The organism is Frankia sp. CcI156 (assembly GCF_001983015.1).
GTDB lineage: Bacteria > Actinomycetota > Actinomycetes > Frankiales > Frankiaceae > Frankia > Frankia casuarinae.
On sequence record NZ_MOMD01000025.1, the window covers coordinates 1 to 57,671 of the forward strand.

54 protein-coding genes, 2 pseudogenes and 1 riboswitch (1 of these 57 running past the window's edge) are annotated in these 57,671 nt (G+C 71.7%); of the genes and pseudogenes, 29 read left to right on the forward strand and 27 right to left on the reverse strand.

The window, feature by feature from the left end:
* Both CcI156_RS11150 and CcI156_RS11155 read right to left on the reverse strand, forming a co-directional pair.
* A partial coding sequence (locus tag CcI156_RS11150; RefSeq protein ID WP_139341480.1) for a hypothetical protein occupies nt 1-376 on the reverse strand: 376 nt, incomplete at its 3' end.
* Entirely contained in the window at nt 373-885 is a 513-nt protein-coding gene (locus tag CcI156_RS11155; RefSeq protein ID WP_023840835.1) for a hypothetical protein, read from the reverse strand. The genes CcI156_RS11155 and CcI156_RS11150, both read right to left, overlap by 4 nt.
* A 172-nt stretch (nt 886-1,057) precedes the next feature.
* Between CcI156_RS11155 and CcI156_RS11160 the strand changes: the two genes are divergently transcribed.
* On the forward strand, nt 1,058-1,252 hold the full coding sequence (locus CcI156_RS11160; RefSeq protein ID WP_023840834.1) for an AlpA family phage regulatory protein: 195 nt from the start codon (nt 1,058-1,060) through the stop codon (nt 1,250-1,252).
* Nucleotides 1,253-1,461: 209 nt separating this feature from the next.
* Nucleotides 1,462-2,496, forward strand: coding sequence for a hypothetical protein (locus CcI156_RS11165; protein WP_023840833.1), 1,035 nt, complete (start codon nt 1,462-1,464; stop codon nt 2,494-2,496).
* A gap of 17 nt (nt 2,497-2,513) precedes the next feature.
* Here the strand turns inward: CcI156_RS11165 and CcI156_RS11170 are convergent, their stop codons facing one another.
* On the reverse strand, nt 2,514-3,050 hold the full coding sequence (locus CcI156_RS11170; RefSeq protein WP_076805552.1) for a GNAT family N-acetyltransferase: 537 nt from the start codon (nt 3,048-3,050) through the stop codon (nt 2,514-2,516).
* Nucleotides 3,047-4,375, reverse strand: a complete 1,329-nt coding sequence (locus CcI156_RS11175; RefSeq protein WP_076805555.1) for a hypothetical protein — start codon at nt 4,373-4,375, stop codon at nt 3,047-3,049. The genes CcI156_RS11170 and CcI156_RS11175 overlap by 4 nt, the downstream gene beginning before the upstream one ends.
* A gap of 242 nt (nt 4,376-4,617) precedes the next feature.
* Between CcI156_RS11175 and CcI156_RS11180 the strand changes: the two genes are divergently transcribed.
* Nucleotides 4,618-5,187 carry a hypothetical protein gene (locus tag CcI156_RS11180; protein WP_035911164.1) on the forward strand — a complete coding sequence of 190 codons (570 nt, stop codon included), beginning with the start codon at nt 4,618-4,620 and terminating at the stop codon, nt 5,185-5,187.
* Here the strand turns inward: CcI156_RS11180 and CcI156_RS11185 are convergent.
* On the reverse strand, nt 5,184-5,630 hold the full coding sequence (locus CcI156_RS11185) for a hypothetical protein (protein WP_232235046.1): 447 nt from the start codon (nt 5,628-5,630) through the stop codon (nt 5,184-5,186). The two genes, CcI156_RS11180 and CcI156_RS11185, sit on opposite strands and share 4 nt — an antisense overlap.
* Between CcI156_RS11185 and CcI156_RS11190 the strand changes: the two genes are divergently transcribed.
* The 5 genes from CcI156_RS11190 to CcI156_RS11210 all read left to right on the forward strand — a co-directional run bounded on the left by CcI156_RS11190 (nt 5,608) and on the right by CcI156_RS11210 (nt 9,458).
* A complete protein-coding gene (locus CcI156_RS11190; RefSeq protein ID WP_051868806.1) occupies nt 5,608-6,243 on the forward strand; it encodes a hypothetical protein in 636 nt (211 codons plus the stop codon). The two genes, CcI156_RS11185 and CcI156_RS11190, sit on opposite strands and share 23 nt — an antisense overlap.
* 69 nt (nt 6,244-6,312) lie before the next feature.
* Nucleotides 6,313-6,738 (forward strand): hypothetical protein, encoded by a 426-nt coding sequence (locus CcI156_RS11195; RefSeq protein ID WP_076805557.1) that lies wholly within the window; start codon nt 6,313-6,315, stop codon nt 6,736-6,738.
* Nucleotides 6,739-6,765: 27 nt separating this feature from the next.
* On the forward strand, nt 6,766-7,494 hold the full coding sequence (locus tag CcI156_RS11200) for a hypothetical protein (RefSeq protein WP_023840826.1): 729 nt from the start codon (nt 6,766-6,768) through the stop codon (nt 7,492-7,494).
* 24 nt (nt 7,495-7,518) lie between these two features.
* Nucleotides 7,519-8,334, forward strand: coding sequence for a radical SAM protein (locus tag CcI156_RS11205; protein ID WP_076805627.1), 816 nt, complete (start codon nt 7,519-7,521; stop codon nt 8,332-8,334).
* On the forward strand, nt 8,298-9,458 hold the full coding sequence (locus CcI156_RS11210) for a methyltransferase domain-containing protein (RefSeq protein WP_254847377.1): 1,161 nt from the start codon (nt 8,298-8,300) through the stop codon (nt 9,456-9,458). The genes CcI156_RS11205 and CcI156_RS11210 overlap by 37 nt, the downstream gene beginning before the upstream one ends.
* Nucleotides 9,459-9,555: 97 nt before the next feature.
* On the opposite strand, the gene tnpA is transcribed toward CcI156_RS11210, so the two are convergent.
* Complete coding sequence (gene tnpA, locus CcI156_RS11215; RefSeq protein ID WP_023840823.1) at nt 9,556-9,972, reverse strand: IS200/IS605 family transposase; 417 nt, start codon at nt 9,970-9,972, stop codon at nt 9,556-9,558.
* A 22-nt stretch (nt 9,973-9,994) separates the two neighbouring features.
* Between tnpA and CcI156_RS11220 the strand changes: the two genes are divergently transcribed.
* A complete protein-coding gene (locus tag CcI156_RS11220) occupies nt 9,995-11,200 on the forward strand; it encodes an RNA-guided endonuclease TnpB family protein (protein WP_023840822.1) in 1,206 nt (401 codons plus the stop codon).
* Nucleotides 11,201-11,592: 392 nt separating this feature from the next.
* Here the strand turns inward: CcI156_RS11220 and CcI156_RS27720 are convergent.
* The 3 genes and pseudogenes from CcI156_RS27720 to CcI156_RS11235 form a co-directional block, all read right to left on the reverse strand.
* Nucleotides 11,593-11,781, reverse strand: a pseudogene (locus CcI156_RS27720) (hypothetical protein); the annotation flags it as partial.
* 49 nt (nt 11,782-11,830) lie between these two features.
* Nucleotides 11,831-12,253 carry a hypothetical protein gene (locus CcI156_RS11230; protein WP_023840820.1) on the reverse strand — a complete coding sequence of 141 codons (423 nt, stop codon included), beginning with the start codon at nt 12,251-12,253 and terminating at the stop codon, nt 11,831-11,833.
* 176 nt (nt 12,254-12,429) lie between these two features.
* A pseudogene (locus CcI156_RS11235) lies at nt 12,430-12,660 on the reverse strand (zinc ribbon domain-containing protein); the annotation flags it as partial.
* Nucleotides 12,661-12,781: 121 nt separating this feature from the next.
* Between CcI156_RS11235 and CcI156_RS25610 the strand changes: the two are divergent.
* The 3 genes from CcI156_RS25610 (at nt 12,782) to CcI156_RS11250 (ending at nt 14,533) form a co-directional block, all read left to right on the forward strand.
* Entirely contained in the window at nt 12,782-12,943 is a 162-nt protein-coding gene (locus tag CcI156_RS25610) for a hypothetical protein (RefSeq protein WP_175637573.1), read from the forward strand.
* Nucleotides 12,944-13,049: 106 nt separating this feature from the next.
* Nucleotides 13,050-13,658, forward strand: coding sequence for a pyridoxamine 5'-phosphate oxidase family protein (locus CcI156_RS11240; protein ID WP_023840817.1), 609 nt, complete (start codon nt 13,050-13,052; stop codon nt 13,656-13,658).
* Nucleotides 13,659-14,278: 620 nt separating this feature from the next.
* Entirely contained in the window at nt 14,279-14,533 is a 255-nt protein-coding gene (locus CcI156_RS11250; protein ID WP_023840816.1) for a hypothetical protein, read from the forward strand.
* Nucleotides 14,534-14,576: 43 nt separating this feature from the next.
* Here the strand turns inward: CcI156_RS11250 and CcI156_RS11255 are convergent, their stop codons facing one another.
* Together CcI156_RS11255 and CcI156_RS11260 are read right to left on the reverse strand one after the other, a co-directional pair.
* Nucleotides 14,577-15,092 carry a cupin domain-containing protein gene (locus tag CcI156_RS11255; RefSeq protein ID WP_076805561.1) on the reverse strand — a complete coding sequence of 172 codons (516 nt, stop codon included), beginning with the start codon at nt 15,090-15,092 and terminating at the stop codon, nt 14,577-14,579.
* Nucleotides 15,093-15,109: 17 nt separating this feature from the next.
* Entirely contained in the window at nt 15,110-16,345 is a 1,236-nt protein-coding gene (locus CcI156_RS11260; protein ID WP_083718448.1) for an alpha/beta fold hydrolase, read from the reverse strand.
* A gap of 6 nt (nt 16,346-16,351) precedes the next feature.
* Between CcI156_RS11260 and CcI156_RS24040 the strand changes: the two genes are divergently transcribed.
* The 6 genes from CcI156_RS24040 to CcI156_RS11295 all read left to right on the forward strand — a co-directional run bounded on the left by CcI156_RS24040 (nt 16,352) and on the right by CcI156_RS11295 (nt 20,773).
* Nucleotides 16,352-16,786 (forward strand): MarR family winged helix-turn-helix transcriptional regulator, encoded by a 435-nt coding sequence (locus CcI156_RS24040; protein WP_023840814.1) that lies wholly within the window; start codon nt 16,352-16,354, stop codon nt 16,784-16,786.
* Nucleotides 16,787-16,922: 136 nt separating this feature from the next.
* Nucleotides 16,923-17,144 carry a hypothetical protein gene (locus tag CcI156_RS11275; RefSeq protein ID WP_023840813.1) on the forward strand — a complete coding sequence of 74 codons (222 nt, stop codon included), beginning with the start codon at nt 16,923-16,925 and terminating at the stop codon, nt 17,142-17,144.
* 12 nt (nt 17,145-17,156) lie between these two features.
* Nucleotides 17,157-18,062, forward strand: a complete 906-nt coding sequence (locus CcI156_RS11280; RefSeq protein WP_076805565.1) for a LamB/YcsF family protein — start codon at nt 17,157-17,159, stop codon at nt 18,060-18,062.
* A gap of 10 nt (nt 18,063-18,072) precedes the next feature.
* Nucleotides 18,073-18,819: an allophanate hydrolase subunit 1 gene (locus CcI156_RS11285; protein ID WP_011437359.1), complete on the forward strand. Its 747-nt coding sequence runs from the start codon at nt 18,073-18,075 to the stop codon at nt 18,817-18,819.
* Nucleotides 18,820-18,843: 24 nt separating this feature from the next.
* The gene (locus CcI156_RS11290) at nt 18,844-19,710 is read left to right on the forward strand and encodes a biotin-dependent carboxyltransferase family protein (protein ID WP_076805567.1); all 867 of its coding nucleotides are present in this window, start codon (nt 18,844-18,846) and stop codon (nt 19,708-19,710) included.
* A gap of 76 nt (nt 19,711-19,786) precedes the next feature.
* Nucleotides 19,787-20,773, forward strand: coding sequence for a CAP domain-containing protein (locus CcI156_RS11295; RefSeq protein ID WP_023840812.1), 987 nt, complete (start codon nt 19,787-19,789; stop codon nt 20,771-20,773).
* Nucleotides 20,774-20,889: 116 nt separating this feature from the next.
* Here CcI156_RS11295 and CcI156_RS11300 read toward each other — a convergent pair whose 3' ends face one another.
* Entirely contained in the window at nt 20,890-21,576 is a 687-nt protein-coding gene (locus tag CcI156_RS11300; protein WP_011437362.1) for a hypothetical protein, read from the reverse strand.
* A complete protein-coding gene (locus tag CcI156_RS24045) occupies nt 21,573-22,205 on the reverse strand; it encodes a polysaccharide deacetylase family protein (RefSeq protein ID WP_254847378.1) in 633 nt (210 codons plus the stop codon). Before CcI156_RS24045 ends, CcI156_RS11300 begins: the two co-directional genes overlap by 4 nt.
* A gap of 182 nt (nt 22,206-22,387) precedes the next feature.
* Here CcI156_RS24045 and CcI156_RS11310 point away from each other — a divergent pair, with 182 nt between their 5' ends.
* Entirely contained in the window at nt 22,388-23,296 is a 909-nt protein-coding gene (locus CcI156_RS11310; RefSeq protein WP_076805569.1) for a FadR/GntR family transcriptional regulator, read from the forward strand.
* Between the two features lie 45 nt (nt 23,297-23,341).
* On the opposite strand, the gene CcI156_RS11315 is transcribed toward CcI156_RS11310, so the two are convergent.
* Together CcI156_RS11315 and CcI156_RS11320 are read right to left on the reverse strand one after the other, a co-directional pair.
* Nucleotides 23,342-24,778, reverse strand: a complete 1,437-nt coding sequence (locus tag CcI156_RS11315) for a bifunctional cobalt-precorrin-7 (C(5))-methyltransferase/cobalt-precorrin-6B (C(15))-methyltransferase (protein WP_076805631.1) — start codon at nt 24,776-24,778, stop codon at nt 23,342-23,344.
* Between the two features lie 131 nt (nt 24,779-24,909).
* Entirely contained in the window at nt 24,910-25,161 is a 252-nt protein-coding gene (locus CcI156_RS11320; protein WP_035941505.1) for a hypothetical protein, read from the reverse strand.
* Between the two features lie 517 nt (nt 25,162-25,678).
* Here CcI156_RS11320 and CcI156_RS11325 point away from each other — a divergent pair.
* On the forward strand, nt 25,679-31,924 hold the full coding sequence (locus CcI156_RS11325) for a type I polyketide synthase (protein ID WP_076805571.1): 6,246 nt from the start codon (nt 25,679-25,681) through the stop codon (nt 31,922-31,924).
* 80 nt (nt 31,925-32,004) lie between these two features.
* Nucleotides 32,005-33,501 carry an acyl-CoA synthetase gene (locus tag CcI156_RS11330; RefSeq protein WP_076805573.1) on the forward strand — a complete coding sequence of 499 codons (1,497 nt, stop codon included), beginning with the start codon at nt 32,005-32,007 and terminating at the stop codon, nt 33,499-33,501.
* A gap of 39 nt (nt 33,502-33,540) precedes the next feature.
* Here CcI156_RS11330 and CcI156_RS11335 read toward each other — a convergent pair whose 3' ends face one another.
* The 10 genes from CcI156_RS11335 to CcI156_RS11380 all read right to left on the reverse strand — a co-directional run bounded on the left by CcI156_RS11335 (nt 33,541) and on the right by CcI156_RS11380 (nt 44,741).
* Complete coding sequence (locus CcI156_RS11335) at nt 33,541-35,502, reverse strand: ABC transporter ATP-binding protein (RefSeq protein WP_083718452.1); 1,962 nt, start codon at nt 35,500-35,502, stop codon at nt 33,541-33,543.
* Nucleotides 35,480-36,028, reverse strand: coding sequence for a lasso peptide biosynthesis B2 protein (locus CcI156_RS11340; protein ID WP_313950025.1), 549 nt, complete (start codon nt 36,026-36,028; stop codon nt 35,480-35,482). Before CcI156_RS11340 ends, CcI156_RS11335 begins: the two co-directional genes overlap by 23 nt.
* Entirely contained in the window at nt 36,025-36,342 is a 318-nt protein-coding gene (locus CcI156_RS11345; protein ID WP_011437370.1) for a lasso peptide biosynthesis PqqD family chaperone, read from the reverse strand. Before CcI156_RS11345 ends, CcI156_RS11340 begins: the two co-directional genes overlap by 4 nt.
* Nucleotides 36,343-36,364: 22 nt before the next feature.
* Nucleotides 36,365-38,206 (reverse strand): asparagine synthase-related protein, encoded by a 1,842-nt coding sequence (locus CcI156_RS11350; RefSeq protein ID WP_236707293.1) that lies wholly within the window; start codon nt 38,204-38,206, stop codon nt 36,365-36,367.
* Between the two features lie 11 nt (nt 38,207-38,217).
* The gene (locus CcI156_RS26835) at nt 38,218-38,328 is read right to left on the reverse strand and encodes a lasso RiPP family leader peptide-containing protein (protein ID WP_023840805.1); all 111 of its coding nucleotides are present in this window, start codon (nt 38,326-38,328) and stop codon (nt 38,218-38,220) included.
* Between the two features lie 193 nt (nt 38,329-38,521).
* The gene (locus CcI156_RS11355; RefSeq protein ID WP_023840804.1) at nt 38,522-39,358 is read right to left on the reverse strand and encodes an AfsR/SARP family transcriptional regulator; all 837 of its coding nucleotides are present in this window, start codon (nt 39,356-39,358) and stop codon (nt 38,522-38,524) included.
* A gap of 257 nt (nt 39,359-39,615) precedes the next feature.
* Entirely contained in the window at nt 39,616-40,365 is a 750-nt protein-coding gene (locus CcI156_RS11360) for a peptidoglycan-binding protein (RefSeq protein ID WP_011437373.1), read from the reverse strand.
* Nucleotides 40,366-40,856: 491 nt separating this feature from the next.
* Nucleotides 40,857-41,055: riboswitch (cyclic di-AMP (ydaO/yuaA leader) on the reverse strand.
* A gap of 550 nt (nt 41,056-41,605) precedes the next feature.
* Nucleotides 41,606-42,151 carry an alpha/beta hydrolase gene (locus CcI156_RS11370; RefSeq protein WP_023840802.1) on the reverse strand — a complete coding sequence of 182 codons (546 nt, stop codon included), beginning with the start codon at nt 42,149-42,151 and terminating at the stop codon, nt 41,606-41,608.
* 666 nt (nt 42,152-42,817) lie between these two features.
* Nucleotides 42,818-43,174 carry a four-helix bundle copper-binding protein gene (locus tag CcI156_RS11375; RefSeq protein WP_011437376.1) on the reverse strand — a complete coding sequence of 119 codons (357 nt, stop codon included), beginning with the start codon at nt 43,172-43,174 and terminating at the stop codon, nt 42,818-42,820.
* 217 nt (nt 43,175-43,391) lie between these two features.
* On the reverse strand, nt 43,392-44,741 hold the full coding sequence (locus tag CcI156_RS11380) for an amidohydrolase family protein (protein ID WP_254847379.1): 1,350 nt from the start codon (nt 44,739-44,741) through the stop codon (nt 43,392-43,394).
* A gap of 1,302 nt (nt 44,742-46,043) precedes the next feature.
* Here CcI156_RS11380 and metK point away from each other — a divergent pair.
* From metK to CcI156_RS11410, 5 genes are all read left to right on the forward strand, one after another.
* The gene (metK, locus tag CcI156_RS11390; RefSeq protein WP_076805580.1) at nt 46,044-47,249 is read left to right on the forward strand and encodes a methionine adenosyltransferase; all 1,206 of its coding nucleotides are present in this window, start codon (nt 46,044-46,046) and stop codon (nt 47,247-47,249) included.
* Between the two features lie 244 nt (nt 47,250-47,493).
* Nucleotides 47,494-47,970, forward strand: a complete 477-nt coding sequence (locus CcI156_RS11395) for a DUF309 domain-containing protein (RefSeq protein ID WP_011437379.1) — start codon at nt 47,494-47,496, stop codon at nt 47,968-47,970.
* Between the two features lie 143 nt (nt 47,971-48,113).
* The gene (locus CcI156_RS11400; RefSeq protein WP_076805582.1) at nt 48,114-49,157 is read left to right on the forward strand and encodes a toll/interleukin-1 receptor domain-containing protein; all 1,044 of its coding nucleotides are present in this window, start codon (nt 48,114-48,116) and stop codon (nt 49,155-49,157) included.
* Nucleotides 49,158-49,392: 235 nt separating this feature from the next.
* Nucleotides 49,393-50,640, forward strand: a complete 1,248-nt coding sequence (locus tag CcI156_RS11405) for a TAXI family TRAP transporter solute-binding subunit (protein ID WP_076805583.1) — start codon at nt 49,393-49,395, stop codon at nt 50,638-50,640.
* A gap of 140 nt (nt 50,641-50,780) precedes the next feature.
* Entirely contained in the window at nt 50,781-51,974 is a 1,194-nt protein-coding gene (locus CcI156_RS11410) for an acetyl-CoA C-acyltransferase (protein WP_076805584.1), read from the forward strand.
* Nucleotides 51,975-52,070: 96 nt separating this feature from the next.
* On the opposite strand, the gene CcI156_RS11415 is transcribed toward CcI156_RS11410, so the two are convergent.
* Nucleotides 52,071-52,628, reverse strand: a complete 558-nt coding sequence (locus tag CcI156_RS11415) for a DUF4232 domain-containing protein (protein WP_011437383.1) — start codon at nt 52,626-52,628, stop codon at nt 52,071-52,073.
* A gap of 476 nt (nt 52,629-53,104) precedes the next feature.
* Between CcI156_RS11415 and CcI156_RS11420 the strand changes: the two genes are divergently transcribed.
* Together CcI156_RS11420 and CcI156_RS11425 are read left to right on the forward strand one after the other, a co-directional pair.
* Nucleotides 53,105-54,607, forward strand: coding sequence for a hemolysin family protein (locus CcI156_RS11420; RefSeq protein ID WP_076805585.1), 1,503 nt, complete (start codon nt 53,105-53,107; stop codon nt 54,605-54,607).
* Complete coding sequence (locus tag CcI156_RS11425) at nt 54,604-55,671, forward strand: hemolysin family protein (RefSeq protein WP_011437385.1); 1,068 nt, start codon at nt 54,604-54,606, stop codon at nt 55,669-55,671. The genes CcI156_RS11420 and CcI156_RS11425 overlap by 4 nt, the downstream gene beginning before the upstream one ends.
* A 106-nt stretch (nt 55,672-55,777) precedes the next feature.
* On the opposite strand, the gene CcI156_RS11430 is transcribed toward CcI156_RS11425, so the two are convergent.
* Nucleotides 55,778-56,596, reverse strand: coding sequence for a class I SAM-dependent methyltransferase (locus CcI156_RS11430; protein WP_076805586.1), 819 nt, complete (start codon nt 56,594-56,596; stop codon nt 55,778-55,780).
* 181 nt (nt 56,597-56,777) lie between these two features.
* Between CcI156_RS11430 and CcI156_RS11435 the strand changes: the two genes are divergently transcribed.
* Nucleotides 56,778-57,671, forward strand: partial view of a WD40 repeat domain-containing serine/threonine protein kinase gene (locus CcI156_RS11435; protein ID WP_076805587.1) — the 5' end (the start) only. 1,641 nt of this gene lie beyond the right edge of the window; 894 of the gene's 2,535 nt are visible here — the first part of the coding sequence; it begins with the start codon at nt 56,778-56,780; its stop codon lies off the right edge, out of view.

Consider the following 57,671-nt stretch of genomic DNA (forward strand, 5'->3'; position numbering starts at 1 on the left):
GAACGCGGCGATCAACATACTCGGGGCGGGGCTCGCCCTTCAGGTGGCGCAAGCTTCCTGAGAAGCTGACGCCTTTAGGCGTCAGAGGAGTCACGAAGTACGCGACGTGGGCGAGGGCGGTGCGGACACCGAGGTCGGCGCCCGGCATCCCGGATGCGACCGCGACCAGCGCCGCGTACGCGATACCGGCGGCGGTACCGGCCTGCACGGCGCTGCTCTTGCCGGTCAGGGCCTGCCGGGCGTCGGCCCGGTCGGTGTCGGTGGGCCGCAGATTCTCGGGCACCCCGGCGAGGGTGAACAGCTCGGCGGGCGGCACGGGCGTGGCACCCAGCTTGATCAGGTCGGGGTGGCTGGTGAACAGCGACTCGGGGTTCATGCCGCCACCGCCGGGGCCAGCGCGACGGCCGGGGCGAGGGTGACGCGCAGGGTCGGAGCGCACGGCCGCATCGGCACCTCACCGAGCCCGGCACGGGCGTAGTCCGCGCGAATCTGCTCCAGGTCGGGGGTGGTCTTCGCCGAGGCGACCCGCTCGACCTGCCAGCGGCCGTAGACGCCGTCGGGGAGCCGGTCGAGCAGCCGGCGGGCCTTCCGCTTGCCACGGTCCCCGGAGCGGGCCGCCTCACCCGCGAGGTCGAACGCGACCGCCGCCGCGTCGATCACCTCCAGCGGGGGCAGCTCGTCGACGGCGAACAGCACCGGCGACGCGGCCGGCGTCGGCTGGGCCGCGACCGGGGCGGTGGGGACGACCGGAGCCAGCTCGACAGCCGCCGGGAGCTCGGCCGGGCCGAGGCGGTCCAGCAGGCGGACAGCGGCGGCGCAGAGGGCACGCCGGGCGGCGCCAGCGAAACGCTGCCCGAAGGGGCGGCGAGTGGGAACGTAGAACACGCGGGTCCTTCCTGGTGCTGACAGGTGTGATCCGTAGGCCCCGGCCGGAGGGTGAGAGCTCCGGGCGGGGCCGCTCAAGTGGCACGCTACTAGAGAAGTCGTCTAGCATGCAACCCACTTACTGACGACTCGGCTACTAGACTTGCCACCTATGACAAAGGATCTTCGGCTCATGGCCGCAGCGGAGATCGCGCAGGCTCTCGGCCTGGGCTCCGCGCGGATCTACCAGATCATGAAGTCCGATCCGACGTTCCCGGAACCAATCGCGACTTTGCGCGTCGGCAAGATCTGGCTCGCCACGGACATCGAGGAGTGGATGCGGCGAACAGGGCGCGCACCAGCGAGACCCGCAGCCGAATCCGGCTGATCCACGGCACTGCACGTGCCGGCTGACGACCACGGTCTCAGCGCACATGAAGCGGGCCGACCAGGAGTTCGCAGCTCCCGACCGGCCCTTGATCGACAACCCTTGCCTGAGAAGGGCCATCAACCCGTGTCCTATCATGCCCGCGGCAGCCTGCCCGAAGGCGGCCAGACCCCCGACGACTCGACTGCACTCGCCTGTTGGGGCGCCTTGTGAGCTGGGGATGGGTCGCTGCCGCCTTCGACCTGCTTCCCGGGGAACTGCCCCCCGCTGAGCGGACGGTCGTGCTCATCCTCGCTGAGGATGCCCGCCGCGGTTCGCGGCGCTCTTCACCCGGCCTGCCCAAGCTCCTCGCCCGCTCGGGACTCAAGAGCCGCTCTCAGCTTGCCGCGGTCCTCGGCAAGCTCGCCGATCGTGGGCTGATCCGCCAGATCGAGCGCGCCAGACGGGGCCACGTCGCTGTCTATGAGCTGCTGTTCGACGAGGCGCGGTTCGAGGAGACGGCCGAAATGGGTCCGGCTGGCCGGACGCAGGCAAGCCCAGACAGTCCCACAGGCGAGGTAATTGCGTCCGGTGGGGCGGACGCAGACCGCGAGGATCACGACGGACTTGGGTCCGGTGGACCGGACGCAGACACGGAAGTTACCGGCGAGTTGCGTCCGGTCGGCCGCCGAATTGCGTCCGGTGGACCGGACCCCTCCCTTGCAAGCTCCCTGGAACTACAAGCAGCAGCAGAGCCCACCGACGACGAACCCGATCCGCCCACGCTCGACGCTGAGGAGCCGACCGACGCCGTCGAGGCGGACCCGTACGCCGACCTCGCCGGCCGCTTGGTCGTTGGCGAGCGGCTCCCCGCCTCCTGGCGCCCGGACATCGCCGCCGCCCTCGCCCGCGGCTGCGCCCCCGCGCAGATCGTCGATGCCTACCGGGCGCCCCTGTCCGGACCGGTCCGCAGCCCGGCCGCAGTGCGCCGACGCCGCATCCGTGACCTCGAACCCGCCCCGGCCGCCGCCAGCTCGGCCGTGACGCCGACGCCACCGAACCTGCGGAACATGTGCCGGCTTCACACACAGCCCGCGCCCTGCCCGGTGTGCGCCGACCACGCGGCCGACGCCAGCGGGCGGTCCGGGCCCGTTCTGGGCGCGCCACGGGCCGCAACGGGCGCTGCGCTGGCCTGCACCCGGTCACCGGCCACCGCGGACGCCATTGCCGCGCTCCGTGTGCGGCTTCCTCGGGGCCGCCGATGACGATCCCGGTCTGTGAATCAGACTGCGGCGGCCCGGCGCGTCCAATCCTCGCGGCTGATCGCGTACACGCCCTTCTCCGCGCCGTGGAGATGCTCGGTTCGCGCGAGGTGCATGCCGAGCCGTTCGGCGAGGCGGACCGACGCGGCGTTCTCGGCGCGGACGACGGACACGACCTCGGGCAGGTCGGGATGGGTGTCGAACGCCCAGGTGATCGCAGCGCTCGCCRCCTCGGTTCCATAGCCTCGCCCCCACCAGGGCCGGCCGATGAACCAGACCGTTTCGATGCCGGGCCAGCCCGGTTCGGACCACAGGCCCGCGCGGCCGACGAGCGTCCCGGTCGCGCGTTCGACGACGGACCACGGGCCGACACCCTCCAGCTCCCAGCAGCCGATGTTGGCGGCGAGGTTGTGCCACATGCCGTGCCGGTCGGTCGGGCCGCCGATGTACCGGGCGAACTCCGGATCGGCCCAGATCCCGGCGTAGGCGTCGAGATCGGCGCGGGCGATGGGCCGCAGGGTCAGCCGCTCGGTGGTGAGGGTGGGGATGGTGGTCACGACGCGCCGGTTCCCGCCGGCAGGGCCCGGTATGCCTCGACGTACGCGGCGACTTCGGGGAGCTGCCGGTGGTCAGCGCTGAACGCGCGTCCGAGGCTGCGGAGTTTCCCGCTGACGGTGTGGGTGGGAGACGGACTGTCGGCCAGCACGGTGCTCGCGATGCGCGCGGCCTCCTCGGGCTCAGGCCGGGTGCCGCGCAGGTGCGCGAGCGCGAGGGTCAGCGTTGCGTGGTGGGACTCCTCGGCCGAGTAGTCGCCACCGCGGCGCTGGTAGCCGTCCACGGCCATGGTCGCCCACCGTCGGGCCTCGTCCATGTCGCCAAGCGCGAGCGCGGCGCCGGCGCGGAACATCGCCACGCCGGCCGGGCCTACCGGGGTCGACCCGGGCCGGGGTGCGAACGTGTCCGCGGTCATCTCCATACGGTCGAGCGCCTCCCGGGCCGCAGGGATATCCCCTAGGGCGGTGTGGGTGCGCGCCTCGTATGCGGCGATCCGCGCGGTCATGTACGGATCGGAGATGTGCGCGACGGCCTGGAGGTCCGCGAGCGCCGGGGCGTACCGCCGCCGCCAGTAGGCAATGCTCGACCGCAGCGCGGCCACGGACAGGATGAGGACCGGGTCGCCGACCTCCGCGGCGTAGCGGCCGGCGAGGCCGGCGAAACGGCGAGCGGAGCGCATGTCGTTGGTGTTGAACGCCAGGCGGCCCAGGAAATACGTGAACTGGCCGCCGAGCAGGGTGATCCGTGGCCGCGCCTCGGGGGCGACGGGGCCGCCGAGGATCGTGGTGATCTGCCGCCAGCGGGCGCCGACCTCAGGCAGGAGAGAAGCGTGGGGGGCAGAGCCATAGACACAGGCGATCTCGTCCGCGTCCTCCTCCAGCTCGTCGAGCGTCGCCGCGGTCACCGCCTCGTCCATGCGTGTCTGCGCGGCAGCGGCCAGGGCCGACAGGGCGGTCAGTTCCACGAACTCGCGCCGGTCCGTACTCGTCTCCTCTCCTGGCCCCCGGCTATCCACTGTGGGGCCGAGAGAGAGACGGTGTCCACGATCCAATCTGATCTCGTCGGCGGTGCGTTCCATCACCGCGTCCTGCCAGAGGGCGATCAGCCGGCCGGCGGCATGGAGCTCCCGGTCCAAGYCCTCGATCACGTGCGGTGATGGGAGGAGCTTCGGGCTCCCATGCTGTTCACCTCGGACGGCRGCAGAGATGACCATCCGGCTGACGCCGATCTGGCGGGCCAGCTCGGACCGGTTCGTCCCAGTCTGTTTGATCAGCCGCTCGACTTCAGCAACGAACGTCGCCCGTGCCGGCGCCGCGACAGCCGTCATCGTCTCCCCGTCCTGCGCTGACGCGAGAGAGATGCCTCTCGCGCATGCGAGTTTCTCRCAGTCTGTACCAGATCTGCGCCGGAGGGTGTCATATCCACACCGGCGGATGTGCCAACTGCTGAGTGCGGGCTGGCGCGCCGAGCAGTCCCGTTCGCGGCGGTAACGCTGCGCCCCCGTGGGCAGAAGCCCACCTCACATCCCCATGGAGGAGCCTCGTGACCAACCCCGAGACCGGAACGATCATGATTGTTGACCTGCCGAGCCCGTACACCGCCGGCGAGCGCGCGGCGGTGATCATGGACATGATCCAGGAGCACCCGGAGTTCGACCGGCTGCGGTCGAGCACGCTGAAGTACCCGACGTGCTGGGCGACGTTCACCGGCTACCCRCTGATCGCCGAGTGGGACCTGGACGAAGACGGGCCGCACCTGTTCGTCGAGGGTCTGCGCACCATGGCGATGAAGGCGGCGGTCTACGAGCTCACCGGCGACGAGCGGGCGGCGGAACTGCTGGTCGCCGCGCCGGTGGACGAGATGGTGCACGCGCTGACCGCCCAGTTCACGATCCTCTCCCGGATCCAGGCCGATCTGCGGGTGACGTTCGTCCACTCGACCGACGCGGAGCGGTTCGACTACGACGTCGACGGCTACACCGACCAGATCTACCGGGCTGCCCGCTGGGGGGAGCTGCCCCGGCGCTACTGGCTCGGCAAGGCCGAGACCGCGCGCCGTCTCAACATCCTGTCCGAGCACTACGAGTCGATCGGGGTGCAGGCCGGCGGCCGGTCGCACTACTTCACCTTCGGCCGCTAGACCATCGCGGCGAGGGCGGCCCGCAGCGCGCCGACGACGACGTCCGCGGGGAAGCTGCGGGCCGCCTGCCGCTCCGCATCAGCGAGCACCGCATCCACCCGGCCCGGGCCGGCGTGGCGGACCAGCTCCGTCATCCACCCGGCCAACGCGCCGGCCTCGGCCGGCATCGGCCCCGCTGGGGCGGCCGGGGGCGTCCGCGCGGGCCACCCCTCACCCCCGGAGGCGTACCGGCCCGGCCGCACCCCGATCTTGTCCGGGTGGATGCACACCGGCACTCCGCTGGCCGTGTCCCGCCGGTAGCCGGCCGTCGAGTCGTACCGGCAGCCGGGCTGCGGCCCGTCCACCACATCGAACCGCCCCGGGTCGTGGAGCTGTCCGGGGCAGACCGCGCACAGCGCGTCCTCATCCCAGGGATGATCCATGACCTCGCTACCGGACCCCACCCGCCTATCATCGCCACCGCTGCGCAGGTCCGTGCTCACCCGGCCCCGGCCGCCGGTCATCGAGCACGCTCTCGGGATCGCCCGCGAATGGTGCGCCGGRCACATCATCGACAGCGCCCCGGCGCTCGGCCATGCCGTCCGCGTCGCGGTCACCCTCGGCCGGCACCTGCCCGACGCGCCGGCCGACCTGGTGGCCGCGGTGYTGCTGCACGACGTGCCCGACTACCGCGGATCGGCCTTGGTCGACAACGCCATCGAGGACCGGTGCGGCACCCGCACCCTGACGATGGTGTGGCTGATGTACGGCGAGCACATGGCGATGGACCTGTACGCCACCGCGCCGACACGGGCGCTGCGGCGCCTCGACCGGCTGCCTGATCTGGTCATGGCCGCCCTCACCGCCGACAAGATCGTCAGTATGGGTTATGTCCTGCGCGGCGCCGAACGCAGCACCGACCCGACCCGCTACTGGGCGGCCCGACACCCGTTCCTACGCCTCGTGCCGTACCTACGTGCCTTCCACAGCGCGACCGCGCAGCGCATACCCGAAACCCTCGGCGCCGAGCTGGACCAGCTCGTCACAGGCGCAGAGAAGGTCGCCGCGGCCCACTGACCGCCTGCCCGCCCGGGAGGCCGTCCACCCCGACGGCGGCGGGCAGGCCCCACAACACAGGGAGAGATCATGTCCCGGCAGGCCACCGCGCCGGCCACCCCGGACGCCCCGACGATCCTGGTCGGCCGCTCGGGTGCCGAGGTCGTCATCCGCTACGACTACGCCGGCACCGGTGGCGACCTGCGGCTGCCGCTGGTGATCTGGGTTGGTCTGGCCAAGGTCACCACCGCCGGCCGTCTCGCCACGCTCGGCGAGGAATGGACGGCGTGGTCGTCATCCGGCGGCCGCTCGCGGCGGGACGGCGGCGAGGTGGTGCACGGCTACGGCTACCTCCACCAGCGGGAGGCCCGGCTCCCCGCGCCGGTGTGGCGGGCACTCTCCGCCGCGATCCACGCCGGCACGCTCGACCAGCTACCCGCGCTCGACGCTCAGGAACTCSCCGTCCGAGCCGTCGAGCAGATCCCGCTCATCACCGCCAGTGCCACCGGCGCCTGAGCCGGCCCATCGTCACCGGGGGGTTCCATGCGCACCATCGACATGATCCCAACCGTCCGGCTCGCGGCCGGGCTGGCCTGGGCGGACAACCGGGCCCGGCCCGGCGGCGGCTGGATCCGCCCGCAGACCCTCGCCGACCGGCTCCAGGCCCCTCGCGAGCAGGTAGCCGCCTGGATGGCCACCCTCACCACTGTGGGCATCATGGCCGAGCAGCGCACCGGCGCAGGGAGGGCCTACCGGTTCGCCCCCCGGCGGGACGTGCCACCGCTGGTGCGCCGTCCGGTGGACGCGGTCCGCCGCCGGGAGCTGTGGGCCGCGCTCACCGCCGCGCAGACCTCCGGGCCGGCGAGCACCGAACGGATCGCCCGCGTCCTGGACGCGGAGACAGGTCGGGTGGACCGGGAGGAGCTGGCACTGCGCCTCGCCACGCTCGCCGCCCGGCGCATTCTCGCCGTGGACGCGGGCTGCTGGCGGTACACCACCGCCGGTGCGGCGGCCTCGACCGCCGCACTCGCCCGGCCCCTCGACTCGGCCGACGGCTGGTCGGCGATCGCCGCCACCCGCCCGCCCGTTTTCGGGGCGGTGGACATGGACGACGTTGCCCACCGGCTCGGCCTGAGCATGCCGCGGCTCCGGATCTGGTGCCAGGAGCAGGAGGACGCCGGACTCCTGCGGCAGTTAGTCGGCGGCGGATGGGCGGTCACCGATATGGGCCGTACGCGCATCCCAGCCACACCCGTGGCAGCGGCGGCCTAACAAATACTTACCTTGGAGGTGCACATGCCCCACACCGAGATGCTGTGGCTGGAGATCACCGGACGCTGCCAGCTTGCCTGCTCCCACTGCTACGCCGAGTCCGGGCCGACTGCCGGCCACGGGACGATGACCGTCGACGACTGGCACAAGGTCATCGACGACGCGGCCGGGCTCGGCGTCCGCCAGGTAGCGATGATCGGCGGCGAACCGACGCTGCACCCGGCGCTGCCCGACCTGGTCGGCTACGCCCTCGCCGCCGGCCTGACCGTGGAGATCTTCAGCAACCTGGTGCGGGTGCCCGCCGAGCTGTGGCCGACGCTGATGYGCCTCGGGGTGCGGCTGGCCACCAGCTACTATGCGGCCAGCGCGGCTGACCACGACCGGGTCACCGGCCGCGCCGGTTCCCACGCCCTGACCCGGGCGAACCTCATCGAGGTGCTGCGCCGCTCCATCCCCCTGCGGGTCGGCATCGTCGGTGGCGGCGACGCCGCCGACCGGGCGCACTCGGATCTGCTCGGCCTCGGCGTGACGAACATCCGCCGGGACGTGGTCCGCGCGTTCGGCCGGGCGGCCGGCCACGACGGGGCCACGGCGGGCGGCTGCGGACACTGCGGGCTCGGCCGGGCCGCGGTCCTGCCGGACGGCAGGATCACGCCGTGCGTGATGAGCCGCGGCCTCGACGGCGGTAACGTCCGGGACACCCCGCTGGCCGGTCTGCTGGCCGGGAAGCAGTGGCAGGCCGCGGTGGAATCGGTCCCGCGGTCCCGGATGGGCCCGTGCGATCCGGACAGCGACCATGAGAGATGTGGGCCGGTGCATCCCGAGCCGGACCCGAACTGATGGCCGAGCCGTGGCGGGCGCACGCCCGCACCCTGGCCGACGAGATCAGCCATCCCGGATCCCGCTGGTATCCGGTCGTCGCCGACATCCCACGGCACGAGTTCGTGCCCGCGTGGTGGGTGCGAACCGAGAACGGGTGGGACCTGCGCCGCGGCCCGATCGCCGATGTCTACGCCGCCCACCGGTCGCTCGTCACGAGAGTCGGCAAGAACCACGCCGATCACGCCGCCGAGGGCGACAGGCCGATGGGCATGCCGACGTCGTCGGCCACGATGCCTGCGCTGGCCCTGCGCATGTACCAGCACGCCCAACTGGCCGAGGGCCTGAACATCCTGGACGTCGGCACCGGCTCCGGGTACGGGGCGGCGCTACTCGCCCGCCGTTACGACGACCAGCGCATCACCACGATCGACGTCGACCCGTACCTGGTCGCCGCCGCCGCGGACCGCCTCGCCGCCCTCGACCTGCACCCCACCRCCCTGACCGTGGATGCCACCGGTCCGCTGCCCGGCCAGTACGACCGGATCGTCTCCATGGTCTCGGTCCCGTCCATCCCGACGAGCTGGCTGGACGCACTACGCCCGGGGGGGCGGCTGGTCGCCACGATCACCGGCACCTACATGGTCATCACCGTGACGAGCACCCCACGCGGCCGCGTGGGCATGGTCGAGTTCACGCCGGCCGCGTTCATGCGCACCCGCACCGGTGATGACTACCCGCCGAACGCGGTCGACAGCGACCGGCTTGACGAGGCCGACGGCGAGGAGGTGACCACCGGCCGATACCCGGTCGTGGACGTCGCCGAGGCGTGGGAGCTGTCGGCCATGATCGCCCTGGCCGTGCCGGGGGTACGGCACGGCTACCGCAGGGAGGCCGACGGCCGGCACACGGCGATCATGGCCCATTCGGACGGGTCGTGGGCRCGGGCTACCGCGGTCGGCGCCGATCTGCCGACGGTTCACCAGGGCGGGCCGCGCCGACTCTGGGACATTCTCGACGACGTCCGCGACGACTGGCTCCGCCTCGGATACGCCCCGCACCTCGGCGCCAACGCCCGGATCGCCGACGACGGCAGCATCCGGCTCTCCCACGGAGCCTGGACGGCAACCGTGCGCGCCGAATAGGGCGAGAACCTGCTACCAAGTTGCGGCCCAGTGCTCCGGCCTTCAGGCCGGGGGTGAAGGGCCGCGCGGGAAGGCCGCCTCGCGGCCTGAGCGTGCCCTAAACCGGGCGGGTCTGCTCTTCGATGTACCGGCGGAGCACCTCCAGCGGCGCGCCACCGACCGACCCGGCGAAGTACGACCCGGACCAGAGCCGGTTCGCCCGCCAGTAGTGCCGGGCCAGCTCGGGGAACTCCTGGCGCATCCGGCGCGACGACACGCCCTTGAGGCTGTTCACCAGCTTCGACAGGGCGACCTTGGGTGGGAAGTTGACCAGCAGGTGGACATGGTCATGTTCGCCGTTGAACTCGACGAGTTCGGTCTCGAAGTCGACGCACACCGCCCGCATGATCTCTTCCAGTCGGGTGAGGTGCTGATCGTCAAACACCCGATGCCGATACTTCGTGACGAAAACCAAGTGGGCGTGCAGGGCGAAAACGCAGTGCCTGCCAGTGCGAACGTTGAGATCGGTGGCCATAAACCAAGGGTAAACTGGGGGTGTGCAGCTTCGGTACAGCTTCCGGCTCCACCCGACGGCGGGTCAGCGTGCGTCGCTGGCACAGGCGTTCGGGTGCGCCCGGGTCGTGTACAACGACGGCCTGCGCGCCCGGGAGGATGCGCGGGCGGCGGGGCTGCCGTTCCCGAAGACGGGGGACCTGTCGAAGCTGCTGATCACCGAGGCGAAGAAGAGCCCGGAACGGGCTTGGCTCGCAGAGGTGTCCGCGGTGGTGTTGCAGCAGTCGCTGCGCGACCTCGATACGGCCTATCGGAACTTCTTCGACGGGCTGGCCGGGAAACGGCCCCGGATGGGCGCGCCGCGGTTCAAGTCCAAGCGGGACACCCGCCAGTCGGTCAGGTTCACCGCCAACGCCCGCTGGTCGGTCACCACGGGCGGGAAGCTGCGCCTACCGAAGATCGGCGATGTTCCGGTCCGCTGGTCGCGCAGGTTGCCGTCGGCACCGTCGTCGGTGACGGTGATCCGGGACAGCGCAGGCCGGTACTTCGCGAGCTTCGTCGTCGAGGCGGGACAGGTGGACAGCCCGGCGGAGACGACCACCGAGGTCGGTATCGACCTGGGACTCGGCCACTTCGCGGTCCTCTCCGACGGGAGGAAAATCGACTCCCCGCGGTTCCTGCGCCGCACGGAGAAACGTCTCCGCCGGGTGCAACGCGACCTGTCCCGGAAGAAGAAGGGCTCGAAGAACAGGGCCAAGGCTCGGTTGAAGGTCGCCCGGGAGCATGCGCGGGTCGCCGACGCGCGCCGCGAGTTCCATCACCAGCTCTCCACCCGGCTGATCCGCGAGAATCAAGCGGTCGCCGTCGAGGACTTGGCGGTCAACGGGCTCGCGCGCACGCGGTTGGCGAAGTCGGTGCACGACGCCGGCTGGTCGGCGTTCGTCGCCATGCTGGAGTACAAGGCCGCCCGGTACGGCCGGACGTTCGTCMGGATCGGACGGTTCGAGCCGACGTCGCAGGTCTGTTCGGCCTGCGGGGTGAAGGACGGCCCGAAACCGCTGGCGGTCCGGGAGTGGACGTGCCAGGCGTGCGGGTCGGTGTTGGACAGGGATGTGAACGCGGCGGTCAACGTCGCGAAGGCGGCCGGACTGGCCGTGTCTGCCCGTGGAGCGCAGGTAAGACCGGCATCCGTGCCGGCACCGCGCGACGAAGCGGGAACCCACCCGAAGCTCACCCCCACCGGGGCGTAGCAGACGGGAATCTCCGCCCTTCAGGGCGGAGAGGAAGTCAACGTCCCAGACCCGGCCGTCCGGGCCCACGAGGATCGGGACGTGCATGCAGTGCCGGGCGATCCAGCCGAGCCGCTCGCGGTCGCGTGTGACGAGGTCTGCGATCTCGTCGGCCCAGGTCCATGGCCGGTCGTGTGMCCCGGGTCGCCAGCGGGCCATGATCTCGTAGGCGGTGAGGGTCTCGGGCGCGGGTGTGGGTTGGGGTCGGCGGCGCGGCCGGAACAGGGCGATCACGCCGTCGCTCCGCTGCGGCATCCGTAGGGCGAGCATCCGTCCGGGTCGCCTTCCTCGTCGAGGGTGTCGAAGATGGTGGGCTGGTAGAGCGCGATCCACTCGGCGCGGGTCAGCTTGTCGATCGGCGCCTGATCGAGCGGCATCCGGGAGCGGTCGAGGTGCTCGTACACGGCCCGCGGCTCCCAGCCGGTGTCGGCGAAGATCGCCGCATCCGGTCGCGGTAGCGCGGCCTCGACGGCGAGGAGCGCGAGCGTGGTGCTCTGGATGCCAGCGCCGAGGGACAGGACGCGGATGGTGGGCTCGCTCATCCGGCCACCTCCGGGGGGTTGCAGCGGCGGGTGGTGCCCTCGGTGGCGCTCACCGGGCACCACCCTCAGCGGCGTGCGGGCACAACCACCCGTGCCGCCGCTCGTAAGAAGCCCCCGCAGGCTGATAAGCGTGACACCGCAGCTCCGGGCACTTCCACGCCGGACCCTCCACCGGCGCGCTGTCCGGGCCGAACGGCTGCCGGTAGATGTGCCACCAGTCCATGTCGTCTGGGTCGGTCACCGTCATGTCGCCGTCGACGACCTCAGCGCCCTCGATCAGCTCATGGTCCTCCTGGAGATCCGCGGTCGCGTACTCGTCTTCGACCCACACCAGGTAGCGAATGGTGGTCTCCGCGATGACCGGCCGGCGGCGGGTCCCGTCGTCATCGTCACCGAGGCCGTCGAGGAGCTGCTCAAGCTCCCAGTCGCCGTCGCGGAGGATTACCCGCTCGGCGGCGGTGGAGGCGCTCACCGGGCGCCCCTTCTGCGTGTGCCTGAGGGGTGCCCGAGGCGGCGCGGGCGAGACGACCGGGGCACGTTACTGCACTGGTCAGACCATAGATGCTGGCGCGCATAACAGATCCTGGTCTGGGAGATGCACAGCTCGCTGGGGAAGTGACTCCTMCGCCGGCTAAAGCCGGCGGCTTCTCAAGCCGCCTGAGCGTCAGCTTGAAGGGCAAGCCCTGCCCTGAGAATGTTGATCGCCGCGTTCTCGTCGGCGTGCGCCGAGTGCCCGCACCTCACGCAGCGGAACTCGGCCTGCGAGGGACGGTTCTCCTTCGCGACGTGCCCGCACTCGGCGCACCGCTGGGAGGTGTGGCGGGCGTTCACCTCAACAACCGTCCGCCCGGCGCTTTCAGCCTTGGCACGCAGCACACCAATCCAGCCATCAGGACATCACCCACCGTCGCCCATCAGGCCACACGCAGACCCCAGCCAGCACCACCGGCACCGATCAACAACGGGACTTCCGAATACTTACGTCCCGGGAGCGGAGGTGGTGCGACAGCTCACCGTGCAGCGGGTGGAAAATCTTCTCAAGGAGACCACAGTCGAGYCCGAGGACAACTTCCTGGACCTGGAGGGCCTCTCCCATCGCGAACACACCGCACCGCCGCTCGGGACGCTCCCGCCGCGCTCCGTTTCCGCTCACGGCTGGTAAGTGCCCGACCTATTTTCGGTGAACATCGCTCCCCGCGACGGGCAGCATGCCCAGTATGTTGCGACCCACCCGCAGCTCCGATCGAGTCAGCCRCGAGCGCGAGGCTGTGCACAGCGTTCTGGACGAGGCACTCGTCTGCCACGTCGGCCTGGTCGTACACGGGCAGCCGCATGTCCTGCCCACGATGCACGTCCGCGCCGACGATCTTGTGTACGTGCACGCCTCCAGCGCGGCAAGGCTGGCCATTCTGGCGAGATCCGCGCCGATCCGGATGTGTATGACCGTATCGCTTCTCGACGGCGTTGTCCTGGCTCGTTCCGCTTTCCATCATTCACTGAACTATCGTTCGGTGGTGATCCACGCCGATGCCCGTCTGGTCCGGGACGACGAGGAGAAGACGCGGGCGCTGGCCATGCTGGTGGATCGCGTCGGGGCCGGGCGTTCGGACCAGTGCCGCCACGATCACGACCCCGCCAGCCGGAGATTGGCGAACGTCTTCACCAAGGAGGAACTCATCCACCTCGCTGCCATGAGCCCCCGCCGGACGGGATCGTCGCCCACGATTCCCTCCCACCACAGTCGAGCGACTCACCGTGGGGAGGGTCCCACCAACCCTGCGGAACATGCGTTCGAGGCCGGCCGTGGTTCGATCATTTCGATCCTTATCTGGCATCGTTCCTGGTCAGTTGCCGCGTCCCGACCGGGCGGACGGTGATTTCAGGGCCTTCGACCAAGACCGATCGGTTCTTCTGCTGCCGTGTCAGGTCCACCCTTTTTCTGATCATGATCTTGGCCTGGGTGAATACGGTTCGCGATCTGTCGCTTGAGATCCAGCACTGTGGAACGGTGCTGGTCACGGCCTCGCGAGTTGGTTCGAGTCCCGGCTGGACGACCATGTTGCGATCACGCGAACGGCGTCCGATCAGCCGAGGTGTTGAGCGGTGGCTACTTCGGAGGACAGCCACGGTAGCCGCGGGCAGCTGCTGGGGCCACGGCAAGAGTGTGCAGGGCACCCTGTTCGCCGACGGCCCGGGCAGCGACGAAGGGAACGGTCACGTCCAGTTGCCGTCCAGCATGCCGATGGCACCGGCCGGGAGTCGCCGTTCACGTCAGGCGGCAGGACCATGCTCTTCGCCCTGAACCACTTCATGTCGGTGGTCTCCTTGGCGGACCTCCCCGATTCGGCGGTGATCATGGTTGACGCGTCCCGCGCACGGCTGTTCGGCAACCTCGACGAGTTGGCGGCAACCTCGACGAGTTGGCGGCTACCTCAACGAGTTGGCGGCTACCTCGCGGCTGGTKGTGCACCGCCCGGCCGGCAGCAGGCACCCCCGGGTGCCGGAGGCCGTGTACCCCATCGACTATGGCTACCTGGAGGGCGCCGTGGCCGCGGACGGTGACGGTGACGGCGTGGGCGTCTTCCGCGGCAGTGCTGTCGGTGCTGGCGTGGTGGGATTCTTCGTGACGGCGGATCCGGGCACGTGTGACGTGGAGGTCAAGGTTTTGATCGACTGCACCGGCGGCGAGATCGACCGGGTGCGGGGCTGCTCGACGACGTCCTGGGTATCGGGGGCCTGCTCGTGCGGCTGACGTCGACCATGAGGTTTCCTGCCTGTCTGGCTCGCTCCGTCCGTCACGCGGGGTTGATGCCGTACCACTGCGACTGGGCGAAGATCTCCTCCGTTGACGGCACCGGCGCGTCCGGGCCGGGCATGTCAAGGCCGGGCGCGGGGTCGCCGATGGCGACGACCAGGTCCGCGAACGAGGCGGGCGCGTTGATCAGCAGGGTGCGGGCAGGCTGGTCGGCGTTGACGAAGCGGTGCGGGACCCCCCGCGGCAGGAAGAGCAGCGAGCCGGGCCCGGCCTCCCACGCGTCGTCGCCGCAGTGCACCTCCAGGTGCCCGTCGATCAGGAAGAACACCTCGTCGGAGTCGCGGTGCACGTGTGGCGGGGGCGCGTAGCCGGGCGGAACGCGGTGGTCGACGATGTCGAGGTTGCCGGTGGTGACCGAGCCCATCACCTTGGTCAGGCTGAGGGTGYCGAGCCAGTGATAGGGGTTGCCCTCATCCGGGCCAAGGACGTAGCCGCGCGTCGCGGGCTGCGTCGCCGGCTGCGTCGCCGGGCTGGCGGTGTGCGGGGTGAAGCTCATCGTTCCTCCTCGGTCGTTCAGATCCRGTCGTTGAACAGGGTGATGGCCGCGGCGAGCCGCTCGGGCTCTTCCTCGGGCAGGAAATGCCCGGCGCCGTCGAGGATGGACGTGCTAAGGCGCGAGGCCACCGGCGGCAGCATCCGGCCGACCTGCTGGCCCAGGCCCCGTTCGCCGCCCACGGCGAGGACGGGGACGGGGGTCGGGTGTACGAGCAGCGGCTCGGTTTGCGCGATGCTGGCGAACGCGGCGCGGTAGACGCCCATGGAGCCGAGTACCCCGGCCGGCCMGGAGAAGGTGCGCAGGTATTCGGCCACCGTGGCCTCGTCGAACGCACGGGGCGCTCCCGCCGGGCCGTCGTAGAACCAGCGCAGGAAGGCTTCCTCACGCCCCACGATCAGTGCCTGCGRCACTCCCGGGGCCAGCGGCAAGATCCACCACCACATGGACCCTGTGGTCATGGTGCCCGGGGCGTAGGCCAGGACGTCCCGCAACGGGCCGCCGAGCATGGTGGGCGCCTCGGCGTAGACCAGGCCTCGGGTCTCTTCTGGGTGGCTGGCGGCCCACAGCAGGGCCGGGGGCGCCCCCATGTCGTGCCCGACGTGCAGGATGGGCCGRCCGGCGCCGAACCCGCTGCGGGCGGTCAGGGCGCGGACCTGCTCGGCCAGCGCGCGTGCGCTGTAGGGATCGGTGCCGCCCGGCTTGTCGCTGTCGCCGTAGCCGAGCATGTCGATGACGAGGACGCGCATTCCGGCGTCGGCCAGGGCGGGGGCGACCCCGCGCCAGGCGTAGCCGGTGGCGAGGAAGCCATGCCACAGCAGCACCGGGGTCCCGTCGTCTGGGCCGCCGGTCCAGTAGTGCAGGCGGTGGCCGCCGACCCGGGCGTATTCCGATCGCAAGCCGCGGATCGGCGGCGCCGGGTCGGCCGGGGCCCCCAGGCTCGGCGTGCTTGTCGGTTCCTGAACCACTGCTCCTCCTCTCGCGTTACTGAGTTCCTGTACGCCTCCGAGCGTACTACAAGGTCTTGTGAAATCAAGATGCTGTAATATCAACGTGTGATTACTACAAGGTGCTTGGGCTATAGTGACGCCATGGCAGGTCAGGCAGGTCAGGCAGGTCAGGCAGGTCAGGCAGGTCAGGCAGGTCAGGCAGGTCAGGCAGGTCAGGCAGGTCAGGCAGGTCAGGCAGGTCAGGCAGGTCAGGCAGGTCAGGCAGGTCAGGCAGGTCAGGCAGGTCAGGAGGACCGTTGGGAGCACTGGCTCGTGCACTTGCTGTGGGCCGTCTCGATCCGCACGTCGCTGCTGGGAGAAGCCGCGCTCGGGGACAGTCCGCTCTCGCTGGCCAGCCTGGGAATGCTGGAGAATCTCAACGCGCGCCCGGGCCTCACCATCGCCGAGCTCAGCCGGCGCGCACCACAGACCCAGCAGGCGCTGAGCCAGATCGCCGCGCGGCTGGAAAAGCTCGGCTGCATCGAGCGCAAGCTGGTTCCCGGCAGCCGCGGCATCGGCCTGTACCTCACTGACGCGGGCGCCCGCGCCCGCGTCAGTGCCCACGAGACGGTTGAGGCATTCGAGGCGCATATTGCCGACGCCCTGGGCACCGACCGGTATCAGCGTCTGATCGAGTCGCTCGCGGCGGCGCAGCCGATCATCCGGGCGCTGAAGCCTGAGCCCGCCGCAGCCGTCGAGGCAACCTAGCCATCCCACGGCTCCAACTGTTAAGCGGCGATCTTGTCCGGACCGTTCCCGGCGGCGGTACGGCGGATCATCTACCCGACGAACCCGCACACAGAGAACCTGACAGCACCCGCGCCGCTATGACGACCTGGCGCGCGTGGCGGTGGTCGCCGCGGCCACCGCCACCCCGCCCGGGCCCGCCGTCACCTGGACTCATGCGGCGATCGCCGCCCAGGTCGCGGGCACCGTCTTCGCCCCGATATCCGCCTCTCAGGTCGGCAGGATCCTGGCCGGCCTGGATCTCAAGCCGCACAAGGTGACCGGATGGCTCACCCGCCACCGTGCCGACGGGGGCGGATCGCCAGTGCCGAGGTGGTGAACAATTGGCAGCATGGGCGACCAGCGAGATCCCGGCAGGCGGGAGCGACCTCGGCCAGACCGGGCGACCACCGGGGAGGCCGATCCACCGAACCCGGTCGAGCCACCGCCTCCGGCCGGACGGGCACATCCCGTCGCACCACCGCCTCCGGCGGATCCGCCGCGTCCCCTCGATCTCAACGCCGACCTCGGCGAGGGTTTCGGGGTCTGGCGCCTCACCGAGGACGAGGCCCTACTYGACCTGGTCACCAGCGCCAACATCGCCTGCGGGTTCCATGCCGGCGACCCCGCGACGATGCGGCGGAYGTGCGAGCAGGCGGTCCGCTGCGGAGTCCGCATCGGCGCCCAGGTCAGCTACCGCGACCTCGCCGGCTTCGGTCGTCGCCGCATCGACATGGACCCCGACGATCTACGTGACGACGTCCTCTATCAGCTCGGCGCGCTGGACGCCTTCGCCCGGACGGCCGGCGACCGGGTTCGCTACGTCAAGCCGCACGGCGCCCTCTACAACGCCATCGTCACCGACGAGGAGCAGGCGCAGGCCGTCGTCGAGGCCATCCGCTGCTACGACGCGACGCTGCCGGTCCTGGGCCTGCCCGGATCGGCGTGGTTGCGGCGCGCGAGCGAGGCCGGCCTGACCGCGGTCGGCGAGGCGTTCGCCGACCGCGACTACACGGCCGCGGGCACTCTGGTCTCCCGGCGCACGGCCGGCGCCGTCCTGCACGATCCCGACGTCATCGTCGCGCGCGGCGTGCGGATGGCGATCAAGGGCGTGGTCGTCAGCCAGCAGGGCACACCGGTGGACGTCGGCGCCCGCTCTCTCTGCGTGCACGGGGACACGCCGGGCGCGGTCGAGATGGTCAGACGGCTGCGCCAAGCCCTGTTCGACGCGGGTGTCCCCCTGATCCCGTTCAGCTGAGAGGATCGCGATGCGCATCCTGCCCTGCGGTGACGAGGCACTGCTCGTCGAGGTGGCCGGCCTGACCGAGGCCGAGGCCCTCTACGCGCGGCTGCGGCGGATCGCCCCGGTCGGGATCATCCAACTGGTTCCCGCGGCGCGGACGGTGCTGGTCGCGTTCGATCCCGCGGCGACCGACGCCAGACGCCTGAGCGCCGCCCTGCTGCGCGCCGCCGGGGCTCAGCCCGGCACGTCCGGCCCCACGCCCTCCTCCGGCCCCACGCCCTCCTCCGGTCCCGCGCCGCAGGCCGGTCCCGATCCCTCGTCCGGCCCCGCGCCGCAGGCCGGTCCCCCGCTCGACCGGGACGTCGTGACGATACCGGTGCGCTACGACGGTCCCGATCTGGCCGAGGTCGCCCGGCTCAGCGGACTGACTCCGGCGCAGGTCGTGGACCGGCACGTACGTGGCCGGCACCGGGTCGCGTTCTGTGGCTTCGCTCCCGGCTTCGCCTACATCGCGGGCCTCGACCCGGCGCTGCGCGTGCCACGCCGGGACAGCCCGCGCACCCGGGTCCCCGCGGGCGCGGTCGCCATCGCCGACGAGTTCAGCGGTGTCTACCCGCGGACCTCGCCCGGCGGATGGCGGCTGATTGGCCATACCGACCTGCGGGTCTTCGATCCCGACCGGGAGCCGCCCGCCGTGCTGGCCCCGGGCACGCGGGTGCGGTTCATCGCCGACGCCGACGCCATTGCTGACGCCGCCCGGTCGATGTCGTGATCGAAATGTCATGATCGGGATTTCATGATCGAAATCGTCGCGCCAGGTCCGTTCGCCACGGTCCAGGATCTCGGCCGGCCCGGGCTCGCGCACCTGGGCATCACCCGGTCCGGCGCGGCCGACCGTCGCAGTCTGCTGCTGGCGAACCGGCTCGTCGGCAACGTCGCGACCGCGGCGGCGGTCGAGCTCACCTACGGCGGCCTCACCGCACGGTTCACGGATCCGGCGCTGATCGCGCTGACCGGCGCGCCGTGCCCGCTGGAACTCGCCGGTCGCCAGATCAGCATGTACTCCCCGGTGGACGTGCCCGCCGGCGCGCTGTTGCGGATCGGGGCACCCGACCGGGGCCTGCGCACCTACCTCGGAATTCGCGGGGGGATCGGTGTCCCCCCGGTGCTCGGCTCACGATCGAGTGACACCCTCTCCGGGATCGGTCCGCAACCGCTGAGCACCGGTCGGCGGCTGCCGCGGGCGGCCGACAGCGCGGACCCGCCAACCGTCGACCTCGCMCCGCTCGCCCAGTACCCGGACGAACCGACCCTGCGGGTCCTCGCCGGCCCCCGCGACGACTGGTTCACCGCGGACGCGCTGCCCACGCTGTTCTCCGCGTCCTATGAGGTGACGGCCCAGAGCGACCGGGTCGGCGTACGGCTCGTCGGGCCGGCGCCGCGCCGCCGGATCACCGCGGAGCTGCCCTCGGAGGCCGTCGTCACCGGGGGGATCCAGATCCCCCCGGACGGGCGGCCGGTCCTCTTCCTCGTCGACCATCCGGTCACCGGGGGTTATCCCATGCTGGGCGTCGTCGCGTCCGAGGATCTGCACCTGGCCGCGCAATGCCGGCCCGGCCAGCGCATCCGGTTCCGGSCCTACCACAGCTGGACCACACGATGACAGGCGAGGAGCGCCACACGCGGAATTAGTTATCTTTGCTCGTATTGCTCCCGGGGGGGAGACCCGAGGAGGCCTTATGGGTTCGGTTCGGCTGGGTTCGCTTCGGTTCACGACCGTCATCGCCGCCGCGTCCGTGGCCGCCCTCGCAGCGGCGCTCACCACGGCCTGCCAGGCGTTTCCCGCCGGCAGGGCAGCGTCGGCGACGCCGTCTACGGGAGCCCGGGCCGACCAGGAGATCACGATCGCCGCGACTCCCGTCCCGCCGCACCCGTCCGGGGCGGCGCGCACGGAGCTCACCGCAGGGTCGTTCGCCCAGCCGACCACGCACCCGACCGCGGAGCCGGTCGCGGAGCCGGCGAGGACATCGTCGACGGCGTCGTCCGGCCTGTCCACGGCCACGGCCACGACCACGACCCCGCTACCGTCGCGGACCGACGAACCGTCCGCGGGCCTGCCGGACGCTACCCGCCTGCCGGTTCCGGTGCAGGCACCCCTCGTCGCACCGGACACGAGCGTCGCACCGGACACGAGCGTCGCACCGGGCACGAGCGTCGCGCTGGGCACGAGCACGTCCGCGCCGGCTCCGAGGCGGACGCCGCCCGTCGCCCCGCCCCGGACCGGCACCGAGGCCGCCGAGGTGGTCCGGTTGACCAACATCGAGCGGGCCCGAGCGGGCTGCGGCGCGCTGACGGTCGACGCCCGGCTGGCAGCCGCGGCGCAGGCGCACAGCACCGACATGGCGGCGAACGGCTACTTCGGCTACACCGGTAGGGACGGTCGCGGCCTCGACAAGCGGCTGGCCGCCCGCGGATACACCGCCGATCTCGTCGGGGAGAACATCGCCGCCGGATCGCTCACCGCGGCTCGGACCGTGCAGATGTGGATGGACAGCGCCGATCGGCGGGCGACCATCCTCACCTGTGCCTTCACCGCCATCGGCGTGGGCTACGCCACCGGCGGCGCGTACGGCACCTACTGGACGCAGGACTTCGCCGGCGCCGACCCACGAAACCACTCCGGGCCGAGGCACCCGGCCGGCCCTGAGACGCACGGCCGGCCCTGAGACGCACGGCCGGCCCTGAGACGCACGGCCGGCCCTGAGACGCACGGCCGGCCCTGAGACGCACGGCCCACCCTGAGACGCACGCTTCCCCTGTTCCTCCCCGATGGATCCTTCCGTCAGCGGTGGCTGCGGCGCCGATGACGGCCGAACGCGCCCGTGCGTTCCTCGGCCCCCTCGGCCGGGGCCCCCTCGGCCGGGGCCCCCTCGGCCGGGGCCGGGGCACTGAGGCGGTCGCTGGGATAGACCTCCGACTCCGCCAGGGGGCCCGGACGCATGGCCGCCTGCTCCCGCAGTTCCCGCTGACGGCGCGCCGCGGCCACGTCGCGCACCCCCCGCACGCTCAGCCGACCCCACGCGGTCGAACCGAGAAAGAGGATCACGGCGCCGAGGCCGTAGAAGAAACTGATCCAGACGAGCGCCTGCCGGGCGGACCCACCGACCGGCCGGCCGAGCGCGCCGAGGTCCCAGGGTCCCGCCAGCGTCGGGCCGACGACGAACCAGGCGCCGGCGACGATCGCGAGCCACGCACCCAGCGCGGCGGTGCCGCGGGTGGAGCTCATCAGCAGCAGGAACCCACCGACGAATGTGGCGGCACCCGGCAGCACCTCCAACCAGAAGCGGGCCGACGTCCAGGTCCAGGCGCTGTTCGGGGTGAAGGCGAAGTCGAAGTACGGCCCGACGAACGGAATCAGCGCCCCCCACACGCCCAGGAGCATCAGCAGCAGACCACTGACCACACCCCGGCTGCGGGGAATATGCCAGGCGCCCAACCAGGGGGAGTCGATGTCGGCGACGTGGGTCATCGGGAGCTCCTTCCGTGGCCAACGCCAGGAACGTGCCCCGCCCGGTGCCGATGAACCCTCACCGACGGCGAACCCCGATCCACGAAACACCAGGTCACCATCACCGCCGGTCGCGGCCCGGGACGCGGCCGCGCCGCGGTCAGCGAGCGCACGATCCGCGGCGTGCCCGGTCGGGCCCAGTCCCGGGGGTCCACGTCCCAGCCGATCGCGGTCATGCCGAGGTTCGCGGCCGCGGCGAGCACGGCCGGCGACCAGTCACCACCCGGCGCGCGGAAGAGCCGGGGCGGTTTCCCACCCGCGTCGACGATGACCGACTGGGCGCGGACCATCTCGGCCCGGATCTGCGCCGGTGTGCGATGACTGAACGGCTGGGGATGGGTCATCGCGTGGTTACAGACGGAGTGCCCTTCGGCGATGATGCGGCCCWCCAGGTCCCGGTGCGCGTGTGCCTGGGCCCCGACCAGGCAGAACGTTGCCTGGACCCGGTTGCGGCGCAAGACGTCGAGCATCCGCGGCGTCCACACCGGATGCGGACCGTCGTCGATCGTCAGGGCGACCGCGGCCGACAAGCACCCGCGCGAAGGAACGAGACGGTCGGGCTTCGGATCAAGCACGTCAGGCCCTACCACGTCAGGYCACGTCGGAGTCGTGCTGTGGATCGGGCGCACTCTTTCGACACGCATGATGTCGAGGCCACGATGCCGACAATCCGGACGAATCGTCGTCTGTTAACATAAATATGCCACACAGTCCACCGATATCCGACGATCATTAGGCAACAATCGACGCCCGCCGTGCAGGAGGACCGCTCATGGCATGGCCAGCCGCTCCGGCGGGAACCATCCCGGGCACGTCCGTCGCCGGGGCATCCACCACGGAGGCCACCCCGAACCCGGCGCCCCCGGTCTCGCCCGCCCACGTCCCGGCCGCCGCGTCCCCGGTCGGCCAGCGGGTGCGGGTACCCAAGACCGCGGAACTCGTCGCCAGCCAGCTGCGGCGGCRGATCATCCGCGGCGAGCTCAGCGAGGGTGACGCCCTACCGCCCGAACCCACGCTGATGGCGCAGTTCGGAGTCTCGCGCCCCACCCTGCGCGAGGCGTTCCGGGTGCTGGAGGCGGAAGCGCTGATCTTCGTGCGGCGCGGGGCCCACGGCGGCGCGCGGGTCCACACCCCGAGCCCCGAGGTTGCCGCGCGCTACGCCGGTCTCGTCCTCGAACACCGCGGCGCCACCCTGGGCGACGTCCACCAGGCCTGTGCCGTCATCGAGCCGCCGTGCGCGGCGCTGCTCGCCGAACGGCGTGATCCCGCCGACGTCGCCCGGCTGCGCCAGCTCCTCCACGAGGGTGACGAGGCCGCCGACCATCCCGTCGCGCTCGCCTCGGCCCAGGCCGCCTTTCACCTGGCCGTGGTGGAGCTGACCGGAAACAAGTCACTGACCGTGATCACCGGGATGCTCCTGCATCTCGTGGAGCTCACAAACAGCCACGGCGGTCACCCCGGTGCCGACAACCGTCCGGAGGAGACCAGCCTTGCCGCGGTCGCCGCCGATGACCGATCGTCCGCCCGTGCGACCCGCCGGATCYACGCCACGCTCATCGACCTCATCGAGGCCGGCGACACGCAGGGCGCCGCCGATCTCTGGCACCGGCACCTCGCCGCCCCCGACCACGCGATCCCCGGCGGTCCGGCCGACCGGTGCGTGCTGGACCTGCTCGGCTGAATCGAACTGTAGAGGGTTGGGCACGCTCTGGAGACCGTCAACCTTCTACATTTTCGACGGATCGACGGATCGGTGGGCGGCGGGCCACACCGTCCACTGGGTCACCGGCCTCGCCGGGCGCCATCCGGTGAAGCCACCGATCGGGGCCGCCCGACTCACTGACAACCGGACCAGATCACCGCCCAGGCGGGCATGCCAGGAGACGAGGAGCGCCTCGGATTCGAGGGTGACGGCGTTGGCGACGAGCCGGCCACGTCCGCCCAGCGCCGCCCAGCAGGCGTCGAGCAGCCCGGGGGTCGTGAGGCCGCCCCCGATGAAGACCRCATCCGGCGCCGGCAGCCCGGCCAGGGCCTCGGGCGCCCGGCYGGGCACGATCCGCAGCGCCGGCACGCCGAGAGCCGTGGCATTGCGCCGGATCCGGTCGGCGCGCTCCGCCCGCGGCTCGATCGCGATCGCGCGACAGGTGCCATGGGTGCGCATCCACTCGATCGCGATGCTGCCCGAGCCCGATCCGACGTCCCACAGCAGTTCGCCCGGGACCGGTCCGAGCCGGGCCAGGGTCACCGCCCGGATCTCCCGCCTGGTGATCTGACCGTCGTGCTCGAACGCGTCATCAGGCAAGCCCGGCGTCCGCGAGCGGTGCGGGGCGGACGGCGTGGGCACCGGCTCGACGGCGACGACGTTGAGGTCCGCCGGCTCGCGCAACGGCACCTGCGGCACGACCGACCCTTGCGACACAGCTGACCCCGGCGGCACGGCCGAGGCGGCCCCGCCCGGGTGCTCCACGGCGGCCGGTGCCCGAACCCAGGCCCGGGCACCGGCCTCGACCCAGGCGGAGGCGGGGGCGCTCTGGTACGCCTCGTCCGGCCCCCCGAGCCGGTCGAGAACCGTCAGCAGGCTCTCGCCGTACCCGCGCCCGACGAGCAAGGTGGCGAACTCGACGGGCGTGGCCCGGTCGGAGCTGAGGACGAGCAGCCGTCGACGCGGCGCCAGTGCGGCCTGCACCTGCGCGAGGGGACGTCCGACCGCGCTCACCACGTCGACGTCGTCCACGGCCCACCCGAGCCGCGCGCAGGCCAGGGAGAGCGACGAAGGATGGGGCAGGACCCGCACCCGGTGCGCTCCCAGCAGCCGGACCAGAGTGGTGCCGATCCCGAAGAACATCGGATCACCACTCGCGAGAACACAGAGCTCACCCTGCCCCGCCTGAGCGCCGGTGCCGGCGTGCCCGGCCAGCAGGCGGGGCAGGGCCGGCAGCAGCGGGGACGGCCACGACACCCGCCGGCCTCCAACGGGCTGGCCGTCGATCCTTTCGGGCACGAGGGCAAGCTGGCGATCGGCGCCGAACAGCACGGCGGCCCCGCGCACCACCTCACGTGCCGTCGGCGCCAGCCCCGCCCAGCCGTCGGCCCCGATACCTACCACGGTGACGCGCACAGCGGAGGGGATGGAGTCGGCGAAGCTGGAGTCGGCGGAACTCACCGGCCCGGGGGACCCGGATCCGGTGACGTCACCGGATCCGGGCGCGGTCGCCGACGTGGCGGCAGTGTCGGTCGCCGACGTGGCGGCAGTGTCGGACACAACAGGCGAGCGTAGCGCGTCGGCCAGGAGGATCAAGAATAGCTGTGCGCCTCGTCCGGACAGGCCTGGTCGGCGACCTCCGCCACCTGCCCCGCGACCGCGTCCCACCACCGAGCCGCGGCAGCGGTCCGCGGGTATATCAGCCGCCGCCGGGCACGGCGGCCGCCGGCGGCCATGGGATGGAAAATCACCGCCGTATCGGGTAGCAATTCCTGGTGAAATGCGATCCCCGACACGTTGCACGCCGGCTCCGCGATCGGTGTGGCCTTCGAAGTCCTGATCACCTACGAACCCAGGAACAGGAAGAGCAGACATCTGTACGCCAAGGTACCAGGAGCGCTCCGGGACCTGCGCATAGGATGGCCGGGTAAATTCTCACATGGCCCGATCGCGCCAGGACGTTTGAAGCCCAAACGCAGCGTCGGGCACCATGGCGTTCATGCTTGTTCACACGTGACCGACGACACGCACCCCGGCCGGCATGGTCGTACCCTGAGGAGATGGGGGCGTCACACTCTCTACGGAGAGCGGACGGCTCCGCGCTCCGACTCCTCGCCGGTTGCCTGAGCCATGCCCTTCCGCGTCCAGAGGAGATATTCCAAGTCGTTCTCGGCCCCGGCTTTCCGGGACTTTGTCCCACTCCGTACCGAGCGCTGACGGCTGGCCCTGGCTTTGGTCCGTGGCGGCCTTCTTCGTTGTCCGTCGACCCGTGGCCGAAACGAACGAAGGCGAACGCCCGGCGACGGACGCGGCTGTCGCCGACGCGTCGTTTCCTCATTGCATAGGACGCTGGGAGTTTGCATGCGCGATACGCGCGAAATCCAGGCACGATCGCCGCGCGGCACCGGTGGTGGGGCGAGCGAGGCGTGGCGTCTGCGGCTGACCGGCCGATCGGAGACGGCCCAGCGCGAGCTCCTGCTGGACCTGATAGCCGGCCGGGTCGCCGTGCTGACCGAGCGCAGCGGCGACGCGGCCATCCTCGGCCGGGAGTCCTCCTGGCGTGGTCTCGGGGTGTACCGCGGCATCGCCGATCGGCTGCGAGACGAACTGTCCGCTGCGACGGGTCTGCGCCTGCCCGCGACGCTGTTGTTCGACCGRCCCTCCCCCGAGGCCCTCGCCGACCATCTGCGCCGTGAGTTGCTGGGTATCGACGAGCCCGCCGCCGTCCCCGCCGCCGTCCCCGCGGCCGTCCCGCCGGCCACCGCCGTTCCTGCCACCGGCGAGGTCGGCTCGGAGCCGTTCCRGGGCCATGATSCCGTAGTCATCATCGGCATGGCCTGCCGGCTGCCCGGCGGCGTCGACTCACCGCAAGCCCTGTGGGACCTGGTGCGAGAGGGCCGGGATGCCGTCGGCGGCCTGCCCGACGACCGGGGCTGGGACCTCGACGCGCTCTACGACCCTGATCCCGATCAGCCTGGCACCGCCTACACCCGCCATGGCGGGTTCCTGCCCGGCATCGCGCTGTTCGACCCGGGATTCTTCGGTATCGGTCCGCGCGAGGCACATGCCGTGGACCCGCAGCAGCGGCTGATGCTGGAGATCTCCTGGGAGGTGCTGGAGCACGCGGGCATCGACCCACGGTCGCTGCGGGGCAGCCGGACCGGCGTCTTCACCGGGGTGTCGCTGCAGGACTACGGCCCCGCCTGGCATGCGGCGCCCGCCGAAGCCCAGGGACAACTACTCACCGGCAACGCCTCCGGCGTGATCGCCGGCCGCGTCTCCTACACGCTTGGCCTGGAAGGGCCCGCGTTGACCATCGACACCCAGTGTTCCTCGTCCCTGGTGGCGGTGCATCTGGCCGGCCATGCGCTGCGGGCCGGCGAATGCGACCTCGCCTTGGCCGGTGGGGTGACCGTGATGTCGACCCCAGGGATCCTGGTGGAGTTCAGCCGCAAGCGGGGCCTRGCGTCGGACGGGCGGTGCAAGGCGTTCTCCGCCGACGCCGACGGCACCGGCTGGGCCGACGGCGCGGGCGTGCTGCTGCTGGAACGGCTCTCCGACGCCCACCGTAACGGCCATCACGTCCTCGCGGTCCTGCGTGGCACCGCGATCAACCAGGACGGCGCCAGCAACGGGATGACCGCGCCGAACGGCCTGTCCCAGCAGCGCCTGATCCGCCAGGCGCTGGCCAACGCCGGGCTGCGCGCCGCCGACGTCGACGCGGTGGAGGCGCACGGCACCGGCACGACGCTCGGTGACCCGATCGAGGCCCAGGCCGTCATTGCCACCTACGGCCAGGACCGTGCGGCACGGCGGCCCGTCTACCTCGGGTCCCTGAAGTCGAACATCGGCCACACCCAGGCCGCCGCCGGCGTCGCCGGGATCATCAAGATGGTGCAGGCGATGCGGCACGGCGTCCTGCCGCGGACCCTGCACGTGCGCGAGGCGTCCCCGCACGTGGACTGGTCGGCGGGCGACGTCGCCCTGCTCACTGGAAACGTCCCCTGGCAGCGCCGGGACGGCCGGCCGCGACGGGCGGCGGTGTCGGCGTTCGGGGTAAGCGGCACCAACGCTCACGCCGTGATCGAGGAAGCACCACCCGGGCCGGAAACGGACGCCATGGGTGCGGACCGCGCCGGAGAGAACCCGGCGAGCGCCCCGGTGCCTGTCGTCCTGTCCGGCCGCTGCGACGCGGCGCTACGTTCGGCGGCCGCCCGGCTCGGCRCGCACCTGGAGCGCCATCCCGAGATCTCTCCCCTGGACGCGGGATACACCATGGCGGGTCGCACCCACTTCGAGCACCGTGCCGTCGCCGTCGTCCGCGGATCGGCGGCGTGCGGCAGCGGCACACACCTGACCGGGACCGGGACCCTGACCGGGACCCTGGCTGCTCTGGCCGAGGCCCGTCCCAGCGCCGGGCTGGTCCTGGGCACGGTCCGACCGGCGCTCCGCCGAAGCGGAACCGCCCGGGGGGCAACCGCCTTCCTGTTCACCGGCCAGGGCAGCCAACGCCCCGGGATGGGCCGCGAACTCCATGCGACCTACCCGGTCTTCRCCAACGCCCTCGACGACGTCTGTGCCCACTTTGCGCCGCATCTCGAACACCCACTGCGCGACGTCATGTTCGCCCCCGCCGGTTCCCCGGGCGCGGCGGCGCTCGACCGCACCGAGTACACCCAGCCCGCGCTGTTCGCCTTCGAGACCGCGCTGTTCCGGCTCCTCGAATCCTGGGGTCTCGCCCCGGGGATCCTCGCCGGGCACTCCATCGGCGAGCTCACCGCCGCCCACGTCGCCGGAGTGTGGACCCTCGACGACGCCTGCGCTCTCGTCGCGGCCCGCGGCCGGCTCATGCAGGCCTGCCGCGCCGGCGGAGCCATGACCGCCATCCGCGCCGGCGAGGCGGAGGTCGCCGAGTCCCTCGCCGGACTCGCCGGGCGGGTCGAGATCGCCACCGTCAACGGCCCGAGCGCCACCGTCATCGCCGGCGACGCCGACCTCGTCGAACGCGTCGCCGTCGGCTGGGCCGAGCGCGGCCGCGCCATCAGGCGGCTGACGGTCAGCCACGCCTTTCACTCCCCGCACATGGACGACATGCTCGACCGGTTCCGAGCCGTCGCCGAGAAGATCACCTACTCCCCGCCGGCCATCCCCGTCGTCTCCACCCGGACCGGCGACCTCGACCTCCAGGCCGGGCTCACCACCCCCGACCACTGGGTACGCCACGTCCGCGAACCCGTCCGTTTCCTCGACGCCGCCCGTCGCCTGCACCGCGAAGGCGCCGTCGCCTACCTCGAACTCGGTCCCGACGCCGTCCTGACCGCGCTCCTGCCGGCCTGCCTAGCCGCCGACGCCCAGCGCACCGAGAAGACCCAGCGCACCCAAAGCACCCAAAGCACCCGGGACGCCCAGAACACCCGCGACGCCCGGGACACGGTGGCCGCGGCGGCGTCCCGCGCCGGCCGCCCCGAACCCGACACCCTCCTCACCGCCCTGGCTGAGCTGCACGTCCACGGCGTCGACGTCGACTGGCGCGCCCTGTACCGGGGACGCGGCGCCCGGCACCGGGAGCTGCCCACCTACCCGTTCCAGCGCAGGCGCTACTGGCTCGACGGGACCACCGCTGTCCCCGCGCCCCGTAGCCCGACCGTCGGGACGGCCCGCGCGGCGGACCCGGACGGCTGGTCTTACCGCACCGAGTGGCGGCCCCTGGACTCCGAGGACGTCACCACCGCCGTGACGGCCCAGGCCATCGCCGTGACGGCCCAGGCCACCGCGACGCCACCGCTGTCCGGCGTGTGGCCGGTGCTGACCCCGGCCGCCGCCGTCGACGAGGACATGCTCTCCCGCATCTGYTGGATCATCGAACGCCTCGGCGGCACGGCCGTCACCCTCACCCTCACCGGCGACGACGCCGACCGCGCCCGGGTCGCGGCGCTGCTGTCGAACGCCATACCGCTGCCCGACGCCATACCGCCGTCGGGCGCCATACCGCCGTCGGGCGGCGGCCCCGCCGGGAAGAAGACGGTGCAGGCGGTACGCGGCGTCCTGTCCCTGCTCGCCCTCGACGACACGCCGCACCGCATCCATCCGGCGCTGACCACCGGGCTCGCCCTCACCGTCCCGCTCGTCCAGGCGCTACACGACCTCGACGTGTCCGCACCGCTGTGGTGYGTCACCCGCGGCGCGGTCACCACCGGTCCCGACGACCCCGTCACCACCCCGGACCAGGCCATGATGTGGGGACTCGGCCGCGCCCTCGCCCTGGAGGACCCCGACGCCTGGGGCGGTCTGATCGACATCCCGACCAACCTCGACGATCAGACGCTGGCGTGGTTCGGCTCCGCCCTCACCGCCCCCGGTAGCGAGGACCAGCTCGCCGCCCGTGCCACCGGGCTGTTGGTACCCCGCCTCGTCAGAGCCGACACCGTCGGTGCAGCAGACAACACCGTCGGTGCACCGACCGACACCGTCCCGCCAGCGTGGCGGCCTCACGGCACGGTCCTGATCACCGGTGGCACCGGCGCCCTCGGCGCGCATGCCGCCCGCCGGCTCGCCCGCGACGGTGCGCGCCGGATCGTCCTCGTCAGCCGCCGTGGCCCCGCGGCTGCGGGGGCGGAGGACCTACGCGCCGAACTCGCCGCCCTCGGCGCCGAGGCGACCATCGAGGCCTGCGACGTGGGAGAGCACGAACAGCTCGCCGCCCTGCTGCGGAGACTGGCCAAGGCGGGCCGSCCGGTGTCCGCCGTCGTGCACGCGGCCGGTGTCATGGGGCAGGTGACCGCCCTACACAAACTCGATCTCGGGGAGTTCGCGGAGGTCGTGGCCGGAAAGGTCGCCGGCGCCGCCGGCCTCGACCGGCTACTCGACGGCACCGGCGGGATCACCGGCACCAGCGACACCAGCGACACCGACGGGATCACCGGCACCAGCGACACCAGCGACACCAGGCTGGAGGCCTTCGTCCTGTTCTCGTCGGTGTCGGCGACCTGGGGCAGTGGCGGCCAGGCCGCCTACAGCGCGGGCAACGCCTACCTCGACGCCCTCGCCGCGCGGCGGCACGCGCTTGGTCTCGCCGCCACCTCTGTCGCGTTCGGCCCGTGGGCCGATGCCGGAATGGGCGCCGAGGCCACGTTCCGTGACTACCTGGGCCGCCGTGGCCTGACCCCGCTGCCCCCCGACGCGGCGGTCACCGCGCTCACCCGGGCGGTCGCGGGCGGGCAGGCCGCGCTCACCGTCGCCGACGTCGACTGGGAGCGCTTCCTCCCACCCTTCACCGCCGCCCGCCCCGGGCGTTTCTTCGACGATCTATGGAGCCGGTCCACGACGGCCGGACCCGAGGGGGACGCCGACCCGACCGGCACCGACGCGCCCCCCGCCCGGGTGGACTACGGGACGCTGCCCGGGCCTGCCCGCGCCCGCGCGCTGTTCGACCTCGTGCGGGCGGAGGCCGCGGCCATCCTCGGGTACCCGTCGCCCGACGACGTGGACCCGCAGCGCCGCTTCCTCGAACTCGGCTTCGACTCACTGGCCTCGGTTCAGCTCAGCCGCCGACTGGCCGCCGCCACCGGCCTCACCCTGGCCACGCCCGTCGTCTTCGAGCATCCGACGGTCTGCGAGCTCACCCGCCATCTCGATACCCTTGCCACCCTTRCCACCCTCGCCACCCAGCGGCACCYGGACATCGTGCCCGGCGGACCCCCCGCGCGGGCCGGGACGCAGGTCGCGCCGATCGGCGTGCGCGAGCTGTACCGGCAGGCGTGCACGGACGGCAAGTTCGCCGAGGGCGTCGGTGTCCTGCGGGCCGCCGCCCGGCTCAGGCCCGTCTTCYGCACCGTCGAGGCCTTCGGCGCGCCCGCCGCGCCGGTGAGACTCGCCTCGGGTCCGGCCAGGCCCACCATCGTCTGCCTGCCCTCGATGGTTGCCCCGTCGGGACCGCACAACTTCGCCCGCCTCGCCCTGCACCTGCATGGCCGGCGGGACGTGTACGCGCTRCCGCATCCCGGATTCGGCGACGGGGAGCTGCTTCCGGCCACCGCGGATCTCGTCGTCGACCTGCATGCCGAGACCATCGCCCGGGCGTTCGACGAGATCCCCCTCGTGCTAGCGGGTTACTCCTCGGGTGGCWGGCTGGCACATGCGATCGCGGCCCGGCTGGAGACCCGCGGGATCCACCCCAGGGCGGTGGTGCTGCTCGACACGTGGCTGCCCGGGGACCGCATCCCCGAGGGTGACATCCAGGAGGAGCTTCGCGGCGTCGCCCTCAACGACCAGGCCTTCGCGCTGATGACGGAGGCACAGGTCACCGCGCAGGGCGCCTACCTGGACCTGTTCGAGGGCTGGYGGCCGACCGCCGTCAACGCGCCGGTCGTCCTCGTCCGGGCGATGGAGCGCATGCCCCAGCAGGCGGTCGCCGAGAACCCCGACGGGGAGGGCCAGGCCTGGGTGACCGACTGGGTGATGGAGCACGAAAGGCTCGACGCCGCCGGCAATCACCAGACGATGATGAACGAACACGCCGCCTCCACCGCCGCGGTCCTCCACCAGTGGCTCACAGAACTGGAGCGGMCCACGGAACTGGAGCGGCCCACAGAACTGGAGCGGCGCTGATGCATCGACGCGCACCGCACCTCGGCGGCGGTCTGGGCGGAGCTGAGCGTTGACGGGTTCGGCCATGGGAGCATGACGGAGTGACCCTGCTCCCACTGCCTGCCGGCGAGCACGACGGCCCCGCCGTCCGGGTCGGGGAGGTCGAGTTCACCCGCGCAGAGCTCTTCGCGGCCGCGTCCGTCGTCGCCGGTCGGGTGGCCGGCGCGCCGGCGGTGGCCGTGCACGCCGAGGCGACGATGGCCACCGTCGTCTCGGTCGTCGGCTGCCTGCTCGCCGGGGTGCCGGCGGTACCCGTGCCGCCTGACTCCGGGCCGCGGGAACGCGGTCACATCCTGCGCGACTCGGGCGCCGCCCTGCTGCTCGGCAGGCCCGCCTGGGACAACCTCGCGATCCCCACCGTGCCGGTCGATCTCACCGCACGGTCGGGGTCTGCCGGCTCCGGCTCCGGGTCCGGGTCCGGGGAAACCGGACCGGCGCTCATCCTCTACACCTCCGGGACGACCGGAGCCCCCAAGGGCGTGGTGCTGTCCGCCCCGGCCATCGCCGCCGATCTGGACGCCCTCGCYGACGCCTGGGCCTGGACGCCCGAGGACACGCTCGTGCACGGGCTGCCGCTGTTCCACGTCCACGGCCTGGTCCTGGGTGTGCTCGGGGMGCTGCGGGTCGGCAGCCGGTTGATCCACACCGTCCGCCCGACCCCGACGGCGTACGCGGCGGCCGGGGGGACCCTGTACTTCGGCGTGCCGACCGTGTGGTCCCGGGTCTGCGACGATCCGACCACCGCCCGCGCCCTGGTCTCGGCCCGGCTGCTCGTCTCGGGCAGTGCCCCCCTGCCGAGGCCGGTGATCGACCGGCTCACCGGGCTCACCGGCCTCGCCCCGATCGAACGGTACGGGATGACCGAGACGTTGATCACCATCAGCGCCCGGGCGGACGGGGAGCGCCGGGCGGGCTGGGTCGGTACCACCCTGCCGGGGGTGCGGGCCCGGCTCGTGGACGACGAGACGGGGACCGAGCTGCCCGCGGACGGGGAGAGCATCGGCGAGTTGCAGGTCCGCGGTGCCACCCTGTTCGACGGGTACCTGGGGCGCCCGGAGGTCACCGCCGCGTCGTTCACCGCGGACGGCTGGTTCCGCACCGGTGACGCCGCGGTCGTCGCCCCGGACGGCCACCACCGAATCGTCGGGCGCCGATCCACCGACCTCATCAAGAGCGGCGGTTACCGGGTGGGCGCGGGCGAGGTCGAGGCCGTACTGCTGGCCCACCCGGCCGTGCGCGAGGCCGCCGTCGTCGGGCTGCCGGACGACGACCTCGGGCAGCGCATCGCCGCCTTCGTCGTCGCCCCCGACCTGGCCGGTGCGGCGGGCGGGGCACCAGGCGGGATACCGGGCAGGGCGTCGGACGGGACACCGAGCGAGACGGCAAACGAGACGGCGAGCGAGGCGCTCATCGACTTCGTGGCGCGGGAGCTGTCCATCCACAAGCGGCCCCGGGAGATCCACCTGGTGGCCGAGCTCCCCCGCAACTCGATGGGCAAGATCCGCAAGTCCGCCCTGGCTCCCCCGGAAACGCCCTGAGTGCAGGTCACGGCGTCGAGGAGAGCGGGCTCGAAGCGCTCACCTCACCGGGGCGGGAGGCCCTGCGGTCCCGGCTCGCCCGCGCTCTGGCGGGCTGACCGGCCCGGCGGGGCTGGCGGGGCTGGCGGGACCGGCCGGCAGGCCCGTGGCGAGGCCGCGGTAGAACGCGCTGGTCGCCATCAGCTCCTCGTGCGAGCCCTGCGCGACCACGCGGCCCTCGTTCAGCACGAGGATGAAATCCGCGGCCCGCACCGTGGAGATCCGGTGGGCGATGACCAGCAGTGCCCGCTCGGCGGCGATCCGGCTCATCGCGCGAGTGAGCGCCTGCTCGTTGACGCTGTCCAGCTGGGCCGTGGGCTCGTCCAGGAGCAGCACCGCGGGCTGAGCGAGCAGCGCGCGGGCGATCGCGACCCGCTGCCGTTCCCCGCCGGAGAGCAGCACACCATGATCACCGACCGGAGTCCGGAGCCGCTCGGGCAGCCGGTCGGTGAAGTCCCGCAGCCCCGCCGTGGCCAGGACCGCGGCGATCTGCTCCTCGGTCGCATCCGGCGCCGCATAGGTGATGTTGTCCCGCAGGCTGCCGTGCAGCACCGGGGTGTTCTGCTCGACCAGCCCGACCCACCCCCGGGCGGTCGCGCGGGGCATCGCGCGGACGTCGTGGCCGGCGAACAGAATCATTCCGGCGTCCGGCTCGTAGAAGCGCTCGACAAGCTCCAGGATGGTGGACTTGCCGGCACCGGACGGCCCGACCAGCGCGACGTGCCCGCGAGACGGCACCGTGAACGACACCCCGCGCAGCACTGGCGTCTGCGCGTAGCCGAACCAGACGTCACGGAACTCGATCGACGGCGCCCGCGGGTTCGGCGTCTCCCCTCGTGACGAGAACGAGGACGACACTCGCGACGAGGACAAGGGCGACAATGGTGCCGGCGGGCGCGTCCCGCCGGGGGCCACGACCGCGACGGTGCGCAGCGGACCGCGCACGGACTCGTCGTCGCCTTCCCGGGGCAGCGCGAACACCGCGTTGACCCGCKACAGCGCCCCCATCCCCCGCTGGATGGTCGCCGCCGCCTCGATGAGCTGCGACAACGGCATCACCAGGTAGGTGGCATACAGCAGGAAGGCGACCAGGCTGCCGAGCGAGGCCGAACCGCGCGCCACCAGGACCCCGCCGACCAGGAGCACGACCAGCACACTTCCCTGCACCGCGAGCTGCATCGCGGGGGCGATGATCGAGTCCAGCTTCGCCATCCGGAGGCCGGCCTGGTAGGCGGCCGCGGCGTGGTCGCCGATGCGCGCGGCCTCCCGCCCCTCGGCGCGGTTCGCCCGCACGGTACGGATCGCGGCGAGGGCGCGCTCCAGGTCGGCGGTCATGCCGCCGACGCTGGCCTGCCCACGTTCGGACACCGTCCTGATCCGGGACAGCGCGCCGAGTACCACGACCCCGGCCACCGCCACCACCCCGAGCACGAGCAGGAACAGCCAGGGGTTCAACCAGATCATCAGGGCGACGGCGCCGACGACGCCGATCACGCTGGTGACCAGGGCGGTGAAGCTGTACGCCACCGCCTCCCGCACCACGGTCGTGTCGGTGTTCGCACGGGAGATCAGATCCCCGATCCGCCGCGTGTCGAACACCMGCATGCGCAGCCGCAGCAGGTGGCCGATCAGGCTGGTGCGCAGGCCGAGCAGGACGCCCTGGCCGACGCGCTCGAGCAGGTAGTGCCCGGCGGTGTCGATCACCGCCTGGCCGACGAACAGACCCAGCAGCGCCCCGATGAGCCAGCCGGGAACACCCCCCGCCTGCGCGGCGTCGATCACCCGCATCACGAGCAGCGGTTGGAGCACCCCGACGGCGGTGCCAACCACGGTCAGCGCCGTGGCGATCGCCACCGCCCCGCGACGGCCGCGCAGCAGCGCCCAGAGTTCCGTGACGCCCCGCGACGCAGGCCCCCGGGCAGCTCCCCGGCCCTCCCCCTCAACGACGTACGCCCTCGTCACGAGGCACGCCCCTTCCCCGAAGCCCGCCACTCCCACGGAGCCCGCCACTCCCACGGAGCCCGCCCACGCGACGGAGCCAGCCCACGCGACGCGGCCCGGTTACCGTTCCCGGACCGACGCTGAGCAGCGGCCGCAGGTAGCCTGCCGGCATCGACTCCCCGACGATCACTCCGTCCGCCTCGACCCACGCGTGCGCGGCGAACGGCGCGATGGTGCGCACCCCCACACGCCACGTCGGGAACGTTCCGGTCAACCGGCACAGCAGGGCGGTCGCTATCGAGCGGGGAACACAGCCCCGCGCGCCGCGGCAGGTGAGGCTCACGGCTGTCACCGCCTGCCGGGCGGCGAGCGCGGTGCCATAGTCGGCCGGGCGGGCGCCCGCGCCCACCCCCGTGAGCACCCGGCAGATGCGGGCCGGCGACTGGGTCGCGAGCACCCGCGCGATCCCCACGGCGACCAGCGCGCCGAGCCGACGAGCGAGGGACGGTTTCGCCTCCGGCCGCTCGACCACCATCGGCGCGGTCACCGGGCCTGCGTCCGGGGATCGCAGACCGCCTCGGTCTCGGGTGACCATCGGGACTCGGGCTCGGCCTCGATGAGGCCCACGTCCGCGAGTTGGGCGAGCAGACCCTCCACGTCGCGGCGCGCCGTCTCCGGGTCAACCTCGCTGGTCTCACACAGCCCGCGGACGGCGGCTGCCGTGTCACCGCCGTCGAGCAGGATCCGCAGCACCAGGTCACCCGAGGGGTTGAGGGTCCAGTATCGGCCGTTGTCGATATGGAGGAGCACCGCTCCGTACTGGGTCGGCGCCCGCACCACGTCAGGCCGCAGCGTCACCATGATCACTCACTCCTCCGGTAGCTCAGTCAGGGCCCCGCCGGCTCGCGAGCACCCGCAGCCACGCGTCCGCCGCGAACGTCGGTCGCAGCGCCTGGTGGCGATGACCAGGTACGGACGAAGATCGGCACGCCTGGCGCAGCGCGTCCGACTCGATCAGGCCGAGATCGGCCAACGGGCTGTCATCGCACAGCTTCACCAGGACGTCCTGGCTGGTGCGCAGGCCCTGATCCTCCTCGGCGGCGGTATCCGCCTTGGTCTCGCGGCGCAGGCATTCCTGCGGCACCAGCCGGCGCATGGCCTCCTGCAGTAGCGGTTTGTACTCCCACGGACCGGTGCGCTCTTCGGGCCGCACCGCCAGCACCGCCCGGACCACCCGCTCGTCGAGGAAGGGTGCGGCGAGCGGCGGGCCGACCGGATCGGCGAGCTGGTCGAACAACCGGAACACCGCCGCGCCAGCGCGGATGGCGAAGAGATCGGCGTGGCCGTCCCGGGTCTCGGCCAGCGGCCGGGCGCGCCGGACGGCCTCCGCGAACGCTCCGGCCAGCAAGTCGAGGGCCGTCGGCGTGAGCCAACCCGGGACCACAGGCGGAAAGGCCCAGTCGAGCGAGGCCAGGACGCCCGGGTGGGATCGGCCGGAACCGGCCGGACGGCGCGCGTGGCCGACCGTGGCACGGCGGGCCTGGTCGAGCGCATCGGCCATGTCGGCGAGGCAGTCCCGGTAGCCGCGCGGGCGCATCATTCGCAGGCACGCCATCCACGGCCAGCCCTCCTGCGCTCGGTGTCCGCGCAGGTCGTGCAGCGCCCGCCGGGGCCGGCGGCGCAACAACCGGGGGAGGTAGACGGGACAGCCGTAGGCGACCTCGTCACCACCGAACCCGGTGAGGTGCACCCGCGGCCCGTACAGCGCGACCCGGTCAAGACCCGCGCGCAGCTTCGCCCGGTCGCCGATGCCGACGAACGGCCGGTCGAGCGGTTCGTCGGCGTCGGCGATGCCGTCGTAAACGAGGGGAAGCCCGGCGGCGGGCAGGATCTCGCGCGTGACGCCAGGGAGCGTGGCCGCGGCCCGCGCGGCGTCGTCGTCACCGGGATCGGGGGCGATCCCGGTGAGCGCGACCACGTCGGCGGGGCCGCGCGCGGCCAGGCAGCACACCGAGGTGGAGCTCAGTCCGCCCGACAGATCACAGCTCACTGTCCCGCCGCCGGCGACCCGCGCCGCCACGGCCTCGGCGAGAGCCGCCCGCAGGGTCGGCGCCCCCTCCGTGCGGGACCGCACCGGTGCCGGTCGACGCCACCACCGCAGGACGGTGGCCTTCTCGTCAGGGCCGACGAGAAGGTAGTGATCCGGGGGCAGCGCGTCGATCGACTCCCAGAGCACCAGGTCATCGAGCGGATGGGGCGGTGACGGGTCGAGCAGCGACAAAGCCAGCGCCGTCCGGTTCAGCGGGGCGCCCGTGAGCCGGGCAAGCACGTCGGCGCGGTCGGCGGCGACCAGGTGGCTGCCCAACCGGGCGGTGAAGACCCGCCGGGTTCCCGTCGGGCTGCCCTGGACGCGACGGTGGCTGTCGATTTCGGCGATCACGTGGTAGTCGCCGGCCACGGCGCGCGCGAGGTCGAGAGCGTGCACGTCACGGGCCGAGAGAAGCAGCCGCAGGAGCTGTCGCGCGTTGGTCGCGGCACACCCGATCAGGGCCAGCCGCGAGCGCCCGGCGACGGCACTGACCATGGCATCGTCCGGCCAGTTGCCGACGATCCACGGCCGCCCGGAGGCATACCGCAGCATGCGACGAGCCCCCGGCGGACGCACGACGGGATCACGGTCGGCCAGCACCAGAAACCAGCAGGACGGAATCGGGACCACCGCCACCCCGGCCGCCGTCACGCAAAACGCCGCCAGGAGTAGTCACGCCCCCAGCCCCAGCGGCCGTTCGTCACTGCGGCGAAGCTGCCGGCATCTTCCAGTCGCGGGGGGAGGTAGATAGCCTTCATCGTCTTCTCCTCAGCGGTTTCCGCGCGCCCTCGCCCCGGTGGCGTGCGCCCCGGTGGTGATACACGGCGGCGCCGCGCGCGTGGCCCGGGCGCCGGCCGGCTGGTCCAGCCCGTATGGTTGAAATTCCCCCGCCGGGTTCACTGGCGGTTCAGCTGACTTCCGGCGCACGACTCGGCCGGCACGGCCGTGGCATCAGGTGACCCACGAGTCCGGATTCAGTACATGCTGATGGGCACGCCGCAGTTCGACACCGGGCTCGATCCCGAGTTCGGTCACCAGCCGCCGGTAGACCGTCTGGTACTCGGCCAGTGCCTCGGCCCGCCGGCCGGTGTGTTCCAACGCAAGGATCAGCTGGGCCCAGAGACGTTCCCGGGTCGGATGTTCGACCGTGAGCGCCCGCAGGGTCGGCAGCACCCGGTCGTACTCGCCGAGGGCCAGGCGGGCGTCGATCAGGTCCTCGCACACCGCCCAGCGAGCCTCCTCCAGCCGGAGGACCTCCGCGCCCGCGATCTCCGCCGGGAGCTCGTCGAAGGCGTCCCCCCGCCACAGCGCGAGGGCGCCTTCGAAAAACCCGGCGGCGCGTTCCGGCGAGCCGGCGCGCACGGCGGCGCGGCCCTGCTCGGCGGCCGATTCGAACCGCTTAGCGTCGATCTCACCGGACGCGACGACCAGGCGGTACTCCCCCGGCCGGCTCTCGATGCGCCCGGGGCCGTTCCCCCCGGCTCCGGACGTGTCCAGGGGCGGCCGGAGGGTGTGCCGCAGCTCCGAGAGATAAGTCTTGATGTTGCCCCCGGCGGAGCGCGGCGGGGCATCCTGCCAGAGCGCGAGCCGCATCCCGTCCACACTCACCCACTGGCCGGCGTGCAGCAGCAGGGTCAGCAGCAGTATGCGCTTCTTGCGCTGGTCGATGCGGACCTGCTCGCCCGAGGATCGCCGCACCTCCAGCGGCCCCAGGACCGCGAACAGGAGACCGGCCCCGGTCACGGAGGATGCGTTCGGACTCGCCTCAGGTAGGTAGTCGTCGAGCATCGTGGCTCTCATCGATCGGGCCCCCGTTTCGGTTTTCCCGTGCGGGCCGGCTGGTCCCGTGCGGRCCGGCTGGTCCCGCCCGGGCCGATGCCGTCTCCCGACCCGGTGCTCCCGGCCGGGTGCTGGCCCGGTGGCTGAATACCCCCACCTCACCCCGGGTAGTCATCCGGTGCGTGCGGATATCGAGCAGCGCCCTCGGGCGGGTCGGGAACACCGGCCGGCGGCAGCGGAGCCCGGTCGGCGGGCCTCGATCAGAGTCAGATCCCGAGCTTCGCCCGCGTCTGCGGTCCGACGATCCCGTCAACCACCAGACCGTGCTTCAGCTGGAAGTCCTTGACCATGTGGTTGGTCTGGTACCCGAACTTCCCATCCACGCTGATCGGGTAGCCAAGGCTGGCGAGCCTCTTCTGGATCTGGTGGACGTCGAGGCGGAACCCGAGGCCGACGGCCAGCGACGGGTAGCGGGCCGCGGGTGCCACCACGGCCGCACGCACCGGGGCAGCCAGCGAGGAGTAGGAGATGTTCGTGAACCGCACGCCGCGCGAGACGGCCGCCGCCGCCGCCTGTCCCCGGGCCAGGTAGCGGTAGTGCAGGCCGTTGGTGTAGGCGCTCCAGGCGGTGATGCCCTGGCCTTCACAGACCTTCTTCGCCGCCCAGGCGTTGACGGCCGGGTCGTAGAGGTTGCGGTTACCCACCCAGCCGGCGTGGGCCCGCATGTTGATCTGCCACAGGCCGCGCGAGTCCTCGCCGTAGGTGGCGTGGGCGTAGGGGTTGCCGCCGGACTCCGCAAGAGCCACCGCGACCCAGGTGGCCAGCGGAACGCCGCGGCAGCCGGGCAGTCCCGCGTTCGCGGCCGCGCTGGCGATCGTCACATCGGGGACCGTGGTGGCGGCCCTGGCCGGGCTCGCGGTGGCGAACATGCCGGCGCCGGCGCCGATCACACCGACGGCGGCGACAACGGCGCCCCGGGTCCGGGTGGAACGTTTCCGATGCTTTCCCTTGGCCATTTCTTTGACATCTCATTTCGGTGTCGTCGAACACAGACGGGTGATCGAGGGGAGGGATGCCGCTCGAAGGAGGGCGAGCGGAGACGACCGCGCTGGAGAAGGGCAGCACCCAGTGCCGGTCTGCCGGTGCGCCGAGAGGCCGTCCGGGGACGACCGGGGACGACCGATCGACGCGCCCTGGGGATCCCGGGGTCGATGGGCTGAACAGCACGGCAGGCGGCCGTGGTCATTCCGTTCCAGGCCTGGCGGGCCCGGTGGACGGCAGGGGTCAGCCGRCCACAGACGACGAGGCCGGGTGGCTTTCAGCCGAGCTGGTGGTATGGCGCGTCAGCGCGATCGGCCGGTACGGGCACCGACCGGATGGCACGTTCTCGCGAAGACGTCAGGGCGAGAACGGCGCCCCGTATGGCGGGGACGCACCGCGGGTCGCGCCGAACGGCGTCACGGTCCAGAAGACCGGAGCCGAGCGTTCCTGAAACACAGGCAACGTCGAGTCCTTCCCGTACGCCTGCGAGGTTAGCTGTCGGGTTCGGGCCGGGAAGCCCGGCCGTTTCCGCGGCGTGYGCGTAACGGCTTAACCCCAAGGGTGGCCCGCAACGAGCCACCCGGAGGAACGTRGTTCCCCCGCTTCTGCCCAAGATCTCTCGGAGGGAGCTGCGRACCGTGGACAGAACTCGGCGTCGGCCCGGAGCTGTTGATACCCCGCAACCGTAGCGAACTACAGACCGTAGTGACAAGTACGAGTTGTGCCGAATCTGGGCGCATGTTGGTCACGATGCGTGCATAACGCTGCGATGCCGCAACTCTCGGACATCAATAGCAGCTACCGGTAGCGACGCAGATCACCCGTCACGACCGGATCTTGGCGATATGGCCGGTCTGTCGAGACGGGGACCGGTGGCCACGAGGTCCGGTAGTCACCGGGACCGCCCGGCCGTCCGGCAACCCAACCCCGGCAACCACGGCAACCACGGCAACCACGGCAAGCGGGAAGCCTGGCCCGGGGGTCGGGTGGCGTGCGGACGGGTACGCAAACGCGAACGGCGCAGGCTTCGAGCCTGCGGCTCGAAGCCTGCGCCGTTGGAAAACGGACGATGCGGTACGGGACGGACGACTGACCCGCGGATTCGCGTGATTCGCGCCGGCACCCGCCGAGGAAACACCTGCTGAGCGGTTGGGCCTCCCGCGAAGGCACACCCCGATCGGACCGGCACGCGGGCGCGCCCGGCACCGGGCGAGATCAGTCGACCGACCGGTCCCGCTGCCGTTGCCGTGGGGCCAGCCGCGGGACACGGAGGTTCTCGAGGAACAGCAGGATGTGCGCGCCGACCGCACGCCGGCCGGGGCCGGCGAGCACGCCATGCCCCCCGGGCAGCGACGCCAGCCGGGCCCGGCGCGCGGTCCGCGTCATCATGCGCGCCAGCGCAAGCGGGCTGACCTCGTCGCGCTCGGCATGGAGCAACAGGATCGGCAGGTCGGGAAGCGACCGTGGGATCGGTTGTCCCGGATCCTCGCCCGCGATCTTCCGGTACACCAGCGGCAGGTCGAGCAACACGAGGGCATCCGGCCGGACCGCTGGCGAACCGGCGCCGACCAACGCCCGCAGGGCCCCGCTGTCCGAACCCAGCAGGACGAACGGACCATCGGGGGCACGCGCCTCACCAAGGGCGAGGACGGTGTCTCTCCCATGGTCGAGAAACGTCACCTGATAGCCGTCGAGCGCGAGCCGGAAAGCTAGGCCCTCGAAATGTTCGGCGGATTCTCCACGACCGGGAAGAAGGACCACACTGGCTCTTCTCGAGTGGGTGGGATCACCACTGGGCCAGTAACGGGTTCCCGGCCCCCCCACATATCCACGGGGGCGCGGATGAAAGTATGACGACGAAACCATGGACGACACAGCATGCTCCGATCGGAAACCGTCCAGAGATGTACCCGGTACTGACCGGACATCGATACCGAGGCGGCTGGCGTCCACGCAGGCGATGACGATCTACGGACAGACCTATCGAGTGACCGTGAATCAGGAGAACGCCAGGGAGAACACCGAGAGCGAGGGAAATCCGAGGAGGCTAGTAAAGCACGTGAAGCGGCCGGGTCGGACAACCGGACGAGGCCGCTCGCAGGAAGTCAATGTGGCCACGGACGACCAGGGGGGTCATCCGACCCACMGAGGAGAACATGACCATATTTTGCCTATCCGACGGCTACCTGTCAACATGGTCAATATTGTTACTCAGGTGTTTCACCCCATGTCCGCCCGAGGATACGTAACCGTAGCCACCGGTCGTGACCGAGGCCGCGCATCATGTGCCGCGCATCATGTGCCGCGCATCATGTGCCGCGCATCATGTGCCGCGCATCATGTGCCACGCGCCGCCGCACAGCCGGACGCCGGGGCGGAGTCGGGTGACCGCCGGCTGCGCCCCGGYGCCGTCGGGCCGGACGCGGCTCAGGCGGCGGCGCCCACCATCGTGTTGCAGCTCTCCGCGCAGGACCGGCATGCGCCGGCGAGCTTGGCGAGCTGCTGATCCTGCGGCATCCTCTCGCACATCTCAGCGCACATCACGCAGATCCGCGCGCACATCGCGCACATTTCCCCGTGCATCGGCGACATCCGGCACATCATGTCGGCGCAGGTCCTGGTGACGGCCGCGCAGTCCATCATCAGCCGCATGTTCGCCGACTCCATCATGGCGCCCGGCATGTCCATGCAGTAGGAGATCGTCTCCTCGCACAGAGCCGAGCAGGACATACACTCCTCGATGGCCTTCCGCATGTTCTTATTGATCATTTCAGCGTGCTGCATGAGAACCCTCCAGGCATTGGAGACGCGGCACCCCGTACCAGCGAACGGCCCGGACCACCTGACGGCAGCCGGCAGCGGGGCCCCTACGACGATAGCTTTCGGGGGCCGATCCGCATCTCGGTCAATCGCCGTCCCAGAATGGATCCGACGAAATYCCGCGAGCCATACTAAGGGTATTTCTTTTGATATTTCGTGAACATTCCGGAAAACGGGAGAGTCAGCCGGGCGGCGACACCGCGGGCCGCTCGGGAACGATTCTCGGCACCTCTTCCATCACCATGGTGGGGCGGACCAGCTTCCCGGGCAGCCGCGGGTGGGGCAGCACCGCGCGACCGCCAAGGAACACTCCGCTCACAGCGCCCGGCCGCTCGAAGATCGACAGGTCCCCGGGGTCCGCGTCGAGCAGGATCGCGTCGAAGGCGGAGCCGACGGCGATGCGGCCGGCTCCCTCACCCAGTCCGAAGAGCCGGGCTCCGGTCGCGGTCGCGGCGAGCAGCGCCTCGGGTGGGGTGAGCCCGGCATGGCGCAGCCGGCTGATCTCGGCCAGGTTCGCGCCGTGCCGGGTGCGGTGCCGGGCGTCGCTGCCGAGCGCGATCGGCACCCCCGCCGCACGGGCGACCGCGATCGTGCCGGCCAGCGCGGCCTCGGTGGCCTCGGCTCGGTCCGCCGCCCAGCCCGGCAGCACTCCGGTGGCCGCCAGCGCCGCCAGGTCCTGGTAGGGCGACAGGGTGGGGACGAGCGTCACCCCGGCGGCCGCCATGGCGGCCGCCACGGGCTCGGTGAGCCCGATGCCGTGTTCGATGGAACGCGCTCCGGCTGCGACCGCGGCCTCGATCGACCGCTCGCCCAAGGCGTGCATCATCACCGGACGTCCGTACCGCCGGGCCTCYGCGACGGCGGCCGCAAGCTCCACCGGGCTGAACTGCGGCTCGGGCTGCCCCGGCCGGGCGGACATCACCCCGCCGCTCGCGTAGATCATGATCCAGTCCGCACCCGCCCGCAGAATGCCCCGCACCGAGGCCGGCAGGCTGCCCGCCTCGGTAACGGTATGCGGGGGCCGGCCGGGATAGTCCGGCATGAGAAGATCTTCGGCCGACTCCAGCCCGGGACCGATGATCGCCCCGTCACCGTGCCGCCCGGACCGGCTCAGCCCGACGACGGACACGGCAAGCCGAGGTCCGGGCACGGTGCCCGCGCTGACCGCGTCCCGGATGCCGGCGTCGGCGCCGCYGGCGTCCCGCAGGTGTGTGACACCGGCCGCCAACGACGCCCGCAACGCGGCGGCGGTCTGCAGGACCCGGGTGGACAGCGACGCCGTCGCCAGCTCGAACGGATCATAGGTGGACTGCGTGACGTGGGCGTGGCAGTCGACGACCCCTGGCATCAGCCACAGGTCGTGGGCGTCAACGTCGACGGCGTCCCGGTCAAGACCGAGTCGCGTGCCGACCGCATGGATGATCCCGCCGCCGACGGCGACGTCGGTCGGCTCACCGAAGCGCCCGGTCCTGTCGAGGACGTGCACCCCCCGCAGGACGAAGGCCTCGGCCGCCTCTGATCGTCCGGGCACCGTCGACCRCCCGGACTCGGGACGCCCGGACTCGGACTGTTCCGTCGCGGTGGATCGCCCGTGCGCCGGAGGCTGCTCCGGAGTCAGGGATTGTTCCGATGATGCCGGGGGATCGGTCATGACCAGCGCCGTTCCTGCCGTTGACGACGACCTCCAACGCCTCGTTCCGGCCGGATCGAGCACCGACCGACAAACGCGCGGAGGCGGATGTCAGAYCGAAGGTCGAGGCCGGGGTGCGGGAGGTCCGGATGTTCCGGAGGTCATCCGGATGTCAACGGGGRCAGGCCGCCGTGTTGACGCGGCAGGTGTCGATGTGACGGCGATGAGTGAGTTCGACCGCGCGGCCACCCGGCCGAGGCCACAGCGTTACCGTGATCCCGCACCGGTCGTCCGACACGACGTCTCCTTCACTCKGCCCCGGATTCACTCGGCCCCGGATGACCGCGCTCAATATCATCTATCATACTCCCCCGTAATCACCGGTCCCGGATGACGCAAAGGGTCGAGGGACGAGCCGGCCAGGTCCGCTCACTGGCAAGCAACTCGTAGGAACGGACGCGATCCGCGTGCTAGCAGGCGATCGCGATGATCATCTTCTCGTCCACGCYCGATCGGCGGGCCCACACCTCGATGTCGGCCCGCTCGGCCGCCGGCACCGGCGGGTGCGGCCTCCGACGACGGCGCGGTCGGGACGAGAGATCGAGCCYGGGCAACGGCACACGATCGGCCTGCGGCGTTGACGGCAGGTTGACCGCCGTGGTGAGATCATTCGGTGTTCAGTCCGGCCGTTCTCGTTACGCGTGGCCACGTCGACTTCTCCCTGGTGAGTTCCGCCATCTGTACCGCGCGCTGAGCCGCGCGGCGGACGCGCTCGTCCGGCGCGCCCTCAGCGCGTTCCCGAGATCCACCGCTTCGGTCCGCTCCCTCGGCCTGGCCGGCCGTCGAGCCGGCGCGGCCGGAGGCCGGCGCGGCCAGCACCCCGCTCTCCTCACCTCGGCGCCCGCCGACTCGGAKGGCATGTCCGCATGCGGTTCGACATCCGACGGCGTCGACGAGCCCGACGCGGCACCCGGACCCCGAGCACCGGCCCTGGTGAAATGACCGTGCCGGCCAGCCAGTGCCGGCACGGATGTAGGGATGTACCGGCGCGGATCCACCGGCGCAACTCCACCCGCGCAGCTCCACCCGCGCGGATCCACCCGCGCAGCTCCACCCGCGCACGTATGTCCCCGTGCGGCCGGCACCTTCTCCCGCAACATCGTCTTGTTCCATATCTTGTTCTGTGAAACGAGGAATCCTTCCATGTCCCGTCGCCTTTTCACCTCCGAGTCGGTCACCGAAGGCCATCCGGACAAACTCGCCGACCAGATCAGCGACGCCCTGCTCGACGCGTTCCTGGCTGGCGACCCCACCTCCCGGGTCGCGGTGGAAACACTGCTGACCACCGGGCACGTGCACGTGGCCGRCGAGGTCACCAGCTCCGCGCACGTCGACGTGACCGCCGTCGTGCGGCGCACCCTCACCGACATCGGTTACGACGCCGCCACCGGCTTCGACGGCGCGACCGTCGGCGTGCTGGTCTCGATCGGTGCCCAGTCCCCGGACATCGCCCAGGGCGTCGACAAGGCCTATGAGGCACGGGTCGAGGGCGGCGAGGACACGCTGGCCCAGCAGGGCGCCGGCGACCAGGGGATCATGTTCGGCTACGCCACCGACGAGACCCCCGACCTGCTCCCGCTGCCGATCACACTGGCCCACCGCCTCGCCCAGCGGTTGTCGAAGGTGCGTCACGACGGCCTGCTGCCCTACCTGCGGCCGGACGGCAAGACCCAGGTGACCATCGAATACGACGGGGACCGCCCGGTCCGGTTGGACACGGTGGTCGTGTCCGCGCATCACGCCGCCGACGTCGACCTGGCCACCCGCCTGGTTCCGGACATCCGCGACCAGGTCATCGCCCCCGAGCTCAAGCGGTTGGCCGAGGAAAACCTGGGCCTGGAGGTAGACGGCTACCGGCTGCTCGTGAACCCGACCGGCCGGTTCGAGATCGGCGGCCCGATCGGCGACGCGGGCCTGACCGGCCGCAAGATCATCATTGACACCTACGGCGGCTACGCCCGCCATGGCGGCGGTGCTTTCTCCGGCAAGGACCCGTCCAAAGTCGACCGTTCGGCCGCCTACGCGCTGCGCTGGGTCGCCAAGAACGTCGTCGCGGCCGGCCTCGCCCGGCGGGCGGAGCTGCAGGTCGCCTACGCCATCGGCAAGGCCGAGCCGGTGGGCCTGTTCGTCGAGACCTTCGGCACCGAGACCGTGCCGGTGCCGGAAATCGCGCGGGCCGTCTCGGAGGTCTTCGACCTGCGCCCGGCCGCCATCATCCGGGACCTTGACCTGCTACGGCCGATCTATGGGCAGACTGCCTCCTACGGCCACTTCGGTCGGACGCTGCCCGACTTCACCTGGGAGCGCACGGACCGCGCCGACGCGCTGCGCGCCGCCGTCGGCCGCTGACACCGGCAGCCGCTGACACCGGCAGCCGCTGACACCGGCAGCCGCTGACACCGCGCCCCCGGTCTTGCCTGACGACGACCCCGGTCCGCGCGGCTACGGGAGGCGCCACCCCCGAGAGGCGGTCAGAGTGGACCGCATGACCACTTCGGACCGGTCCGGGCGACGCGCACCGTCCGGAACACGGCCGCCTCCCGGAACACGCCCCGTCCCCCGGGCGCACCCCGCGACTGAATCAGGGTCCGGGGTGTCCCGGCCCGGGGAACGGCCCCGGGACGCGCTTGGCCGCCCCCTTCCCCACGGCGAGACCGGCGTGCCGCCGCTCGCCTCCTCGGCCCCGCTACCGCCGGCCGCGGCGCTCGCCGAGGCCCAGCGACTCCTCGACGCGGGACTTCCCTTCCAGGCACACGAGGTACTCGAAGCCGTCTGGAAGAGTCCGGAGACCGACCCCGGCGAGCGCGGGCTGTGGCGTGGGCTGGCACAGCTCGCCGTCGGCGTCACCCATCTGGCCCGCGGCAACGTCAAGGGCGGCGTGGCCGTGCTGCGGCGCGGCGCGGCGAACCTCATCCCCTACGCGGACCGGCCTCCGCACGGCGTAGCCGTTCCCGGTCTGCTCGCCTGGGTGGACCTGCGGATCGCCGACATCGGCCGGGCCCATCCCGGGCTGCCGTGCATCACCGCCCGGACCGCCCCGGCCGACGGCGGGCCCCGCCTCGTCGGTTAACCCCACCGCGCCACCCGCGGCGCGCCCCTGCCCGTTCTGCCCCGCCGCGGCGGGGCAGAACGGTGGCATTCATCCTAGAACGACGGTACGATCATCCTTCAGCTGGAGCGAGCAGTCCGGAGGATTTCACAGGTGGGAATCGGGTGGACCAGGGCGACTTCTTCATCAGCTACTGCCAGCGCGACCGGGACTGGGCCGAATGGATCGCCTGGCAGCTGCAGGAGGTCGGTTATCGCGTGTTTCTCCAGGCCTGGCATATCGGCCCCGGCCGCAACTGGGTCAGGGACATGGGTCAGGGGATGGAGARCTGCCGGCACACGATCGCGGTGCTCTCGCCCGAGTATCTGAATTYCCCGTACTGCCGGGCAGAATGGCAGGCGGCGTTCGAATACGATCCCGAGGGCAACCTCCGTAAGCTCATCCCGGTGCGGATAGCGGAATKCACCCCTACCGGGATGCTCCGGCAGGTGGTCCACTTCGACCTCATCGGCATCGACGACGAGGACGCCGCCCGGGAGGAGCTGCTGCGCAACGTCCGCTCGGCCTGGGAAAAAGAAGGTGGTCTCGCGCCCAAGAAGCGGCCGGGCTTCCCCCCGGCCCAGGGCACCCGGACCGAGCCACCGGAGCCCGACCCCGCCGGTACACCTGGCACCCCCGCCGCCGTCACCCCGGACACCGGCCTCACCCTGCCGTTGCCGCCCACGCAACGCCCGATCACCTCACGGCCCACGTTCCCGCCGGAGGTGGCGGGATGGCGCCGGGCGGCCCGCGCCCTCCGTACCGCACTCACGCGGGGGTGGGTCGTGCTTCCGACGCTCGCCGCGGCCATCGTCATCGGAATCGCTTTCCAGGTGGCGGACGGCGGCCCCGGCGGAGTGCTGGTCGGCTCACTCGTCGCCGCGCTCGCCGCGGCCGCCCCGGCCTTCATGCTGTTCCCTCCGACGGACCGTACCGCGACGCTGGTGGTCGGTGGGGCCTGCGTGGTGGGCGCGCTCGGGGGGGCGGAAATCGCCCACGGCCGAGCGTGGGCGGCCATGGCCGAGGTGCTGGGCGCAGCGGCGTTTTCGGCCGTCTTCACCATCGCCATGCGCCCACCCCGCCCAGCGCCACCGGCCGATCCGGCGGACCCGGACCCGGCTGCAGTCACGGAGCCGGGCGTTCGGAACAAATCGGTCGTTACCCCGTAGCCCTCGGGGATCAGGCACAAGAATCGGCCGCCCTCGACCAACGGCGTCCTGCGCGGCATGGTTGGTATGCGACGATCAGCGCGGTGGGAGCGGGATGCGCGACCGGCCAGGTTCTCACCACCGGGATCCGGGGCACCGGGATCCCGGTGCGGCGGCCCAGTGGCGGACACGTGCCCCGGAGCTTGCCCCGCGCAAGGCCCGACGTCAGCGTCCCACGGATCGAGGAGTCGCCGCGATGTCCAATACCCGGTCGCGGCTGGGACGGCGTCCCATCGCCATCACCGCCCTGGTGATCCTGGCCGCCATCGTCGGCGTCTTCATCGGCCGGGCCTTCGGCGGAGACGGCCGTAGCCCGATGCTCGTGAGCACGCCCCCGAGCACGCCCTCAGCGCAGACGGCGGCACCGGAACAGGCTCGGCGCGATGCGGCGACGGAGGCGAAGGCGAACCTGCACGCGACCACGTGCACGACCGTACGGATCATCGCCGGCCAGCCCCGCACCCCCTACTCGCAGTACGCGAGCACACTCGCGAAGCTCATCAGTGATCCGGCGCTGAACGGCGGCAACGGGTGGCGCGCCTTTCCTGATTCGGACACGAGCGGGACGTCCCAGAACCTCAAGAATCTCGGGGTTCCGGAGAACCGGCGCTGCACTCTCGCGCTGGCCCAACTCAACGTGGTGGTGGACGCCCAGAACGGCCGGGGCGACTTCACCGGCGGGGCCGTCGAGGGTCTGAGCCTCGTCGGCCAGATCTATTACGACGTTCTCCAGCTCATCGTCCCGGCCGACTCCAGCATTCACAGCGCGGACGATCTGTGCGGCAAGACGGTCGAAAGCGGACTGCTCGACTCGGGCACCCACCAGATCGCCACCGTGCTGTTCCGTCAGATCACCYGGGTGAAGGGAGCGGGCTGCGTCGTCCGTCCGGTGACCGGGAACCGGATAACCGAGGCGCTCCAGAAACTTCACTCCACCGGCGCGGATCACGCCGACGCGGTCCTGTGGGCGGCGGGCGCTCCCACGATGGCGGTCCAGGAATATAACGACAGCTACCAGAAGATCAAATTCGTGCCACTCGACGACTGGCAGTCGGCGATCCAGCGGGACTGGTACTCCCAGTACCTCGATGTCGGAGCCAACGTCTTCACAAGGGCCGCTATCGAGCCGGGTGACTACAACCTCATCCCGTCCCAGCCGACAGCGACCCTCGCGGTGCCGAACGGCATCGTCGCCAGTAGGTACGCCGATCCCGCGCTGGTCGAGTTCGCCGCCTGGATGATGGACGAGCACTCCGCCGAGTTCAAGGCCACCCTGTGGGCCACTCATCAGGCGCAGGCGCAGGCGCGCCGCCTCGGTTTCGCGACTCCCGGCTCCTTCATCGCGACCAACATCTGCCGGTACGTCCCGCTACATCCGGCGGCGGAGAGATACTATACACATGCGCTCGGTTATCCGACGGGATGCCCGGCCCYGACCCCCTGACCTCCGGTTCACTTGTTGACCCATCAAGAGGGTGGCCCGTAGCGTCGATCCGGGCAGGCGCCAGGCAACGGGCAGGGCGGTACCGGGCAGGGCGACGGTCGATCCGCCGTCATTGTGATGGTTGTGACGAGGGAGAACCCATGGAGAACGCAGTCATCGTCGATGGGGTACGCACGGCGTCGGGACGGGGCAAGCCGGGTGGGGCGCTGTCCGAGACCCATCCGGTGGAGCTGCTGGCCACCGTGCTGAAGGCACTGATCGCCCGTAACGACCTTGATCCGGCGCTGGTCGACGACGTCATCGCCGKGTGTGTTGACCAGGCCGGCGAGCAGGCCGTCAACATCGGGCGCACCGCGGTGCTGTCGGCCGGGTTCCCCGAGTCGGTGCCGGCCACCACGATCGACCGCCAGTGYGGCTCGAGCCAGCAGGCCGCCCATTTCGCCGCGCAGGGGGTGCTCGCCGGCGCCTACGACATCGTCATCGCCGCCGGGGTGGAGTCGATGAGCCGGGTGCCGATGGGCTCCACCACTTTCGGCAAGGACCCCAACGGCCCGAGCCTGCACGCCCGCTACCCGGAGGGCCTGGCCCACCAGGGCATCGGCGCGGAGCTCGTCAGCGCCCGATGGAAGATCAACCGGGAGGACCTGGACATCTTCTCCGCGCGGTCGCACCAGCTCGCGGCGGCCTCCGTCGCGGCGGGGGACTTCGCCGGGGAGATCGTCCCGGTCGAGATCACCCTTCCGGACGGCACGACAGCCCAGCACACCGTGGACGAGACGGTCCGAGCGACCACGACCGTCGAGACGCTGGCGAAGCTCAAGCCGTCCTTCTACACCGAGGCGTACGCCGCCCGCTTCCCGGAGATCACCTGGAACATCACCCCGGGTAACTCCTCCCCGCTGACCGACGGCGCCTCGGCCGTCCTGATCATGAGCGAGACCAGGGCGAACAAGCTCGGCCTGCGGCCACGGGCCCGGTTCCACACGTTCGCGCTCGCCGGGGACGACCCGTTGCTCATGCTGACCGCGCCGATCCCGGCAACCCGCAAGGCGCTCAAGCGCGCCGGTCTGAGCATCGACGACATCGACGCCTTCGAGGTCAACGAGGCGTTCGCGCCCGTGCCGCTCATGTGGGCCCGCGACACCGGTGCCGACCCGGCGAAGCTCAACCCGCGCGGGGGCGCCATCGCGCTGGGCCACCCGCTGGGCGGATCGGGCACCCGCCTGCTCACCACGATGCTCAACTACCTGGAGGCCACCGGCGGCCGTTACGGCCTGCAGACGATGTGCGAGGGCGGCGGCATGGCCAACGCCACCATCATCGAACGGCTCTGACCTCCACCGGCCGACCTCCACCGGCCGATCCGCCGGTATCGGCCTAGCCGGTATCGGTCCACTGGTCCGCGCCCGGTGCACCGTGGGAGCCGGCCCTCACGCCGTGAACGCGGCCACGGTGAGCTGCCGCACGGCGGGATCCCGGCATGCCTGCGTGTCCGGGCCGCTCAGCCGCAGCGCCTCGGTGTTCCCCGGCGGGTACACGCGCAGCGCGGCGACCGGCGCGGTCCCCGAGGGAGGCGTGCAGCTTTCCGCCACGCCGAGATGCAGGATGCGCAGGACCGCCGTCGCGGCACCCCCGGGCACGAGCCGCACCGGCGCGCCCGCCGGCCCCGTGTGCTCCGCCGCCGCGCCCACCTGCCGGCCGGCCGCGTCCACGAACGACACGCCGGGGAATCCGCGTACCACGCAGGGGCTGTGACCGATGTTGGTCAGGACCAGCCGTTCGTAGTCGCTGCCCGCGGTTCCCTGGCGGTCGACGCTGCTCAGAGCGAGTTGAGCGGTCCGGCACCGGGCCGCCACGGACGTCGCCGGAGCCGCCACCGCGGTGGCGGTACCCCCGCCGCCCGGGCCCGCGCCGCATCCGGCGACGAAGATCGACGTCGCGGCCAGGGCGAGTACCGCCGGAAGAGCCCTCCCACGAGACCTGTGCATGACGACCTCCTCGTCGCGCGGCGAGCCGGCTTGCCGGCAAGCCACCCGGTGATGTCACCTACTCCCTTCCCACTGCTACCCTCCGTGACACCGTCGGAGATCCGTCATACCGGGCTCCAGCGCTCTTGTTCTCATCGGCGCGTCCGGTTCCTCACCATCGCGTCCGGCCCACGCCCGCCGATCGACCTTTCTCCAGTACCGGGCCTGCCGGGCCACGGCACCGGACTGGCTGACTGGCTGGCCGGCCGGCCCACACAGTGATCTTCTACCGAGGCCCACTCGGGGTCTGGACCGTGCGCCAACCAGAGGTCATCGTGAAACGGACGGGCTATGAAGCGCGTTGTTGCCGCGTGACGGGGTAGGCCCGCGGGCCGGGTCGTCCCGCACCGACCGGAAGGGATCATGAAAGTCTCCGAAGACGCCGGATGTAGTTCCGGCCGACCCACGCGCGAAGAAGCGCCCGCGGGGGTCGACCGATGATCGAGGCGCTTCTGTTGGTACTCAGCCTGGTGCTCGTGGCCGCCTGCGGCGTTTTCGTCGCGGCCGAGTTCGCTTTCGTCACGGTGGACCGGCCCTCGGTGGAGCGGGCCGCCGAACGCGGTGATCGGGGCGCCCGCGGGGTGCTCACCGCGCTGCGCGGTCTGTCCACCCAGCTGTCCGGCGCCCAGCTCGGGATCACCGTCACCAACCTGATGATCGGTTTTCTGGCGGAGCCCGCCATCRCACGGCTGCTCGAGGGGCCGATCACCTCGCTCGGCGCCTCGGACGGGCTCGCCCGGGCGGCGTCGGTGGCGATCGCTCTGGTCCTCGCGACGGGCCTGACGATGGTGTACGGCGAGCTGCTCCCGAAGAACCTGGCGATCGCCCATCCCCTCGGCACCGCGTTGGCGGTGCAGGCTCCCCAGCGTGCCTTCACGAAGGCCACCGGCCTGCTGATCCGCTCGCTGAACATCACGGCGAACGCGGTGCTRCACCGCCTCGGCATCTCGCCACGCGAGGAGCTGGCCTCGGCCCGTTCGGCTCAGGAGCTGTTCTCCCTCGTCGGGCGGTCCGCCGAGCACGGCACCCTCTCCCACGAGACGGCGACGCTGGTGCAGCGCTCCCTGCTGTTCGGTGACCGGACCGCCGAGGACGTCATGACACCCCGGATGCGCATGCGCACCATCCACGCCGACGAACCGGTCAGCGAGGTCATCACCCTCACCCGGCGCACCGGGCACTCCCGCTTCCCGGTACTCGGCACGGACAGCGACGACGTCGTGGGCCTCATCCACGTGAAGAACGCGGTCGCCGTCCCCGAAGACGCCCGGGACCATACCCCGGTACGCGACGTGATGGTCCCGCCGGTGACCGTGCCCTCGACGATCCTGCTCGACCCCCTGCTGGAGACACTGCGTGCCGGCGGCATGCAGATAGCGATCGTGGTTGACGAGTTCGGCGGCACCGACGGGCTGGTCACCGCCGAGGACCTCATCGAGGAGATCGTCGGCGACGTCGTCGACGAACACGACCGGGTCAGCCCGCGCGCCCTGCGCCGGCGGGACGGCAGCTGGCTGCTCTCCGGCCTGCTGCGCCCGGAGGAGGCCCGCAACGTCACGGGGATCGACATCCCCGCGGACGACACCTACCAGACCCTGGGCGGTCTGATGGCCCGGGCGCTGGGACGCATCCCCCGGGCGGGCGACACGGCGGCCGTGGAGGGCGTGCGGTACACCGTCGAGCGGATGGACGGCCGGCGGGTCGACCGGATCCGTCTGGGCCCGATCGCACCGACGGACGCCACGCCGGAGACGGATGCGGATCCACCGGTCGCGGACCCCGCGGATCGCCGCCCCGGCGCAGACCCGGCAGACCCCGCAGACCCGGCAGACCCGGCAGACCCGGCAGACCCCGCAGACCCCGCAGACCCGGCAGACCYGGCCGCCGAGGGGGCCGAGGAGGCCGAGACCGCCTCGGCCGGAAGGGCGGGGTGGGGATGACCGACCTGCTGGCGATCGTCGCCACCGTCGTCCTGCTGGCGCTGAACGCGCTGTTCGTCGGGGCCGAGTTCGCGCTGATCTCGGCCCGGCGGTCGAACTTGGAGCCGATGGCCGAGGCGGGCTCACGACTGGCAAAGATCACCCTTGGGGCGATGGAGAACGTCTCGTTGATGCTCGCCGGGGCGCAGCTTGGCGTCACCGTCTGCACCCTGGGCCTCGGCGCTCTCGGGGAACCGGCGGTCGCGCATCTGCTCCGCGGGCCGTTCGAGGCGGCCGGGATGCCCTCCGCCCTGCTGCACCCGGTGGCCTTCGCCATCGCGCTGGGCCTGGTGACCTTCCTGCACGTGGTCGTCGGCGAGATGGTCCCGAAGAACATCGCGCTGGCGATGCCGGAGCGTGCGGTCCTGCTGCTCGCCCCGCTCCTGGTCGGAGTCGTCCGAGGCGGCAAGCCGGTCATCGCGCTGCTCAACACGATCGCGGCCGTGTCGTTGCGGCTCGTCGGTGTCGAACCGAAGGACGAGATCGCGAGCGTCTTCACCCGCGACGAGGTCGCCGGACTCATCGAGGAGTCGCATCGGGAGGGTCTGCTCGCCGAGGACGAGCACGACCTGCTGACCGGGGCGCTGTCGTTCGAGGAACGCACCGCGCGTGCCGTCCTGCTCCCGCCGGACGGGCTGGTCACCGTGTCCCCGGCGGTCACTCCCCGGCAGGTCGAGCAGCTCGCCGCGCGCACCGGATTCACCCGCTTCCCGGTGCGGGACCCCGAGGGCGGGCTGATCGGCTACCTGCACCTCAAGGACGTGCTGGAGACCCGGCCGGAGCGGCGGTCCAGCTCGGTCGCGGCCAAGTGGATCCGGCCGCTGGCCCGGGTCGGCGCCGACGACAACCTGCGGACGGCACTGGCGACAATGCAGCACTCCGGCGCGCATCTGGCCAGGGTCACCGACGCCGACGGTACGGTCCTCGGGCTCGTCGCGCTGGAGGACATCCTGGAGGAGCTGGTCGGGGAGATCCGCGACGACGCCGTTCGCACGGCCGTGGTCCCCACCCACCAGCCCGCCTGAACCGTCCGGTCCCGTATCTCCCGTATCTCCCCGGCTACCTTGCCTATCCAGGCCTATCCAGAGGCTTTTGTGCCTGATTTATCCCTCTGGATAGGCAAGGTGGGGATCAGCGGCGGGGGTCCCGGGCGACGATGACCGCCATCGACGGCGCCCACCAGTAGCTGCAGTCCGCCGGCGGCTGCAGGCCGTCAACGACGCGCACGCTGAAGGTGCGGAAGTAGCGGAGCAGGGCCCGCTGATGCCGCCGGGACACCGAGTCGATCTCGTTCGAGTAGTAGGTGAACGAACCGCCGTCGGCCAGGTGGTCGGCGGCGTGCGCGAAGAAGTGCTCGGCGAAGGTGGAACTGCGCACGAAGTACTCGTCGACCTCGGTCTCGTCAAGGGGGTAGGTGTCAAAGAGGATGCCGTCGAACCGGCCGAGGCCGGGCATGGTCTCCTGCCAACGCCCGGTGAMGATCTCCACCCCGCGGCGCCCCGCGGGGCGGGCCCACTGCTCGGCGACGCGCACCGTGGCCGGGTTCGCCTCGATGATCGTGTGCCGGGCCGGACCGATCTCCTGGACGAACCCGGCGGACAGGCCCAGGCCGAACCCGACCTCGAGGACGGTACCGCCCGGCCGGGTCACCTCGGCGGCCAGCGCCCGCATCAACGGCGCCTCCCAGGTCTGCATCACCTCCTGGCCGGAGACGAGCAGCGTGCCGTCGACCACCGCGGGGACCGCCGCGTCGATGGCTGTGTCGATCGTCGGACGAGGCGCCCCGGCCACCATCGTGCCGGCCGTCTCATCCAGCGCGCTGAGATCGGCGACGAACTCGTCAAGGGCCCGGTCGAGCAGCAACCGCCGTGGCTCCTCGGAGACCGGGGCGAGCAGGGAGCGCGAGGTCGGGGTCAGTGTCACGTCGAACTTCGCCGCACGGCGGAGCACAGGACCTCCCAGATCATGCATCTTTGCCGGTATTGCRCTATGTTCCATCCATACTGGTTCTGTCCATACTGCGATCTTCCATCCCTTACTGCGATACTCGGCCTGTGCACCCGCACCCGTCCAGGCATCCGCCATATCTGAGAGGGTCGCCGGTCTCGGCGCACCTTGGGAGCGGGGCACGGTGACGGGGACGACGCCACCTCCGCTGCCCGGCGACGCCGTGCGCCCGCTTCAGCTGACCGATCCGCGGCGGCTCGGGGTCTACCAGGTGATCGGCCGGCTCGGGCAGGGCGGCATGGGCACCGTCTTCCTCGGCCGGRCACCCGACGGAAGCGCCGTCGCGATCAAGATGATCAGGCCGGAGCTCGCGCAACGGCCCGAATTCCGCGCCCGGTTTGCCCGCGAGGCCGAGAGTGCTCGTCGGRTCCGCCGGTTCACCACGGCCGCCGTGCTGGACGCTGATCCGTACGGGCCCCAGCCCTATCTCGTGACCGAGTTCGTCGAGGGTCCGACGCTGTCGAGGCGCGTCTCCGTACGGGGGCCGCTGCGGCCCGCCGATCTCGAACAGCTCGCGGTCAGCGTGACGACCGCCCTGAGCGCCATCCACGCGGCCGGGATCGTGCACCGCGACCTCACCCCCGGCAACGTCCTGCTGTCCCCGGTCKGCCCCAAGGTGATCGACTTCGGCCTGGCCCGCGAGTTCAACGCGGACACCGACCTGAGCCACAACGTCCGGCACGCCATCGGTACGCCCGGTTACATGTCCCCGGAGCAGATCCTCGACGCACCGATCACCTCGGCGGTCGACATCTTCGCCTGGGGCGCCGTCATAATCTTCGCCGCCACCGGGCACGCGCCGTTCGGCACCGGTCGCATCGACGCCATTCTCTACCGCATCGTCAACGAGCCGCCGCGGCTCGACGGAGTTGGCGGCGAGTTGCGCAACCTCGTCGAGATCGCGATGGCGAAGGACCCGGCGGCCCGGCCGAGCGCGGAGGAGCTGCGGACGGCGCTGATCGGCGGGGGTACCCTCCCCGCACGCCCGGAGCCCGGCTCCATACCGTCCGGACCGCCC

Coding starts and splice junctions, on each gene's coding strand:
- CcI156_RS11415 (WP_011437383.1), bottom strand. CDS start 52,628: ATGCACAGGTCTCGTGGGAGGGCTCTTCCGGCGGTACTCGCCCTGGCC.
- CcI156_RS11355 (WP_023840804.1), bottom strand. CDS start 39,358: ATGCTCGACGACTACCTACCTGAGGCGAGTCCGAACGCATCCTCCGTG.
- CcI156_RS11285 (WP_011437359.1), top strand. CDS start 18,073: ATGCGCATCCTGCCCTGCGGTGACGAGGCACTGCTCGTCGAGGTGGCC.
- CcI156_RS11295 (WP_023840812.1), top strand. CDS start 19,787: ATGGGTTCGGTTCGGCTGGGTTCGCTTCGGTTCACGACCGTCATCGCC.
- CcI156_RS26835 (WP_023840805.1), bottom strand. CDS start 38,328: ATGAAGGCTATCTACCTCCCCCCGCGACTGGAAGATGCCGGCAGCTTC.
- CcI156_RS11200 (WP_023840826.1), top strand. CDS start 6,766: ATGCGCACCATCGACATGATCCCAACCGTCCGGCTCGCGGCCGGGCTG.
- tnpA (WP_023840823.1), bottom strand. CDS start 9,972: ATGGCCACCGATCTCAACGTTCGCACTGGCAGGCACTGCGTTTTCGCC.
- CcI156_RS11375 (WP_011437376.1), bottom strand. CDS start 43,174: ATGCAGCACGCTGAAATGATCAATAAGAACATGCGGAAGGCCATCGAG.
- CcI156_RS11425 (WP_011437385.1), top strand. CDS start 54,604: ATGACCGACCTGCTGGCGATCGTCGCCACCGTCGTCCTGCTGGCGCTG.
- CcI156_RS11300 (WP_011437362.1), bottom strand. CDS start 21,576: ATGACCCACGTCGCCGACATCGACTCCCCCTGGTTGGGCGCCTGGCAT.
- CcI156_RS11345 (WP_011437370.1), bottom strand. CDS start 36,342: ATGGTGACGCTGCGGCCTGACGTGGTGCGGGCGCCGACCCAGTACGGA.
- CcI156_RS11360 (WP_011437373.1), bottom strand. CDS start 40,365: ATGGCCAAGGGAAAGCATCGGAAACGTTCCACCCGGACCCGGGGCGCC.
- CcI156_RS11160 (WP_023840834.1), top strand. CDS start 1,058: ATGGCCGCAGCGGAGATCGCGCAGGCTCTCGGCCTGGGCTCCGCGCGG.